This window comes from Thermohalobaculum sp., from assembly GCF_058622915.1.
This window is the reverse complement of the sequence record NZ_JBZSYN010000027.1, coordinates 1-50,689: the sequence shown is the minus strand read 5'-3', so window position 1 is coordinate 50,689 and position 50,689 is coordinate 1. Positions and strand designations below refer to the sequence as shown.

At 68.3% G+C, this 50,689-nt stretch carries 48 protein-coding genes and 1 pseudogene; 27 read left to right on the top strand and 22 right to left on the bottom strand.

What is annotated here, in order from left to right; translation table 11 throughout:
• The 8 genes from AC32QD_RS02260 to ggt form a co-directional block, all read left to right on the top strand.
• Positions 1–1,107, top strand: a 1,107-nt coding sequence (locus AC32QD_RS02260) for an ABC transporter substrate-binding protein (protein WP_492008852.1), incomplete at its 5' end; no start/stop codon positions are given.
• Between the two features lie 99 nt (positions 1,108–1,206).
• Complete coding sequence (locus tag AC32QD_RS02255; protein WP_492008851.1) at positions 1,207–2,124, top strand: ABC transporter permease; 918 nt, start codon at positions 1,207–1,209, stop codon at positions 2,122–2,124.
• A 1-nt stretch (position 2,125) separates the two neighbouring features.
• Entirely contained in the window at positions 2,126–3,040 is a 915-nt protein-coding gene (locus AC32QD_RS02250; protein WP_492008850.1) for an ABC transporter permease, read from the top strand.
• Between the two features lie 5 nt (positions 3,041–3,045).
• Entirely contained in the window at positions 3,046–4,065 is a 1,020-nt protein-coding gene (locus AC32QD_RS02245; RefSeq protein ID WP_492008849.1) for an ABC transporter ATP-binding protein, read from the top strand.
• Entirely contained in the window at positions 4,062–5,057 is a 996-nt protein-coding gene (locus tag AC32QD_RS02240; protein WP_492008848.1) for an ABC transporter ATP-binding protein, read from the top strand. The genes AC32QD_RS02245 and AC32QD_RS02240 overlap by 4 nt, the downstream gene beginning before the upstream one ends.
• Positions 5,044–6,447 (top strand): M20 family metallopeptidase, encoded by a 1,404-nt coding sequence (locus AC32QD_RS02235; RefSeq protein ID WP_492008847.1) that lies wholly within the window; start codon positions 5,044–5,046, stop codon positions 6,445–6,447. Before AC32QD_RS02240 ends, AC32QD_RS02235 begins: the two co-directional genes overlap by 14 nt.
• A complete protein-coding gene (locus tag AC32QD_RS02230; RefSeq protein ID WP_492008846.1) occupies positions 6,444–7,883 on the top strand; it encodes an amidase in 1,440 nt (479 codons plus the stop codon). The genes AC32QD_RS02235 and AC32QD_RS02230 overlap by 4 nt, the downstream gene beginning before the upstream one ends.
• Entirely contained in the window at positions 7,880–9,490 is a 1,611-nt protein-coding gene (ggt, locus tag AC32QD_RS02225) for a gamma-glutamyltransferase (protein ID WP_492008845.1), read from the top strand. Before AC32QD_RS02230 ends, ggt begins: the two co-directional genes overlap by 4 nt.
• Positions 9,491–9,532: 42 nt before the next feature.
• Here the strand turns inward: ggt and AC32QD_RS02220 are convergent, their stop codons facing one another.
• Positions 9,533–10,339 (bottom strand): Fpg/Nei family DNA glycosylase, encoded by an 807-nt coding sequence (locus AC32QD_RS02220; RefSeq protein WP_492008844.1) that lies wholly within the window; start codon positions 10,337–10,339, stop codon positions 9,533–9,535.
• A 290-nt stretch (positions 10,340–10,629) separates the two neighbouring features.
• Here AC32QD_RS02220 and AC32QD_RS02215 point away from each other — a divergent pair, with 290 nt between their 5' ends.
• Positions 10,630–12,492 carry a PHA/PHB synthase family protein gene (locus tag AC32QD_RS02215; protein WP_492008843.1) on the top strand — a complete coding sequence of 621 codons (1,863 nt, stop codon included), beginning with the start codon at positions 10,630–10,632 and terminating at the stop codon, positions 12,490–12,492.
• 124 nt (positions 12,493–12,616) lie between these two features.
• On the opposite strand, the gene AC32QD_RS02210 is transcribed toward AC32QD_RS02215, so the two are convergent.
• The 7 genes from AC32QD_RS02210 to AC32QD_RS02180 all read right to left on the bottom strand — a co-directional run bounded on the left by AC32QD_RS02210 (position 12,617) and on the right by AC32QD_RS02180 (position 19,523).
• Complete coding sequence (locus AC32QD_RS02210; RefSeq protein ID WP_492008842.1) at positions 12,617–13,603, bottom strand: ABC transporter substrate-binding protein; 987 nt, start codon at positions 13,601–13,603, stop codon at positions 12,617–12,619.
• A gap of 28 nt (positions 13,604–13,631) precedes the next feature.
• Positions 13,632–14,501: an ABC transporter permease gene (locus AC32QD_RS02205; RefSeq protein WP_492008841.1), complete on the bottom strand. Its 870-nt coding sequence runs from the start codon at positions 14,499–14,501 to the stop codon at positions 13,632–13,634.
• Positions 14,498–15,364, bottom strand: a complete 867-nt coding sequence (locus AC32QD_RS02200) for an ABC transporter permease (protein WP_492008840.1) — start codon at positions 15,362–15,364, stop codon at positions 14,498–14,500. The genes AC32QD_RS02205 and AC32QD_RS02200 overlap by 4 nt, the downstream gene beginning before the upstream one ends.
• Before the next feature lie 3 nt (positions 15,365–15,367).
• Entirely contained in the window at positions 15,368–16,189 is an 822-nt protein-coding gene (locus AC32QD_RS02195; RefSeq protein ID WP_492008839.1) for an ABC transporter ATP-binding protein, read from the bottom strand.
• Between the two features lie 23 nt (positions 16,190–16,212).
• Positions 16,213–17,673, bottom strand: a complete 1,461-nt coding sequence (gene hydA, locus AC32QD_RS02190; RefSeq protein ID WP_492008838.1) for a dihydropyrimidinase — start codon at positions 17,671–17,673, stop codon at positions 16,213–16,215.
• Positions 17,674–17,744: 71 nt separating this feature from the next.
• Entirely contained in the window at positions 17,745–18,032 is a 288-nt protein-coding gene (locus tag AC32QD_RS02185; protein WP_492008837.1) for a GIY-YIG nuclease family protein, read from the bottom strand.
• A 240-nt stretch (positions 18,033–18,272) separates the two neighbouring features.
• Positions 18,273–19,523, bottom strand: a complete 1,251-nt coding sequence (locus tag AC32QD_RS02180) for a Zn-dependent hydrolase (RefSeq protein WP_492008854.1) — start codon at positions 19,521–19,523, stop codon at positions 18,273–18,275.
• A 112-nt stretch (positions 19,524–19,635) separates the two neighbouring features.
• On the opposite strand from AC32QD_RS02180, the gene AC32QD_RS02175 reads away from it, so the two are divergent.
• Together AC32QD_RS02175 and AC32QD_RS02170 are read left to right on the top strand one after the other, a co-directional pair.
• Positions 19,636–20,301, top strand: coding sequence for a TetR family transcriptional regulator C-terminal domain-containing protein (locus AC32QD_RS02175; protein ID WP_492008836.1), 666 nt, complete (start codon positions 19,636–19,638; stop codon positions 20,299–20,301).
• A gap of 210 nt (positions 20,302–20,511) precedes the next feature.
• Positions 20,512–21,675, top strand: coding sequence for a pyridoxal phosphate-dependent aminotransferase (locus tag AC32QD_RS02170; RefSeq protein ID WP_492008835.1), 1,164 nt, complete (start codon positions 20,512–20,514; stop codon positions 21,673–21,675).
• A 4-nt stretch (positions 21,676–21,679) separates the two neighbouring features.
• Here AC32QD_RS02170 and AC32QD_RS02165 read toward each other — a convergent pair whose 3' ends face one another.
• Positions 21,680–22,201 (bottom strand): GNAT family N-acetyltransferase, encoded by a 522-nt coding sequence (locus AC32QD_RS02165; protein ID WP_492008834.1) that lies wholly within the window; start codon positions 22,199–22,201, stop codon positions 21,680–21,682.
• Between the two features lie 230 nt (positions 22,202–22,431).
• Here AC32QD_RS02165 and AC32QD_RS02160 point away from each other — a divergent pair, with 230 nt between their 5' ends.
• From AC32QD_RS02160 to AC32QD_RS02135, 6 genes are all read left to right on the top strand, one after another.
• Entirely contained in the window at positions 22,432–23,127 is a 696-nt protein-coding gene (locus AC32QD_RS02160; RefSeq protein ID WP_492008833.1) for an SDR family oxidoreductase, read from the top strand.
• A gap of 126 nt (positions 23,128–23,253) precedes the next feature.
• Positions 23,254–24,048, top strand: coding sequence for a trehalose-phosphatase (otsB, locus tag AC32QD_RS02155; protein WP_492008832.1), 795 nt, complete (start codon positions 23,254–23,256; stop codon positions 24,046–24,048).
• Positions 24,045–25,829 carry a glycoside hydrolase family 15 protein gene (locus tag AC32QD_RS02150; RefSeq protein ID WP_492008831.1) on the top strand — a complete coding sequence of 595 codons (1,785 nt, stop codon included), beginning with the start codon at positions 24,045–24,047 and terminating at the stop codon, positions 25,827–25,829. Before otsB ends, AC32QD_RS02150 begins: the two co-directional genes overlap by 4 nt.
• Positions 25,826–27,214, top strand: a complete 1,389-nt coding sequence (locus tag AC32QD_RS02145) for an alpha,alpha-trehalose-phosphate synthase (UDP-forming) (RefSeq protein WP_492008830.1) — start codon at positions 25,826–25,828, stop codon at positions 27,212–27,214. The genes AC32QD_RS02150 and AC32QD_RS02145 overlap by 4 nt, the downstream gene beginning before the upstream one ends.
• A 4-nt stretch (positions 27,215–27,218) precedes the next feature.
• Complete coding sequence (locus AC32QD_RS02140; RefSeq protein WP_492008829.1) at positions 27,219–28,175, top strand: glucokinase; 957 nt, start codon at positions 27,219–27,221, stop codon at positions 28,173–28,175.
• Between the two features lie 68 nt (positions 28,176–28,243).
• On the top strand, positions 28,244–29,326 hold the full coding sequence (locus AC32QD_RS02135) for a glycosyltransferase family 2 protein (protein WP_492008853.1): 1,083 nt from the start codon (positions 28,244–28,246) through the stop codon (positions 29,324–29,326).
• Here AC32QD_RS02135 and AC32QD_RS02130 read toward each other — a convergent pair.
• From AC32QD_RS02130 to AC32QD_RS02105, 6 genes are all read right to left on the bottom strand, one after another.
• Positions 29,225–29,593 (bottom strand): GtrA family protein, encoded by a 369-nt coding sequence (locus AC32QD_RS02130; RefSeq protein ID WP_492008828.1) that lies wholly within the window; start codon positions 29,591–29,593, stop codon positions 29,225–29,227. The two genes, AC32QD_RS02135 and AC32QD_RS02130, sit on opposite strands and share 102 nt — an antisense overlap.
• 104 nt (positions 29,594–29,697) lie before the next feature.
• A complete protein-coding gene (locus AC32QD_RS02125; protein WP_492008827.1) occupies positions 29,698–30,399 on the bottom strand; it encodes a Crp/Fnr family transcriptional regulator in 702 nt (233 codons plus the stop codon).
• A gap of 160 nt (positions 30,400–30,559) precedes the next feature.
• Complete coding sequence (locus tag AC32QD_RS02120; RefSeq protein WP_492008826.1) at positions 30,560–31,768, bottom strand: NAD(P)/FAD-dependent oxidoreductase; 1,209 nt, start codon at positions 31,766–31,768, stop codon at positions 30,560–30,562.
• A 147-nt stretch (positions 31,769–31,915) separates the two neighbouring features.
• Positions 31,916–34,240 (bottom strand): ATP-dependent Clp protease ATP-binding subunit ClpA, encoded by a 2,325-nt coding sequence (gene clpA / locus AC32QD_RS02115; RefSeq protein WP_492008825.1) that lies wholly within the window; start codon positions 34,238–34,240, stop codon positions 31,916–31,918.
• A gap of 170 nt (positions 34,241–34,410) precedes the next feature.
• Positions 34,411–34,812, bottom strand: coding sequence for an ATP-dependent Clp protease adapter ClpS (clpS, locus tag AC32QD_RS02110; protein WP_492008824.1), 402 nt, complete (start codon positions 34,810–34,812; stop codon positions 34,411–34,413).
• A gap of 118 nt (positions 34,813–34,930) precedes the next feature.
• Positions 34,931–35,389: a phasin family protein gene (locus AC32QD_RS02105; RefSeq protein WP_492008823.1), complete on the bottom strand. Its 459-nt coding sequence runs from the start codon at positions 35,387–35,389 to the stop codon at positions 34,931–34,933.
• A 329-nt stretch (positions 35,390–35,718) separates the two neighbouring features.
• On the opposite strand from AC32QD_RS02105, the gene AC32QD_RS02100 reads away from it, so the two are divergent.
• Positions 35,719–37,032 carry a D-alanyl-D-alanine carboxypeptidase family protein gene (locus AC32QD_RS02100; protein ID WP_492008822.1) on the top strand — a complete coding sequence of 438 codons (1,314 nt, stop codon included), beginning with the start codon at positions 35,719–35,721 and terminating at the stop codon, positions 37,030–37,032.
• 19 nt (positions 37,033–37,051) lie between these two features.
• Here AC32QD_RS02100 and AC32QD_RS02095 read toward each other — a convergent pair whose 3' ends face one another.
• The 4 genes from AC32QD_RS02095 to AC32QD_RS02080 form a co-directional block, all read right to left on the bottom strand.
• The gene (locus AC32QD_RS02095) at positions 37,052–38,356 is read right to left on the bottom strand and encodes a UDP-glucose dehydrogenase family protein (RefSeq protein ID WP_492008821.1); all 1,305 of its coding nucleotides are present in this window, start codon (positions 38,354–38,356) and stop codon (positions 37,052–37,054) included.
• 23 nt (positions 38,357–38,379) lie between these two features.
• Positions 38,380–39,213, bottom strand: coding sequence for a division plane positioning ATPase MipZ (locus AC32QD_RS02090; RefSeq protein ID WP_492008820.1), 834 nt, complete (start codon positions 39,211–39,213; stop codon positions 38,380–38,382).
• Positions 39,214–39,297: 84 nt separating this feature from the next.
• Entirely contained in the window at positions 39,298–39,519 is a 222-nt protein-coding gene (rpmE, locus tag AC32QD_RS02085; RefSeq protein ID WP_492008819.1) for a 50S ribosomal protein L31, read from the bottom strand.
• A 179-nt stretch (positions 39,520–39,698) separates the two neighbouring features.
• Complete coding sequence (locus AC32QD_RS02080; RefSeq protein ID WP_492008818.1) at positions 39,699–40,697, bottom strand: ribose-phosphate pyrophosphokinase; 999 nt, start codon at positions 40,695–40,697, stop codon at positions 39,699–39,701.
• A 188-nt stretch (positions 40,698–40,885) separates the two neighbouring features.
• On the opposite strand from AC32QD_RS02080, the gene AC32QD_RS02075 reads away from it, so the two are divergent.
• From AC32QD_RS02075 to AC32QD_RS02055, 5 genes are all read left to right on the top strand, one after another.
• Entirely contained in the window at positions 40,886–41,878 is a 993-nt protein-coding gene (locus tag AC32QD_RS02075) for an MDR family oxidoreductase (RefSeq protein WP_492008817.1), read from the top strand.
• A gap of 80 nt (positions 41,879–41,958) precedes the next feature.
• Positions 41,959–43,185: an aminotransferase class V-fold PLP-dependent enzyme gene (locus tag AC32QD_RS02070; RefSeq protein WP_492008816.1), complete on the top strand. Its 1,227-nt coding sequence runs from the start codon at positions 41,959–41,961 to the stop codon at positions 43,183–43,185.
• Positions 43,185–43,760 carry a 16S rRNA (guanine(966)-N(2))-methyltransferase RsmD gene (gene rsmD, locus AC32QD_RS02065; protein ID WP_492008815.1) on the top strand — a complete coding sequence of 192 codons (576 nt, stop codon included), beginning with the start codon at positions 43,185–43,187 and terminating at the stop codon, positions 43,758–43,760. The genes AC32QD_RS02070 and rsmD overlap by 1 nt, the downstream gene beginning before the upstream one ends.
• A gap of 11 nt (positions 43,761–43,771) precedes the next feature.
• Positions 43,772–44,539: an SDR family oxidoreductase gene (locus AC32QD_RS02060; RefSeq protein ID WP_492008814.1), complete on the top strand. Its 768-nt coding sequence runs from the start codon at positions 43,772–43,774 to the stop codon at positions 44,537–44,539.
• Positions 44,540–44,563: 24 nt separating this feature from the next.
• The gene (locus AC32QD_RS02055; protein WP_492008813.1) at positions 44,564–45,052 is read left to right on the top strand and encodes a peroxiredoxin; all 489 of its coding nucleotides are present in this window, start codon (positions 44,564–44,566) and stop codon (positions 45,050–45,052) included.
• Positions 45,053–45,181: 129 nt separating this feature from the next.
• Here AC32QD_RS02055 and AC32QD_RS02050 read toward each other — a convergent pair whose 3' ends face one another.
• Complete coding sequence (locus tag AC32QD_RS02050; RefSeq protein ID WP_492008812.1) at positions 45,182–46,369, bottom strand: GNAT family N-acetyltransferase; 1,188 nt, start codon at positions 46,367–46,369, stop codon at positions 45,182–45,184.
• Between the two features lie 163 nt (positions 46,370–46,532).
• Here AC32QD_RS02050 and mntR point away from each other — a divergent pair, with 163 nt between their 5' ends.
• The 4 genes from mntR (at position 46,533) to AC32QD_RS02030 (ending at position 50,229) form a co-directional block, all read left to right on the top strand.
• On the top strand, positions 46,533–47,024 hold the full coding sequence (gene mntR, locus AC32QD_RS02045; protein ID WP_492008811.1) for a manganese-binding transcriptional regulator MntR: 492 nt from the start codon (positions 46,533–46,535) through the stop codon (positions 47,022–47,024).
• A 478-nt stretch (positions 47,025–47,502) separates the two neighbouring features.
• Complete coding sequence (locus AC32QD_RS02040) at positions 47,503–47,931, top strand: TadE/TadG family type IV pilus assembly protein (protein ID WP_492008810.1); 429 nt, start codon at positions 47,503–47,505, stop codon at positions 47,929–47,931.
• Between the two features lie 411 nt (positions 47,932–48,342).
• Entirely contained in the window at positions 48,343–48,744 is a 402-nt protein-coding gene (locus tag AC32QD_RS02035; RefSeq protein ID WP_492008809.1) for a TadE/TadG family type IV pilus assembly protein, read from the top strand.
• A gap of 57 nt (positions 48,745–48,801) precedes the next feature.
• On the top strand, positions 48,802–50,229 hold the full coding sequence (locus AC32QD_RS02030) for a TadE/TadG family type IV pilus assembly protein (protein WP_492008808.1): 1,428 nt from the start codon (positions 48,802–48,804) through the stop codon (positions 50,227–50,229).
• Positions 50,230–50,302: 73 nt separating this feature from the next.
• Here AC32QD_RS02030 and ccoS read toward each other — a convergent pair whose 3' ends face one another.
• Both ccoS and AC32QD_RS02020 read right to left on the bottom strand, forming a co-directional pair.
• Complete coding sequence (gene ccoS / locus AC32QD_RS02025; RefSeq protein ID WP_492008807.1) at positions 50,303–50,458, bottom strand: cbb3-type cytochrome oxidase assembly protein CcoS; 156 nt, start codon at positions 50,456–50,458, stop codon at positions 50,303–50,305.
• Positions 50,455–50,689, bottom strand: a pseudogene (locus AC32QD_RS02020) (ATPase); the annotation flags it as partial. The pseudogene AC32QD_RS02020 and the gene ccoS, both read right to left, overlap by 4 nt.

The window sequence follows — 50,689 nt, the reverse complement described above, 5'->3', positions numbered from 1 at the left end:
GTGCGCCTGCACCTCAAGGCGCCGTTCCCCGCCGCGCTTGCCTATCTCGCCAATGCCGTCTTCATCCTGCCCAAGGGCAACTACGACAACGCGCCCACCAAGGCCGACGGCTCGAAGGATTATGGCGCGGTGAAGCCCGACGGCACCGGGCCCTACAAGTTCGTCAGGTCGAAGCCCGGCGAATACGTGCTGTGGGAGAAGAACGACAACTACATGAAGGGCACGGCCAAGGGTCAGCCCTCGATCGGCAAGATCCGCTTCCGCACCATCAAGGAGATGAACACCCAGATCGCCGAGCTGCTCACCGGCGGGCTCGACTGGGCCTGGGACATCCCCAAGGACCAGGCCGACCGGCTGAAGGGAATGCCCGGCGTCACGGTGCAGAACGCCAAGACCATGCGCATCTCCTACATCGCCTTCGATGTCGACGGCAGCTCGGGCGACAAGCACTTCATGGACCTGCGGGTGCGCGAGGCTGTGGCCCACGCCATCAACCGCCAGGCCATCGTCGACAACCTGGTCGGCCCGGCCGCGGTGGTCATCCACTCGGCCTGCCACCCCGACCAGTTCGGCTGCACCGAGGACGTGAAGCACTGGGACTACGACCCGGCGAAGTCGAAGAAGCTTCTGGCCGAGGCCGGCTATCCGAACGGGTTCTCGACCGACATCTATGCCTATCGCCAGCGCGAATACACCGAGGCGGTGATCGGCGATCTGGCCAAGGTCGGCATCGACGCCAAGCTGCACTTCCTGCAGTACCGGGCGCTGCGCGACCTGGTGCGCAAGGGCAAGACCCCGCTCAACCACATGACCTGGGGCTCGAACTCGATCCCGGACGTCTCGGCATCGACGGGGCAGTTCTTCACCGGCACGCCGGACGACCCGGCCCATGACCCCAAGGTGATCGCCCTGGTCAAGAAGGGCAACACCACGGTCGATCCCGAAAAGCGCAAGGAGTACTACAAGCAGGCGCTGAGCATCATCTCGGCCAAGCTCTACTGGCTGCCGATGTTCACCTACGCCAAGTACTACGCCTGGTCGAAGGACCTGAACTTCACGCCCACCTCGGACGAGATCCCGCGCTTCTACGCGGCGAGCTGGAAGTGAGGCGGGCCTGACCGCGGGGGTGCGCGCTGCCGGCCATGCCGGCGGGGCGCATCCACCGGGCAGGCAGCACCGCGCCGGGCGGTGCCGGAGGCGGATGCCATGCTGGCCTATATCCTGAAGCGTCTGGCGGTCGCCGTTCTCGTCGCGCTGACGGTCTCGATGATCACCTTCTCGATGATCTATCTGTCGGGTGACCCGGCGGTGGCGCTGGCGGGCGAGAGCGCCACGCAGCAGGACATCCAGCGCATCCGCGTGGCCTATGGCTATGACCGGCCGATCCCGGTGCAGTACGCAAGCTGGCTGTTCCGCGCGCTGCAGGGCGATTTCGGCCAGTCGCACTATCTGGGAGAGCCGGTCTCCAAGGTGATCTTCAACCGGCTGCCGACCACGATGCTGCTGGGCTGCCTCGCGCTGGCCTTCGCGCTGGGGCTGTCGATCCCGCTCGGCGTGCTGGCGGCGATCCGGCCCAACAGCATGATCGACCGGCTGGCGCTGACCGTTGCCGTGGTGGGGCAGGCGATGCCCAGCTTCTGGTTCGGCCTGACGCTGATGCTGTGGCTCGGCGTCAAGTGGCGCGTGCTGCCGATCGCCGGCAGCACGCACTGGGCGAACTTCGTCATGCCGGCGATCGCGCTGGGCTACTACATCACGCCGGCGGTGATGCGCCTGACGCGGGCGGGCATGCTCGAGGTGCTCTCGGCCGACTATATCCGCACCGCCCGCGCCAAGGGGCTGCGGCCGATGACGGTGCTGTTCAAGCACGCGCTGAGGAACGCGATCATTCCGGTGGTCTCGCTCTCGGCGGTGCAGTTCGGCTTCATGCTCGGCGGCTCGATCGTCATCGAGACGATCTTCGCCATCAACGGCATCGGCTTCCTCGCCTGGGAGTCGATCCAGCGCGCCGACCTGCCGATGATGCAGGCGATCGTGCTGGTGCTGTCGGTCTTCTACATCGCGCTGACACTGGTGGGCGACATGCTCAATGCCTGGCTCGACCCGCGCATAAGGGTAGGCTGAGATGGCCGTCACCGACATGGCGCGGACGGCCGCGGCAGCCGACCTGGTCGAGCCGACGCCCGGCCAGATGCTGCGCCGGCGCATCTTCGGCCATGCCGGCCTGATGATCGGCGCCACGGTGCTGGCCGTCATCGTGCTGATGGCGCTGCTCGCACCGTGGATCGCCCCGCACGACCCCTATGACCAGGTGCTCTCGCGCAAGCTGATCCCCCCCGTGTGGTTCAACGATCCCAAGGCCACGTGGAACCACATCCTGGGCACCGATGCGCTGGGCCGCGACTATCTCTCGCGGCTGATCTACGGCGCGCGCATCTCGCTTCTGATCGGGGTGACGGCGATGCTGATCTCGGGCGTGATCGGCACCACCATCGGCGTGCTCGCCGGCTATTTCGGCGGGCGCGTGGACATGGTGGCGAACTTCATCATCACCACGCGGCTGTCGATGCCGGTGGTGCTGGTCGCCGTCGCCGTGGTCAGCCTGATCGGCTCGTCGCTCACCGTGGTGATCTGGGTGCTGGGCTTCCTGATCTGGGACCGCTTCGCGGTGGTCATGCGCGCCGCGACCATGCAGGTGCGCGATCTCGACTTCGTCGCCTCGGCGCGGGCGCTGGGCTGCTCGACGCCGCGCATCCTGCTCAGCGAGATCATGCCCAACATCTTCAACAACCTGGTGGTGGTGGCGACCGTGGAGATGGCGCACGCCATCATCCTCGAGGCCGCGCTCTCCTTCCTCGGCATGGGCGTGCAGCCGCCCAAGCCGAGCTGGGGCCTGATGATCTCCGAGGCCAAGGGGCTGATCTTCTTCGAGGGCTGGCTGATCATCGTGCCCGGCGCGGCGCTGTTCATGCTGGTGCTGGCCATCAACCTGGTCGGCGACGGCATCCGCGATGTGACCGCCCCCGAGGGGCGGAGCTGAGCGCCATGACCGAGCGCATCCTGGAGGTCGAGGGTCTCGACGTCGAAATCCCCGTCCCGGCGGGCACGCTGCACCCGGTGCAAAACGTCTCGTTCCACGTCGACCGCGGCGAGACGCTGGCCATCGTCGGCGAGTCCGGCTGCGGCAAGTCGCTGACCTCGCTGGCCGTCATGGACCTGCTGCCGTCGAAGGCGAGGCGCCGGGCGGCGAAGCTCGAGCTCGAAGGGAGCGATCTGACCGTCCTGAGCGAGCGGCAGATGTCGGACATCCGCGGCAACCGCATGAGCATGATCTTCCAGGAGCCGATGACCTCGCTCAACCCCGCCTACACCATCGGCGACCAGCTCACCGAGGCGATCCTGCGTCACCGCCAGCTGAGCCGGGCGGAGGCGCGCGAGCGCGCGGTGTGGCTGCTCGAGCGGGTCGGCATCACCGGCGCCTCGGGGCGGCTCAGGCAGTACCCGCACCAGCTCTCGGGCGGGCTGCGCCAGCGCGTGATGATCGCCATGTCCCTGATGTGCGGGCCCGACCTGATCATCGCCGACGAGCCCACCACGGCGCTCGACGTCACCATCCAGGCGCAGATCCTGCACCTGCTGGCCGAGTTGCAGCGCGAGTTCCAGACCGGGCTGATCCTGATCACCCACGACCTCGGCGTGGTCAGCCGCGTGGCCGACCGCATCGCCGTGATGTACGCCGCGCAGATCGTCGAGGAGGGCGCCGCCAAGCAGATCTTCGATTCCCCCTCGCACCCCTACACGCAAGGGCTGCTGGCCTGCATTCCGATCCCCGGCCGCACGGCGCGCGGCGCGCATCTGGGCTCGATCCCGGGCATCGTGCCCTCGCTCATCGGTCGCATGCAGGGCTGCCACTTCGCCGACCGCTGCGCCCATGCGATGCCTCGATGCCGCGCCGGGGACGTGTCGCTGCGCGCGGGCACCGCGCCCGGCCACCGCTATCGCTGCGTGCTGTCGCCCCAGGAGACCGCCGCCAACATGGCGCGCCAGCGCGAGGCAGCCGAATGAGCGACCCGATCATCCAGGCGCGCGGCGTACACCGCATCTTCATGATCTCGGGCGGGTTCATGCGCGCGCGGCGCCCGCTCAACGCGGTCAACGGCGTCGACCTGACGGTCGAGCGCGGCGAGGTCATGGCGCTGGTGGGCGAGTCCGGCTGCGGCAAGACCACGCTGGCCAAGATGCTGATGGGGCTGATGGCGCCCTCGCGCGGGGACATTCTGCTCGACGGCCAGCCGATCGGCGCGCTCGACCGCCTCACGGTGGCGCGCACGGTGCAGCCGATCTTCCAGGATCCCTATTCCTCGCTCAATCCGCGCAAGAGCATCGGCTCGATCATCACCCTGCCGCTCAGGGTCCAGGGCGATCCCGAGCGTGCCACCTGGCGCCGCCGCGCCGAGGAGATCATGGCGCTGGTCGGCCTGCCGGCGCGGCTCTACAACTCCTACCCGAGCCAGCTCTCGGGCGGGCAGCGCCAGCGGGTCGCCATTGCGCGGGCGCTGATCAACCGGCCGAAGATGGTGATCTGCGACGAGCCCACCTCGGCGCTGGACGTCTCGGTGCAGAGCCAGATCCTGAACCTTCTGCAGGACCTGCGCGCCGAGCTGGGCCTGACCTACCTGATGATCAGCCACAACCTCGCCGTGGTCGAGCACATCGCCACCCGGGTGGCGGTGATGTATCTGGGGCGCATCATCGAGCAGACCGATACGCCGACGCTGTTCGACAAGCCCCGCCATCCCTACACCCGGGCGCTGCTCGGCTCGGTGCTGACGCCCGACCCCGACCAGGGCGTGCCCGACACGCAGCTGGGCGCTGCCTATCCGAACCCGCTCGAGATCCCTTCGGGCTGCAGCTTCCACCCGCGCTGCCCCGAGGCGATGTCGCACTGCCCCCGGGTCGCGCCGCGCGTGACGCCGATCCCCGGCGGCCACGTGGAATGCCACCTCTACGACGATCGATACAGCAAGGAAGGAGCCCTCGCCGATGCCGAGCCGTGACGACGCCCTCGCCCGCGCTACCGACTATTTCGACAGCGGGAGCTTCGAGACCGATCTCGCCCGCCGCGTCGCCATCCCGTCGGAGAGCCAGACCGGCGCCGGCCTGCCGCATTGCCGACGCTATATCGAGCAGGAGATGACCCCGGCCTTCCAGGCCATGGGGTTCGAGACGCAAGTGTTCGACAACCCGGTCGAGACCTGCGGCCCGATCCTGCTGGCCACACGCATCGAGGACCCCGCGCTGCCCACCGTGCTGGGCTATGGCCACGGCGACGTGGTCCGCGGCCTCGACGAGCAGTGGACCAGGGGGGCCGGCCCGTGGAAGACGGCGCGCGAGGGCGACCGGCTCTATGGCCGCGGCACCGCCGACAACAAAGGCCAGCACACCATCAACATGGCGGCGATGGACGCGGTGATGAAGACGCGCGGCGGCCTGGGCTTCAACGCCAAGTTCATGATCGAGACCGGCGAGGAGAACGGCTCGGCCGGCGTCGCCGACGTGGTGCGCGCAAACCGCGACGCTTTCATGGCGGACGTGTTCATCGCCTCAGACGGCCCGCGCGTGCGGCCCGACCGGCCCACCATCGGGCTGGGCGCGCGCGGGGCGCAGAACTTCGAGCTGCTGTGCCATCTGCGCGAGGGCGGCAACCACTCCGGCAACTGGGGGGGCGCGCTGGCCGACCCCGCGGCGATCCTGGCCCATGCCATCGCCAGCATCGTCGGCCCCACGGGCAAAATCCAGGTGGAGGAATGGCGGCCGAAGGATTTCCCTGCGGTTTGGCGCGAGGCGCTGCGCGACGTCGATCTGGGCGGCGACGAGGGCGGCCCGCAGCCCGACCCGGACTGGGGCGAGCCCGGCCTGACGCCGGCCGAGAACGTGTTCGGCTGGAACTCGTTTGCCGTCCTGGCCATGCTCTCGGGCAACCCGGCGGGCCCGGTGAACGCCATCGCCCCCTGGGCCAAGGCGGACTGCCAGCTGCGCTATATCGCCAGCACGGACGTGGACGACGCCCTGCCGGCGCTGCGGCGCCATCTCGAGGCGCACGGCATCACCCGCGTCGAGGTCAACCCGCCCCCGCCCGAGAACGCCGGCGGCTTCTCGGCCAGCCGCACCGAGATGGATGCCCCCTGGGCGCTGTGGACCCGCGAGGCGCTGGCCCGCGCCTCGGGCAAGTCGCCGGCGGTGCTGCCGCAGATGGGCGGCTCGATCTGCAACGAGGTGTTCACCGATATCCTGGGCATCCCGGCGATCTGGATCCAGCACTCCTATCGCGGCTGCTCGCAGCACGCGCCCGACGAGCACCTGCTCTTGCCCATGTGCCGCGAGGCGCTTGGCCTCATGGCCGGGATCTACTGGGACCTCGGCGACAGGGAGGTGCCGCACCCATGAGCGAGCCCTGCGAGCTGACGGCCACCCAGGCCCGCCGCCTGATCGGCCGCAAGGCGCTGTCGCCGGTGGAGCTGATGCAAAGCTGCCTCGCCCGCATCGAGCGCGTGAACCCGGCGCTCAACGCGATCGTCACGCTCGATGAGGAGGCCGCGCTGGCCGCCGCCCGCGCCGCCGAGCGCGCCGTTGCCGCCGGCGAGCGGCTCGGGCCCCTGCACGGCCTGCCTGTTGCGATCAAGGACAGCCAGGCGACCAAGGGGATGCGCACCACCTACGGCTCGCTCCTGCACAAGGACGACGTGCCGGACGAGGACGACCCCAATGTGGCGCGCATCCGCGCGGCCGGCGGCATCCCCTTCGCCAAGACCAACCTGCCCGAGTTCGGCGCCGGCGCGAACACCCGCAACCGCGTGTTCGGCGCCACCGGCAACCCGTTCGACCCGGTGCGCACCTGCGGAGGTTCCTCGGGCGGGGCGGCGGTGGCGCTGGCCACCGGCATGGCGCCGCTGGCCACGGGCTCGGATTACGGCGGCTCGCTGCGCACACCGGCCTCGTTTTGCGGCGTGGTCGGCTTCCGCCCCTCGCTGGGCACGGTGCCGATGACCGCGAACGCCGCCGTGCTCAGCGCCTGGAGCGTCAAGGGCCCCATGGCGCGCACTGTCGAGGACGCCCACCTGCTGCTCTCGGTGCAGGCCGAGCACGACCGGCGCGACCCCTTCTCGCATGCGGGCGTGACCGGGGTCGCCGCGCCGCCCGGCGAGGCGGACCTTGGCTCCCTGCGCGTCGCTCTCAGCCCCGATCTGGGCTGCGTGCCCATCGACGCGGGCCTCGCGGGGCTGTTTCGCGAACGCGTGGCGCGGTTCGCGCCGGTCTTCGGTGCCGCCGAGGACGTCGCGCCGGAGTTCGGCCCGATCCACGAGGTCTTCGAGGTGTTTCGCGGCGTCTCCTTCGTCGCCGCGCATGGCGAGCGGGTCAAGCAGCACCGGGACCTGCTGGATCGCAACGTCATCGACAATGTCGAGCGCGGGCTGAAATACACGCTGGCCGATGTTGCCTGGGCGCAGGTCGAGCAGACCCGGCTCTACCGGCGCTACCTCGCCTTCTTCGAGGAGTACGACGCGCTGATCTGCCCCGCGGCGTCCGTCTCGCCCTTCCCGCACGCGCAACTGTTCCTCGAGGAAATCAACGGCGAGGCGATGCCCACCTATATGCGCTGGCTGGCGATCTCCTATGTGCCGACCATGGCCTTCGGCATCTCCGCGGTGATCCCCTGCGGCGTCGATGGCCTGGGCCTGCCCTTCGGCATCCAGGTGCTGGGCGCCAAGGGCGCGGACCTGAAGGTGCTGGCGATCGCGCGTGCGCTCGAGGCGGTGCTTGGCCTCGACCCGGAGACCGCGCGCCCCGTGCCCGACCTGGCCAAGCTGGAGAAACACCCATGAGCGGCGGAATCATCACGGCCCCCCAGCCCGAGGCGGTCGAGGCGGGCGCGGACGTCCTGCGCGAGGGCGGCAACGCGGTGGACGCCGCGGTCGCATGCGCCCTGGTGCAGACCGCGGTGGACCCGTTCATGTGCGGGCTGGCGGGTTTCGGCACCATGCACATCTGGATGCCGGGGCAGGGGGGGCACTGCTTCATCGACTTCCACGGCCGCGCGCCTGTGGCCGCGACGCCCGACATGTGGGCCGACATCGTCGTCGGCGAGGCCGAGGACGGCTTCGGCTTCCTGCTCGAGGGCGCGGTCAACGAGATCGGCTACCAGTCGATCATGACGCCGATGACCATTCGCGCGCTCGACACGGCCCTTGCGCGGCACGGCACGCGCAGCCTGTCTCACCTGATCCAGCCGGCCATAGCCTATGCCGAGGAGGGATACGCGGTGCGCCCGCATGTCAGCGGCTTCTGGAACGAGGCGCCTGCGGCGGGCCGCGTGCCGCATATCGAGTACGTCACGCGCTTCCCCGCCACGGCGAAGATCTACACCCATGCGGACGGCACGCCGCTCAAGGTCGGCGAGCGGGTGGTCAACCCCGACATGGCGCATACGCTGCGCCGTATCGCCGAGGAGGGCGTGGACGACTTCTATACCGGGTCGATCGCGCGCGAGATCGCCGACGACATGGCGCGCAACGGCGGCCTGCTCTCGGCCGCCGACCTGGCCGGCGTCGCGCCGGTGGACGCCGAGCCGCTGTGGGGCAGCTATCGCGGCCACCGGGTCGCCACCAACAATCCGCCGGGCGGCGGCATCATGGTGCTCGAGATGCTGAATATCCTGGAGAACTTCGACCTCGCCGCCATGGGGCACAACTCGGCAGAGTATGTGGCAGTCGTCTCCGAGGCGATGAAGATCGCCACGGTGGACAAGGACACCAGGGTCGGCGACCCGCGCTTCGTCGACGTGCCCGTGGCCGAGCTGACCTCGAAGGACTACGCTGCCCGCATGGCCGAGCGCATCCGCTCGGGCGAGAAGACCCACGTGCCCCGTTTGAACAGCGGCGGCGACGAGTCGAAGGACACCACCCATGTCTGCGTGGTGGACGCCGCGGGCAACGCGGTCTCGCTGACGCATTCCATCGGCATGCCCTCGGGCGTGGTCACCGAGGGGCTGGGCTTCATGTACAACGGCTGCATGGGCGTGTTCGATCCGCGCCCGGGGCGCACCGGGTCGGTGGCACCGTGCAAGGCGCGCTTCACCGCCATGTGCCCGACCATCCTGTTCGACGGCGACGCGCCCTGGTTCGTCATCGGCGCGCCCGGCGGCACCTACATCACCATGGGCGTGCTGCAGGGAATCCTGAATGCCGTCGACTTCGGCATGAGCGCGTTCGAGGCCGTGGCGGCGCCGCGCTTCTGCACCACCTCGGATACCATCGACGTGACCAATCGCATCCTGCGCCGCACCGAGCGGGGGCTGGGCGAGATGGGGTATCGGGTCCGCCGCTCGGCGCTCTCCTACGGCTTTGCCGGGGTGCACGCGCTGAGGCGCACCGCCGCCGGCTGGGACGGCGGCGCCGACCCGGGCCGGGACGGCATGGCCGTGCGTGTCTGAGCCCCGGTCCGAGCGGCCGCGCGCCGGGCGATGGTCGGCCTGTCATGGCTTTTGGCATGAGGGGCAGAGACAGGCCGTGCGGCCCGCGATCCTGACTTGCGTCACCGCGGCGCCGCAGCGGGGGCAGCGATCTCCTTCGGCCCGGTGGCGAAGCAGCCAGGATCGCGGCAGGCGGTCAGGTTGTGCCTGGCGCTCGATGGCAAGGTTGAGGACATGGCGCAGCGCGCGGTGCAGCTCGCGCGACTGGTCCGCGTCGAGTCCCCGGGCCGCCAGCCGAGGATGCAGGCGCGCCTGGAACAGCATCTCGTCGCTGTAGACATTGCCGATGCCGGCGATGAAGCGCTGGTCCATGAGGGCCGATTTCAGCGCGCCGCGCCTGTCCGACAGCATCGGGCTGAAGGCGCCCACGTCGAGCGCGGGATCGAGGGCGTCGATGCCGAGGCCCTCCTGCCGCACGAAGACCGCGGGGCTTTTCGCCAGCCCGATCCGGCCCAGCCTGCGGGGCCACAGGCCGTCGAGCCGATAGCCGCCGGCGAAGCGGACCCGAAGCCGGGCCTCGCCGGGGCCATCCCCGTCCTGCTCACCGCCCTCCTGCTTATGATAACGCAGATGCCCCGTCATGCCGAAATGCAGCACGAGCCAGTTGCGTCCCGAAACCTCGACGAAGAGAAACTTGCCGTGCCGGCTGGTCCGGGAGAAGGCGCTGCCCTGAAGCGCTGTGCGCAGCGCCCCGGCGGTGACGCCCCTGAGCATGCGGGGCGCGTCGAGCTCGACCGAGGCGATCTTCCGGTGCAGCGAGGTGGCGTCGACGTAGCGCTTCCATGTCTCGACATCGGGCAGTTCGGGCATGCGCGGTCACGTCTGGTTGGGTTCGGGTCCGGTCGGGTCATGGCTCAACGTAATCGCCAGCCGGTTCCCGGCCAGTCCGGCCCGGTGCGCCCCGGCCCGCGGCTGGCGCTGGGTCCGGCGGGGTGGCCGCCGGCCAAAATGTCGCGGCCCTGCACGTCCCCGGGTCGGACGACTATCTAGAGGGCGGAGCGGTGGCCGCGGCGTTGCCCGGCTGCAGATGTTGCGCTGCATCAATGCGCGGCGAGGACGAACCGGCATACTCGCGCCGGCACAGGAGGAAGGAGCGGCCCATGGCGCAAGCGAAGAGGAAGCCCGAGCGGGGGCCAAAAGCCCGGCCGCACCTCGTGCCGGTGCCCGATAGCGCGCCGCGGCAGGGGCGGTCCCTGCCGCCCGTGCCGCAGCCGGGCGAAAGCCGCGATTCCCACTCGGCCACCGCGATGGCCAATGTGCTCGACCACGCCACCCGGGCGATGATCGCGCGGGGCACCGGCGGTCTGACGCCGGCGGGCCTTGGCGCCACCTGGGCGGATTGGGCGATGCATCTCGCCGTCTCTCCGGGCAAGCAGATGCGGCTTTGGGAGAAGGCGTGGCGCAAGAACCTGCGGCTGGCGCAGCATGCCGCGTCCTGCGTCGCCGGCGGCGGCGCCGCCGATCCCTGCATCGAGCCGCTGGCCCAGGACCGCCGCTTCCGTGACGAGGCCTGGCAGCAGCCACCTTTCAACATGATCTACCAGAGCTTCCTGCTGACCCAGCAGTGGTGGCACAACGCCACCACGGGCGTGCGCGGCGTGACGAAGGCGCACGAGCGTGCGCTGGAATTCGCCGCCCGGCAGATCCTCGATGTCGTCTCGCCGTCGAACTTCCCGCTGACCAATCCCGAGGTCCTGGCGAAGACCCGCGAGGAGGCGGGTCAGAACCTGGTGCGCGGCGCGCAAAACCTGATCGAGGACTGGGAGCGCATGCTTGCCGGCACGCCGTCCCCGGGCGCCGAGAATTTCAAGGTGGGCGAGGCCGTCGCCACCGCCCCGGGCAAGGTGGTCTACCGCAACCGCCTGATCGAGCTGATCCAGTATGCCCCGGCGACCGACAAGGTGCGCCCGGAGCCGATCCTGATCACGCCCGCCTGGATCATGAAATACTACATCCTCGATCTCAGCCCCGAGAACTCCATGGTCCGCTACCTGACCGGGCAGGGCTACACGGTGTTCATGATCTCGTGGAAGAACCCGGGGCCCGAGGACCGCGACCTCGGCATGGACGACTATCGTCGTCTCGGCCCGATGGCGGCGCTGGACGAGGTGCAGCGCATCACGGGCCAGGACCGGATCCACGCCGCGGGCTACTGCCTGGGCGGCACGCTGCTTTCGATCGCCGCCGCGGCGATGGCGCGCGACGGCGACGAGCGGCTGGCCAGCGTGACCTATTTCGCCTCCGAGAGCGACTTCACCGAGGCCGGCGAGCTGATGATCTTCATCAGCGAGAGCGAGGTCTCGTTCCTCGAGGACCTGATGTGGGAGCAGGGCTTCCTCGACGCCAAGCAGATGTCGGGCACCTTCCAGCTGCTGCGCTCGAACGACCTGATCTGGTCGCGCATGGTGCGCGAGTACCTGATGGGCGAGCGCGCCGGCATGTTCGACCTGATGGCGTGGAATGCCGACACGACGCGCATGCCGTACCGGATGCACTCCGAGTACCTGCGCAGGCTCTATCTCGAGAACCGGCTGTCGTCGGGCAAGTACGAGGTCGAGGGCAGGCCGGTGGCGCTGACCGACATCCGCGCCCCGATCTTCGCGGTGGGCACCGAGACGGACCATGTCGCGCCCTGGCGCTCGGTCTACAAGGTGCATCTGCTCACCGACACCGAGGTGACCTTCGTGCTGACGAGCGGCGGGCACAATGCCGGCGTGGTGTCCGAGCCGGGTCATGCGGGCCGGCACTACCGCATCCACGCGAGCCGGGCCGACGATGCCTATCTGCCGCCGGAGGAATGGACCGAGCGGGCGGAGGAGCGCGATGGCTCCTGGTGGCCCGAATGGGTCGACTGGCTGGCGGCGCGCTCGGGTGAGGCGGTGAGCCCGCCCCCGATGGGCGGGCCCGGCGTCGATGCCGCGCGGCTGCCCGACGCACCGGGCAGCTATGTGCTGATGAAGTGAGGCCGGCGCGCCCGCCGCGCCACAGGCGACGCGCCTGAGCGCAAGCGCGGCCCCGCAATGCCCATGCGGGGCCGGTGTGCATGCTGGCCCATCGGCGCCGGCGGCGCGCCCGCGGGGCCCCCGGTCAGAGCGCCTTGTCGGTGATCATGTGCGTCCAGGCGCCCTGCGGGCGCTTGGTGATCACCGGGTCCGAGCCGCCCTTGAGCAGGATGTCGACCGTGCGCTCGTAGTCGGCCGGGTCGAGCTCGCCGGTCGATCCGTCTACCAGCTTGTTGATCTCGCGCATCATCCGCTTCTGGTGCTTCTCGGTCTGGGCACCGGTGGCGTCGTTGTCGAGCACGATCTCGGCGGCCTGGTCGGGATGCTTGCCGGCCCAGTGCCAGCCCTTCATGCTGGCGCGCACGAAGCGCACCATCTTGCTGACGAAGGCCGGGTCCTTGAGCTTGTCCTGGAGCACGTAGATGCCGTCCTCGAGCGTCGCCACCCCCTGGTCCTCGTACTTGAAGACGACGAGGTCCTTGGGCGGGATGCCAGCGTCGATCACCTGCCAGTACTCGTTGTAGGTCATGGTCGAGATGCAGTCGGCCTGCTTTTGCAGCAGCGGGTCGACGTTGAAGCCCTGCTTGAGCACCTTGACGCCCTTGGCCGAGCCGTCGGTGGGAATGCCGAGCTGGCTCATCCAGGCGAGGAACGGGTATTCGTTGCCGAAGAACCACACGCCGATGGTGCGGCCGCGCAGGTCCTGCGGCGTCTTGATCCCGGTCTCCTTGCGGCAGGTCAGCTCCATGCCCGACTTCTTGAAGGGCTGGGCGATGTTGACCACCGGCAGGCCCTTCTCGCGCGTGGCGAGCGCCGAGGGCATCCAGTCGATGATCACGTCGGCGCCGCCGCCCGCCAGCACCTGGGCCGGCGCGATGTCGGGCCCGCCGGGCTTGATTGTGACGTCCAGCCCCTCGTCGGCATAGAAGCCCTTGTCCTTGGCCACGTAGTAGCCGGCGAACTGCGCCTGGGTGACCCATTTGAGCTGCAGGGTGACCTTGTCGGCGGCATGGGCGCCGCCCGGGCCGAACAGCATGACGGCGGCCGCGGCCGCCGCGAAAACTGTCCTCATCGTGAACCTCCTTGATTTTGATGATTGTTCAGTGGCCCGTGCCCCGGACCGAGGGGTGCCAGAAGGTGACCGCGCGCTCCACCAGCACCACAGTGCCGTAGAAGGCCGAGCCGGCCAGCGCCGCCACCGCGATTTCCGCCCAGACCATGTCGATGTTCATGCGCCCGACCTCGGTCGAGATCCTGAAACCCATTCCGACGATCGGCGTGCCGAAGAACTCGGCGACGATGGCACCGATCAGCGCCAGCGTCGAGCAGATCTTGAGCGCGTTGAAGATGAAGGGCGCCGCCGCCGGCAGGCGCAGCTTCGTCAGCGTCTGCCAGTAGCTGGCCGCGTAGGTATGCATCAGGTCGCGCTCGGCCCGGTCCGCCGTCTGCAGCCCCTGCACGGTGTTCACCAGCATCGGGAAGAAGCACATCACGATGACGACCGCGGCCTTGGACGGCCAGTCGAAGCCGAACCACATCACCATGATCGGCGCGATGCCCACGATGGGCAGCGCCGAGACCAGGTTGCCCACAGGCAGGAGCCCGCGCTGCAGGAAGGGGGAGCGGTCGATCGCCACCGCCACCAGGAAAGCCACGCCGCAGCCCAGCGCATAGCCGATCAGGACCGCCTTGAGGAAGGTCTGCCGGAAGTCGGCCCACAGGACGCCGGTGGACGAGAGCAGCCGGGTCCAGATCATCGAGGGGGCCGGGAGCAGCACGGGCGATACGTGCGCCCCGCGCACGATCCCCTCCCACAGCACCAGCAGCGTTACACCGAAGATGGCGGCCACCGCCAGCCGGACGCCGCGCCGCGCCGCGACCGAGCGCGGGGTCAAGCCGGCCAGCCAGACATTCAGGGCCCAGGCCGCCAGCCAGAAGGCGACCGCGCCCAGGATCAGGACCCAGTTCATCGCGCCATCCCCATGCGCCTGAGCACGATGCGGTTGCCCAGCCCCACCAGCCCCACCAGCGCCGCGGCGAGGAAGGCCGCGGTGATCAGCGCCGACCAGATCTGGATGGTCTGCCCGTAATAGCTGCCCGCCAAGAGCCGCGCCCCCAGCCCGGCCACGGCGCCGGTGGGCAGCTCGCCGACGATGGCGCCGACCAGGCTGATAGCCACCCCGATCTTCATCGAGGTGAAGAGATACGGCACCGAGGCCGGCCAGCGCAGCTTCCAGAAGGTCTGCCAGCGGCCGGCGCTCCAGGTGCGCATCAGGTCGAGTTGAAGCGCGTCGGGCGAGGTGAACCCCTTCACCATGCCGACCACCACGGGGAAGAAGCTCAGGTACGCCGAGATCAACGCCTTGGGCAGCAGCCCGCTGAGCCCGATGGCATTCAGCACCACGATGATCATCGGTGCGATGGCCAGAATCGGGATGGTCTGCGAGGCGACCACCCAGGGCATCACGCTCATCTCCATGGCCCGGCTGTGCACGATGCCGACCGCCAGCACGATGCCGAGCGCGGTGCCGATGGCAAAGCCCAGCAGCGTGGCCGAGAGCGTCACCCAGGCATGGAACACCAGGCTGCGCTTCGAGGTGATCTTCTTGTCGACGGTGGTCTTCCAGATCTCGACCGCCACCTGGTGCGGGGCGGGGAGCACGGGCCGCCGTTGCGTCATGGTGCTGGCGAGCAGCCGGGCAAATCCGACCTCCGCCCCGGACCGCGCGGCCCGGTCGCGCTCCCACGGCGCGTTGAGGACGATGGCGAAGACGTACCACAGCGCCAGGATGGCGAGCACCACCGTGGCGACGGGAAGAACGCGCCCGCTCACGGCTCAGTCGTCATAGCTGTGCCCCGCCCTCAGGCCCTCGCGCACCCGCGCCGCGACCTCGAGGAACCGGGGCGTCTCGCGGATGTCCAGCGGCCGCTCGTCGGGCAGGGGGGACTCGATGATGTCGGTGACGCGGCCCGGGCGCGGGCTCATCACCACGATCCGGGTCGAGAGGTAGACCGCCTCGGGGATCGAATGGGTGACGAAGCAGACCGTCTTGGCGGTCTTCTTCCACAGCACGCGCAGCTGCTCGTTGAGGTGGTCGCGCACGATCTCGTCGAGCGCGCCGAAGGGCTCGTCCATCAACAGCAGGTCGGCGTCGAAGGCCAGCGCGCGGGCGATCGAGGCGCGCTGCTGCATGCCGCCCGAGAGCTGCCATGGGAACTTGCGCTCGAACCCGGTCAGCCCAACCAGCTCGAGCGTGCGCCGCGCCCGCGCCTCGCGCTCGGCGCGGGAGAAGCCCATGACCTCGAGCGGCAGCTGCACGTTGCGGATGATCGAGCGCCAGGGATAGAGCGCCGCGGCCTGAAACACGTAGCCGTAGGCCCGGCTAAGCCGGGCCTCCTCCGGGCTCACGCCGTTCACGCTGATGCTGCCCGAGCTCGGCTGCTCGAGATCGGCGATGACGCGCAGAAGCGTGGTCTTGCCGCAGCCCGAGGGGCCGATGAAGGAGACGAACTCGCCCCGGCGGATGTCGAGGTCGATGTCGCGCAGCGCGTGGACCGGCGCGTCCGCCGTCTCGAAGATCAGATTGAGCCCGCGCGCCGCGATCACCGAGGCCGCCTCGCCGGCGGCGACGTCGGTGCGCGGAGCCGCCTCGACCACGTCCCCCTCCATCCGCGCGCCGCTCAGACGCCCGAGGGGATGTTGGTCGGGTCGCGCTCGACCCTGCGCGGCGCGCTCAGCTCCTTCCAGCGCGACAGCGCCCGGTTGACTGCGGGGAACGGCCGGCGCGGCACGAAGCGCCCGCGGCCGGGCCGTGGCTGCGAGTTCTGCCCGTGGGCCCAGATCACGTCGCCCCGCGACAGGGTGTAGCGCGCCTGGGCGGCGACCTCGATGCCCTCGAACACGTTGTAGTCGATGATCGACTTCTGACTCGCCGCCGTGATGGTCTTGCTCATCTTCGGGTCCCAGACGCAGACATCGGCGTCGGCGCCCTCGACGATCGCGCCCTTCTGCGGGTAGACGTTCAGGATTTTCGCGATATTCGAGGATGTTACGGCGACGAATTCATTCGGGGTCAGGCGCCCCGTCTCGACCCCCCTGGTCCACAGCACCGCGAGCCGGTCCTCGAGCCCGCCAGTGCCGTTCGGGATCGACGGAAAACCCTTCAATCCCATGCGCTTCTGCTCGGTACTGAAAGCGGCATGGTCGGTCGCCACCACCTGCAGCGAGCCCGCCGCCAGCCCGGCCCACAGGCTGTCCTGGTGGCTCTTGTTGCGGAAGGGAGGCGACATTACCCGGCGCGCGGCATAGTCCCAGTCCTTGTCGAAATACTCGCTCTCGTCGAGCGTGAGGTGCTGGATCAGCGGCTCGCCATAGACCCGCATACCCTTCTGGCGCGCGCGCCGGATCGCCTCGTGCGCCTGCTCGCAGGAGACGTGCACGACGTAGAGCGGCACGCCGGCGGCGTCGGCGATCATGATCGCCCGGTTGGCCGCCTCGCCCTCGACCTCGGGCGGGCGCGAGTAGGCATGGCCCTCGGGCCCGGTGATGCCCTCGGCCATGTACTTCTCCTGCAGCGCCGCCACCACGTCGCCGTTCTCGGCATGGACCAGCGGCATGGCGCCCAGCGCGGCGCAGCGCTGGAACGAGGCGAACATCTCGTCGTCGTCGACCATCAGCGCGCCCTTGTAGGCCATGAAATGCTTGAAGGTGTTGATGCCGCGCTTCACCACCTGTTCCATCTCGTCGAAGATCTGCTCGGACCAGCCGGTGATCGCCATGTGGTAGGAGATGTCGGTGCAGATCTGGTCCTTGGACTTGCGGTCCCAGTCCTTGACCGCGTTGATGAGCGAGCCGTCGGCGCCGGGCAGCACGAAGTCGACCAGCATGGTGGTGCCGCCCGCGGCCGCCGCGAAGGTGCCGGATTCGAAGGTCTCTGCGGCGGTGGTGCCCATGAAGGGCATCTCCAGATGCGTGTGCGGGTCGATGCCGCCGGGGATGACATAGGCCTCGGAGGCGTCGATGGTCTCGTCGCCCTTGAGGTTCTTCCCGATCTCGGCGATCTTCTCGCCCTCGATCAGGATGTCGGCCTCGTAGGTCCGGTCGGCGGTGACGACGGTGCCGCCCTTGATGACTTTGGTCATGGTCTAGCCTCCCCAGTCGGCGAAACGGCTGCCTCGGGTCCCGGGCTTGCCCCGGGACCTCCTTGACGCCTTCAATACGGAATCTCGACCGCCAGATCGCGCCATCCCGGGTTCACCGAGGCGATCAGCTCCTCCTTCCACTTCCGCCGCCAGCGCTTGATCCGTCGCTCGCGGATCAGCGCGGCCTCCAGCGTGTCGTGGGTCTCGAACCAGACGAGCTTGTGGATGCGGTACTTGGCGGTGTGGGCCTCCACGGCGCCTGCCCGATGCTGCGCGACGCGCCGCCGGTGGTCGCGGGCCGATCCCACATAGAGCGCGTTGTGCGAGCGCGAGGCGAGAATGTAGGTGAAACAGGGCATGGCGCTCCGGAGAAGGGAGGTCCCGGGTCGAGCCCGGGACCCGTGGAGAAGGAGGAGGGAGGTCCCGGGTCAAGCCCGGGACGCATGGAAAGCGACGGAGGAGGTCCCGGGTCGAGCCCGGGACCCGTGGCGAATATCGTGCCTCAAGCGTAGAGGCGCCCAAGGTTAACGAAGACCAAACGCAAGCCGCGGGCCCCGGACTTGATCCGGGGCCTCCCCGGAGGCGTTGCGCCCCGCCTCTCACTCCACGATCCCCGCCGTCTTCACCACCGCGTGGAACAGCACGTTGGTGCCCTTCTCGGCCCATTCGGGAGAGATCTCCTCGGCCTCGTTGTGGCTCAGCCCGTCGACGCAGGGGCACATGACCATCGAGGTCGGCGCCACGCGGTTGATCCAGCAGGCGTCGTGGCCTGCGCCCGAGACGATGTCCATGTGGGAATAGCCCAGCCGCTCGGCCGCCCGGCGCACCGCGTCGACGCAGCCCTGGTCGAAGGCCGGCGGATCGAACTGGCCGACGATCTCGCTGTCGAAGCCGACTTCGAGCGCCTCGCACAGCTTCGGCGCGCGCTCGGCCAGCTCGGCGACCATCGCCTCGAGCGTCTCGAGGACGTGGCTGCGGAAGTCGACCGTGAACACCGCCCGGCCCGGGATGATGTTGCGGCTGTTGGGGTAGATGTCGATATGCCCGATCGCGCCGACCGCGTTGGGCTGGTGCTTCATGGCGATCTCGTGCACCAGCTCGGTGATCTGGGCGAGCCCGCGCCCGGCGTTCTTGCGCATCTTCATCGGCGTCGAGCCGGTGTGGCTCTCCTTGCCGGTCACCGTGCACTGGATCCAGCGCAGGCCCTGGCCGTGGGTGACGACGCCGATGTCGATGCCCTCGGCCTCGAGGATCGGGCCCTGCTCGATATGCAGCTCGAAGAAGGCCTTCATCGGCCGGCCGCCCACCTTCTCGTCGCCCTTGAAGCCGATGCGCTCGAGCTCGTCGCCGAAGCGCTTGCCCTGCGCGTCGGTGCGGTCGTAGGCCCAGTCCTGGTCGAGCACGCCGGCGAACACGCCCGAGGCCAGCATGGCCGGGGCGAAGCGCGTGCCTTCCTCGTTGGTCCAGTTCACCACCACGATGGGATGCCTGGTCTTGATCTCGCGCGCGTTCAGCGTGCGGATGATCTCGAGGCCCCCCAGCACCCCCAGCACGCCGTCGTACTTGCCGCCCGTCGGCTGGGTGTCGAGATGCGAGCCGACATAGACCGGCGGCAGGTCCGGCTCGGTCCCCTCGCGCCGGGCGAACATGGTGCCCATCTGGTCGATGCCTATGCTCAGGCCCTCGGCCTGGCACCAGCGCTGGAATAGCCGGCGCCCTTCGCCGTCGGCGTCCGTCAGCGTCTGGCGGTTGTTGCCGCCCGCCACGCCCGGGCCGATCCTGGCCATCTCCATGATGCTGTCCCAGAGCCGCGCGCCGTCGATGGTGAGATTGCCCCCGGGGGCTCCCATGCTCTGGGCCGCCATGGTGTCCTCCCTCGTATCGTCAGCTTGACCGCTTGGTAAAATCGAAGCTACCAAGGCCGGAGAGTGGGTCAAGCGCCAAATTGGCGGGAGGGGCGGATTGTCCGACGACGACGCCAGGTCGGGCGCGATGGGCCGCCCGGCGCGGGCCGAGCAGACCGTGCGCCGCACCCGCATTCAGGCGGAAAACAGCGAGAGGATCCTCGCCGCCGCCCTGGACGTGTTCTCCTCCGAGGGCTTTTCGGGGGCAACGATAGACCGCATTGCCGAGCAGGCGGGCATGTCGAAGCCGAACCTGCTCTACTATTTCCCGAGCAAGGAGGAGATCTACCGGGCGCTGCTCGACCGCCAGCTGGAGAGCTGGCTTCAGCCCTTGCGGGCGCTCGATCCCGAGGGGGACCCGGCCGGGGAGATCGCCGACTACATCGACCGCAAGATCGAGATGGCGCGCGACTACCCGCGCGAGTCCCGCCTGTTCGCCCGCGAGATCCTGCACGGCGCGCCGGTGCTGGGCGACGTTCTGTCCGGACCGCTCAAGACGCTGGTGGACGCCGAGGCCGCGGTGATCCGCGGGTGGATCGAGGCCGGCAAGCTCGCCCCCCACGACCCGCGCCACCTGATCTTCGCCATCTGGGCCACGACCCAGCACTACGCCGATTTCGACGCGCAGGTCCGCGCGGTGCTGGGCAGCGAGGACGAAGACAGGTTCGGCCACGCCGCGGCGTTCCTGAAGCGGCTCTTCCTCGACGGGCTGCGCCCGCGCTAGCCGGGCTCGCTTGGGCGGCCGCCCGCATATCCACGGGCGTCGCGAGAGAGGCTCCGGCGCGCATGCCGTCGGCCGGGCGCAATCGCTGCGCGGGCCGTTGGGCGTTGACCACCAGGCCGCCATTGCGCGAAATGGAGCGGGCGCGGGGTCACGAGGCTCGCCTACCGCCGGCGCGCCCTTCGTCGCCGTCACTGAAAGAGACATCGCAACATGCTCATGCCCGCCGCCTCGATGGCCCGCCTCGGCACCGAGTCCGCGTTCGAGGTCCTCGCCCGCGCCCAGAAGCTGGCCGCGCAGGGCCGCGACATCGTCAATCTCGGCATCGGCCAGCCGGATTTCCGCACGCCTGAGCATATCGTCGAGGCCGGGGTGAAGGCGCTGCGCGACGGACACCACGGCTATACCCCCGCCAACGGCATTCCGGCCCTGCGCGAGGCGGTGGCGGCCGACCTGGCGCGGCGCCACCGGGTAGAGGTGAACCCCGACCACGTGGTCGTCGTGCCCGGAGGCAAGCCGACCATGTTCTTTGTCGTGCTGATGTTCGGCGAGCCGGGGGCGGAGATTATGTATCCCAATCCCGGCTTTCCGATCTATGAGTCGGTGATCCGCTTCAGCGGCGCCACCCCGGTGCCGATTCCGCTCGAGGAAGCAAACGGCTTTGCCTTCGACGCCGAGGCGGTGCTGTCGCGGATCACGCCGCGGACGCGGCTGATCATCATCAACAGCCCGGCCAATCCGACCGGGGGTGCCACGCCGAAAGCCCAGATCGACCGCCTGGTTGCGGGCCTCGCGGAGCACCCCGGTGTCGCCATCCTCTCCGACGAGATCTACAGCCAGATGCTCTATGGCGGCCGCGAGCATGTCAGCCTGCTCAGCTACCCCGAGCTGAGCGACCGCCTGGTCCTGCTCGACGGCTGGTCCAAGACCTATGCGATGACCGGCTGGCGGCTGGGCTATGCCGTGTGGCCCGAGGCGCTGGTCGGCCATGCCACCCGGCTGTGCATCAACGACCATTCCTGCGTCAACGCGGCCGCACAATATGCCGGCCTCGCGGCGCTGACCGGGCCGCAGGACGCGGTGCACGAGATGGTCGCCGCCTTCGACGAGCGGCGCCGGATCATCCTCACCGAGCTGAACCAGCTTCCGGGCTTTCGCTGCGTCGAGCCGGCCGGGGCGTTCTACGCCTTTCCCAACATCGAGGGCACAGGGCTGAGCGCGCGCCAGGCGCAGGACCGATTTCTGAACGAGGCGGGCGTGGCGACCATCGCCGGAACCAGCTTCGGTGCCTGGGGCGAGGGGTATCTGCGCTTTTCCTACGCCAGCAGTGTGGATAACATCCGCGAGGCGACCCGGCGCATCCGCGCCTGCCTGTGAGCCGTCAGGGCCAGACGTAGGCGACCAGTTCCAGGGGGGCGCCGCCGATCCGGTCGTGCGCCGAGGCGTATGCCTTCCCGCCCTGCGCCTCGTAGAACCGGCAGGCGATCTCGTTCTCGGCCAGCGACCACACCACCAGGCCGGCCAGGCCCCGCTCCCTGAGCCGCCGCCGGGCCTCGGCGAACAGACGCTTGCCGAAGCCGACGCCCTGCGCCTCGGGACGCACGTAGATCTCGTAGATCTCGCCGCGCCGGTCGAGCGCGCGGGCCCGGCACATTCCGAAGCTGACATAGCCCATGACCCGGCCGTCGAACTCGAGCACGAAGGTGCGGCCGCCGCGGCCGTGCATGCGCTTCCACCACAGGGGGCCGCGCCGGGCGATCATGCGCTCGAGCCCGAGCCCCGGGATGATGCCGCGATAGGCGTAGTGCCAGGCGTCGCGGTGCAATGCCGCGAGACCATCCGCATCGGTGCGCGTCGATTCGCGCACGACGATCGAGGCTGTGTTCCTGGACGTATTGCTCACCGGCTTTGCGCCCTGTCTGGTGCCGCTGGGCCTGGTTGGGGATGTAAAACGTTTCCGAATCATAGCACGGTCTGCGGGTCCGCCGGCTTCGCATTTGGTCCGGGCGGCGAACATGGCGATTGCTTCCCGCGGCAGCTGCGCTCGGATCATCGTCGCCGCTTGGAACTGCGCCGTGCCGCTGCCGTTTATGCCCTCGTTCAACCGCCACGCCTGGCCGAGGAGAAACTCTCATGCCCGATGCACGAAACAAGGTCCTGCTCATCACCGGCGCCTCGAGCGGCATCGGTGCCGCCACCGCGCGGGCGGCTGCCGAGGATGGCTGGACCGTTGCCCTGGCCGCGCGCTCGCGTGACAAGCTCGAGCGGCTGGTCGAGGAACTGGGCAGCGAGCGGGCTTGTGCCATCCCCACCGACGTCACCGACTTCGAGGACCAGCAACGCATGGCCGCGGCAGTAATCGAGCGCTTCGGCCGCATCGATGCGGTGTTCGCCAATGCCGGCACCGGCGGCAGGCCGGGCGGGTTCTCCGGCGCGCCTACGGAGAGCTGGCGGCAGATGGTGGACGTGAACATCCTGGGCGTCGCCTACACCCTTCGCGCGACGCTCGAGCACGTGAAGGCGGCGCGCGGGCAGGTGGTGATCACCGGCTCCATCGCCGGGCGCCGGGTGCTTGCGGGGTCGATGTACAGCGCCACCAAATGGGCCGTCTCGGCCATCGGCTATGCGGTGCGCGAGGAGCTGAAGGGCAGTGGCGTGCGGGTCATGCTGCTGGAGCCGGGCATGGTCGACACGCCGTTCTTCGACGATCCGAAGCCCGACGCGCTGAGGCCGGAGGACGTGGCGCGCTCGGTCGTCTATGCGCTGGCACAGCCGCCGGGCGTCGATATCCACGAACTCGCCATCCTGCCGACGCCGCCGGCGGACTGAGAAGGGGGGCCGGGAGTCCGGGCCCTCCGGGCTCGGGTTTACCGCGGCTTGCCGGTCCGCTAGCATCGAGGGCGGCCTGGGCCTGGCATCCGCCAAACACGCAGGGGTTTCCGGATCATTGCAGCGATGAGCGAGCACCTCTCCGCGTTCGACGTCAGTGCGCTGACACCCCGGTCCCTTGCCGTGCTGCTGGATTTCGACGGCACGCTGGTCGGCATCACCGACCGGCCCGAGGGCGTCGTGCTCAAGGAGCACACAGTGCGCAGCCTGGCGCGGCTCGAGAATGTGCTGGACGGCGCCGTGGCCATCGTCTCGGGCCGCAGCATCGCCGATATCGACCGGTTCTTCGCGCCGCGCCGCTTCGCTGTCGCGGGCACCCACGGCCTTGAGCGGCGCGGCAGCGATGGCGAGTTGCACGCCGAGGCCTTCGACGGCGCCGCCCTCGACGGCATCGTCGAAGCCCTCGGCGCGGTCGCCTCCGCCGCTCCCGGGCTGCGGCTGGAGCGCAAGCCCGGATCGGTCGCGCTGCATTATCGGCAACGGCCCGAGCTCGAGGCGCGTTGCCGCGCGGCGGCTGCGGAGGTTGCGCAGCGGTTTGCCGGCACGCATTTGCTGAGCGGCAAGATGGTCGTCGAGGTCAAGCTGGGGCGCCGCAGCAAGGCGGAGGCGGTCAACGACTTCATGGCCGAGCCGCCCTTTGCCGGCAGGCGCCCGCTCTATGCGGGCGACGACGTGACCGACGAAGATGCGTTTCGCGCCGTGGCCGTGCTCGACGGCATCTCGATCAAGATCGGCTGCGGCGAAACGGCCGCGCGCTATCGCGTGGCGGACACCGAGGCGTTTCTCGATTGGCTCGACAAGCTGAGCGCGCGGCTTTCCGCCGGTCGGGCGGCGCCCCAGGAGAAGCGAGAGAGACCTTGAGCACGCTCGATCTCGGCTTCGTCGGCAACTGCAGCTTCTGCGCCCTGATCGATCGCGAGGCGCGCATCCTGTGGTGCTGCCTGCCGCGCTTTGACGGCGATCCGGTGTTCTCGGCACTCCTGGGCGGCGATCCGGCAACGGCCGAGGACAGCCTGCTGGCCGTCGATCTCGAGGGCCTGACGCACAGCGAGCAGAGCTACGAGAAGAACACCGCGATCCTGCGCACCGTCTTGCACTCGAATGCGGGATCGGTCGAAGTGATCGACTTTGCGCCCCGGTTCCATTGGCGCGACCGGATCTTCAGACCGCAGTCGCTGGTGCGTCGAATTCGGCCGCTGGGCGGCGCGCCGCGCGTGCGCCTTCGCGTCAGGCCGACCTTCGAATACGGCACGCAGGCACCGCAGATCACCCGCGGCTCGAACCATATCCGCTATGTCGGGCCGAACACCACGCTGAGGCTGACCACGGATGCGCCGATCGACTACCTGCTCAGCGAGCGGGTGTTCAACCTCGACCGGGTCATCAACATGATCCTGGGCCCGGACGAGACGCTTTCGGGCGGCGTGGGCGAGATGGCGCGCTCGTTCATGAAGCGCACCGCCGAGCACTGGCGCGGCTGGTCGAACCGGCTGGCGGTGCCGCTCGAGTGGCAGGAGGCCGTGGTGCGCGCCTCGATCACGCTGAAGCTGTGCACCTACGAGCCGACCGGGGCGATCGTCGCCGCGGTGACCTCCTCCATCCCCGAGGCCCCGGGCAGCGGTCGAAACTGGGACTACCGCTTTTGCTGGCTGCGCGATGCCTTCTTCGTGGTACGCGCGCTGAACAGCGTCGGTGCGGTCACGACCATGGAGCGCTACGTCCGGTGGCTGCGCAACGTCATCGCGGAGACGGACGGCGGGGTCATGCAGCCGGTCTACGGCGTCGATCTCGCGAAAGACCTGGGCGAGCGCATCATCGACGGTCTTCCCGGCTACCGCGGCATGGGACCGGTTCGCGTCGGCAACCAGGCGCATGAGCATTCCCAGCACGACGTCTATGGCAACGTGATTCTCGGCGCCGTGCAGACCTTCTTCGACAGCCGGCTCGAGATGCCGGCGGGGCGCGCGGACTTCCGCCGGCTCGAGGCGGTGGGAGAGAGGGCTTATGCCTTGCACGACCAGCCCGATGCCGGGATGTGGGAATTGCGGTCGCGCAGCGGCGTGCACACGTCCTCGGCGCTGATGTGCTGGGCCGGCTGCGACCGCCTGGCAAAGATCGCGACGCATCTCGGGGAAGAGGACCGGTCCGCGATGTGGCGCGGGCGCGCCCGCGAGATCCGCAGGTTCATCCTCGATAACTGCTGGTCCGAGGAGCGCCGGGCGTTCGTCGACAGTGCCGGCGGCCGCCACCTCGACGCCAGCGTGCTGCTGATGGGCGAGGTCGGTTTCATGGCGCCGAACGACAAGCGCTTCGTCAGCACCTACGAGCGGCTCGAGGAGGCGCTGGCCGACGGCCCGCACATGCGGCGCTATGAGGCGGCGGACGATTTCGGCGTGCCGAGCAGCGCCTTCAACGTCTGTGCCTTCTGGCGCCTCGATGCGCTTGCCCGGATCGGCCGGCGCGACGAGGCACGCGAGATCTTCGAGGCGCTCCTTGCCTGCCGCAACCATCTGGGGCTGCTCTCGGAGGACGTCGATCCGCGCACGGGAGAGCTGTGGGGGAATTTCCCGCAGACCTATTCCATGGTTGGTATCATCAACGGCGCGATGCGCTTGTCGCGCCCATGGGAGGCCGTCGTATGAGCAGGTTGGTCATCGTCTCGAACCGGGTCGCGGATCTCAAGGACGCGGCGCAGACCGGCGGGCTGGCGGTGGCGATGCTCGACGCCCTCAGCCGGCACGGCGGCATCTGGTTCGGCTGGGACGGCAAGACCGTGCCGCCCGGCACGCGCGTCCCCCCCCATGTCGAGGAGGTCTCCGGGATCCGCACGGTGACGCTGCCGCTGACCCAGAAGGACTACCGCGAGTATTACGCCGGCTTTTCCAACAGCGTGCTGTGGCCGCTGTTCCACTACCGGCTGGATCTGATGGAGTTCAACAGCGCCGATCTGCGCGGCTACAAGCGCGTCAACTCGAAGTTCGCCGAGGCGCTCTCGCCGCTGCTCGAGGACGACGACATCGTCTGGATCCACGACTACCACCTGATCCCGCTCGGCGCCGAGCTGCGCCGCCGCGGTCACAAGCAACGGCTCGGCTTCTTCCTGCACATCCCGTTCTGCCCGCCCGAGATGCTGGCCGCCGCGCCCGAGCACCACTGGCTGATCCGCTCGCTGTTCGCCTACGACCTGGTCGGCTTCCAGACCCACACCGACCTCGGGAATTTTTGCCAGTATGTCGAGGAGCAGAGCGGGGGAACCGTCGAGGACGAAAATATTGCGCATGCCTTCGGCGAAACCACCCGCATTGGCTGCTTTCCGATCGGCATCGATGTCGACAGCTTCGTCAAGATGGCGCACAGCGCCCGGGCCAAATCGGAGATCGAGCTTTTGCGCCAGCGCTCGCTCGAGCGGCGACAGATCATCGGCGTCGACCGTCTCGACTACTCGAAGGGGCTTCCCGACCGGCTGCGCGCCTTCGGGCGGATGCTCGAGCTCTATCCCGAGAACCTCAAGAAGGTCTCCCTCATGCAGATCGCGCCGCCGACCCGCGAGGATGTCGAGGCCTATGCCGACATCCGCGAGGAGCTCGAGTCGCTGTCGAGCTCGATCAACGGCCGCTTCGCGGATTTCGACTGGACGCCGGTTCGCTATATCCACCGGGCGGTGCCCCGTCCGACCCTGGCTGCCTTGTTCCGTGCCAGCGACGTGGGCTTCGTCAGCCCGCTGCGCGACGGCATGAACCTGGTGGCCAAGGAGTATGTCGTGGCCCAGGACGAGGAAAATCCGGGCGTGCTGGTGCTGTCGAAGTTCGCGGGCGCGGCCGAGGAGCTGACCAGCGCGCTGATCGTCAATCCCTACGACGTGGACGAGATGGCCGAGAGCCTGCAGCGCGCCCTGACCATGCCCCTGCGCGAGCGGCGCTCGCGCAACCGGGCCCTCGTCAAGAGCGTTCGCGGCAGCGACGTGCATGCCTGGTACCGCGCCTTCCTGGCCGCATTGGAGGGCGCGCCGCGCCCGTCACGGGGCTGAGGCCATGCCCGGCTGGCGGCTGGTGGCCGATGTGGGCGGAACCAACGTGCGGTTCGCCCGGGCGTGGGACGACGGCGAACTCGCCGACCGGGCCGAGCACGGCACGGCGGGCTGTCCCACCTTTGCGCATGCCGTGGCTGCCTATCTGCGGCAAATCGGCGGTCTTGCGGACTGCACCTCGGCAAGTGTCGGCGCCGCGGGCCCGGTTGCGCGGGGAGAGATCAGGCTGACCAACGGGGACTGGACGATCAGTCCGGCCGAGGTCTCCGCCTCGCTGGGTGGCGTGCCGGTCAGCCTGTTCAACGACCTGCAGGCGGCGGCGCTGTCAATCCCGTTTCTCGAACCCGCGGATCTCACGCCGGTGGTGACGCCGGATGTCCCGCCCGAGGCCGGCGGAGCGCGGCTCGCGGTCAATGTCGGCACCGGCTTCGGTGCTGCGGCGCTTGTCCCGGCGGCAGCCGGCTGGCTGAGCGTCGCCAGCGAGGCGGGCCACATGACGCTGGGCGCGACGGCCTCCGACGAGCTCGCGCTGGTGGCCAAGCTCGCGCCAGGCGGCGCGAGTGTCGAGGACATCCTCTCGGGTGGCGGAGTCGTCCGCCTTTACCGGTATTTCGCGGCACATCGCGATCTCGCGGCCGACCTGCACTCGCAGCAGGTGATCGCCCTTGCAGCCGCCGATCCTGCGGCGCGCCGGGCGCTCGACGTCTTCACGTCCATGCTCGCCCGGGTCGCGGGGGACCTGGCATTGGCGACGGCGGCCTGGGGCGGGCTCTACCTGTTCGGCAGCGTCGCGCTGGGCTGGTGCGCGCAGGCCGATCTGGCCGCCTTCCGCGACCGTTTCGTGGCCAAGGGCAAGATGGCGGCGCGCATGCGGGCCGTGCCCGCCTTTGCGGTGACCAACGAGGCGGCCCCGTTGATCGGGCTGGCACGGCACGACAGCCCCGGCGCGCTCTCGACTTGACCGGCACAACCCGCCTCCCGCACAGTGGCCTGCGGGATCGCCCGTCCCCGGAAAGGACGCCGACCGTGATGGCCAGGGGGTCACCGGACACCGTCGAGCTGAGCGTCGTCGTTCCCATGTGGAACGAGAGTGCCGTGATTGACGGGTTCCTGGGACGCCTCCTGCCCGTTGTCGACGGCGTGACGCGCAATTGGGAGATATTGTGCGTCGACGATGGCAGCACGGACGACACCTTCCAGCGCCTGCGGGCCTTGCGCGAGCGGGAACCGCGCATCCGCCTGCTGCGCCTGTCGCGCAATTTCGGCAAGGAGAACGCGCTGAGTGCCGGTCTGGACTTTGCCGCGGGCCAAGCCGTCATCCCGATGGACGCGGATTTGCAGGATCCTCCGGAGCTGATCCCCGAGATGGTCGCCAAGTGGCGCGAGGGCTATGACGTGGTCCTGGCCCGTCGCTCCAGCCGCGACGGAGAAGGCTGGCTGAAGCAATCCACCGCGCGCCTTTTCTACCGGCTGATCGGGCGGCTCAGCAATGTGGACATCCCGGCGAATGTCGGAGATTTCCGCCTCATGGACCGGCGCGTGGTCGAGGCCCTGGCGGCTTTGCCCGAGCGCTCGCGCTTCATGAAGGGCGTGTTCGCCTGGCTCGGCTTTCGCCAGGCGGTGCTCGACTACGCGCGCGAGACGCGGGCCGCCGGCACGGCCAAGCAGAACTGGCCGCGCCTGTTTTCGCTGGCGATCGACGGGATCGTTTCCTTCTCGGCGGCTCCGCTCAAGATCTGGAGCTATATCGGCTTCGCAATCGCCGCCTTCGCCGTGCTATTCGGGCTGTATATCATTGTCAGGACACTGATTTACGGCATCGACGTGCCCGGCTATGCCTCGTTGATGGTGGTCACGCTGTTTCTCAACGGGCTGGTGCTGCTCGGCCTGGGCGTGATCGGCGAATACCTCGCGCGCGTCTTCACCGAGGTCAAGGGCCGGCCGGTCTACGTGATCGCGGAACATGCGGGCGTGGCGGCGCTGACGGGGCAGACTGTCGCGACCCGCCGGCTAGCTCCTGAGCGCCCAGAACTTCAGCAGGACGAAGGTGAGGCCCGGCACCGTGCTGACGATGATCGCCAGCGCCAGCCAATAGGGCCCGTGGAAGGCTGATGTCACGATCCAGACGATCGCCTGATTAAGTGCGAGCCCCGTGATGGCCACGCTGGCAAAGCGTGCGAACGCCGCGCTGTCGGCGGTCGCATTCGGAAAGGTCAATCGGGTCTGGCCCAGGAACGAGACGCCGACCGCGCTGGAGAAGGCGACCAGGTTTGCCCAAAATGGCACCATGCCGACTCCGTAGGAGAGCCCCAGTCCGATGATCACATGCACCGTCGTCGCGACGACCCCGACAAAGCCGAAGCGAGACAGCTCTTTCAAAATCTGCATCCGCCACCCCTGATCGTTGGCAGCATGATAGCCACAGGGGCGAGTTTGTCGAAGCTTGATCCGTCGTGGGGGCAAGGAACCCGCGCTCGGTTGGATCACCCGTTCTCGAGCCGCGTGCGCAACCCGGTCAGGCTCTTGATGAGCAAGGCGCGTCCGCGCCGTTCGATCAGCCTGGCGTCCTTCAGCTTCGACATGTCGCGCCCGATCGCCTCGCGTTGCGAGAACAGAAGCGTTGCCAGCTCCTGCTGGGTCGGCACCGGGTCGATCACGGCGGAGTCGCCCGCGCTGCGCCCGCCTTCGGCAAGGCGCAGCAGTTCCGAGATCAGCCGCTGCTCGGCACTGAGCGTGGTGACCGAGGTGACGCGGCTCGACAGCGAGCGGATCCGGTCGACCATGTAGAGGATGAAGGCCCGGTTGACGTCCGGATGGCTGAACAGGACCTCGCAGAATTTCTCGCCGGTCATGCGCGCGATGCGCGAGTTGTCGACGGCGATCACATTGGTCGACCGCGGCTGGCCGTCGATGGCGGCAAAGAGCCCGAACGCCTCGCCCGGCGGCAGGTCGGAGAGAAAGACCTCGCGTCCTCGGTTCGTGTAGGTGGCGGCGCGCGCGCGACCCGTTAGGACGAAGAAGACGTCGTCGTCGGTTTCGTCCTCGCTGACGATCAGCGCCCCCGGCACGAAATGCGTCTCGTGCCAGTTCTGAGACAGCGCGATAACGCCTTCCTCTCCGCAGGCGTGCAGGGTCGTCCCCTCCGGAAACGCCAATGTCTCGGCGCCGTTCTCTTCCAGCGACACGCTTTCTCCCTTCTGCAGCGCGGAGGCGCCGCTAACGGCACCCGGCAAATCGACGTGCCCGAACGCGCTCCCGCACGATCGAACCGGACCCTCCGTCGTGGCGACATTAAACCGAAACCTGACCCGCTCCACAAGGCGGCGAATGCACGCGTTTCGGAGCTCAGGCGAGGCTGCGCAGATCGGTTTCCGGATCTCTCAGCGCCTCGATATCGGGAGAGACGCCCGCTTCCAGCCAGCGCTTGCCCTGCATGTAGGCCTTCGGGTCGTTGACCGCGTCGACCGCGAGGAACGTGGCGCCGCGGTAGTACCAGACCGACTGTCCGCCGGGGCGGTGGCCGGGCCGGACGAAGGTCCGTTCGTAGCCCAGGTGCAGGCCGGCGATCTGCAGCCGCGCGTCGTACTGGTCGGACCAGAACCACGGCACCGGATTGTAGGCCTCGTCGGTCCCCATGATGACGCGGGCGGCATGCTCGGCCTGGTCGATCGCGTTCTGCACCGACTCCAGGCGAACCCGGGTGCCCCGGAACGGGAAGGACGCGCAGTCGCCGGCGGCGAGAATCGACGGGTCCGAGGTCCGGCACAGCCCGTCCACGGCGATGCCGTTGTCGATGGCCAGGCCGGCGGCTTCGGCAAGCTGCGTGTTCGGCGTGACGCCGATGCCGACGATGGCGACGTCGGTGGCGATCCGCTCGCCCCCGGCGAGCTCGGCCGCCTCGACGCGCGTGTCGCCGACCAGCCGCTCGAGGCCGACGCCCTCGCGCAGCTCGACGCCGTGCGAGAGGTGCAGCGTGCGGATGAAGTCCGCCGTCTGGGGCGCGGCGACACGCTGCAGGATGCGCGGCGCGACCTCGATCACGGTGACATGCAGCCCCTTCAGCGCGCAGACCGCGGCCGCCTCGAGCCCGATATATCCGCCGCCCACGATCAGCGCGCGGCGGCTGGCAACGATGGCCGGCGCCATGTTGTCGACATCGGCAAGCGTGCGCACAACGTGGACGCCGTCCAGCGCCCCGCCGAGCGCCGGCGGCAAGCGGCGGGGCAGGGCGCCTGTGGTCAGCGCCAGCACGTCGTAGCCAATCCGCCTCTGCCCCGCGACGACTTCCCGCGCGGACCGGTCGATGGCAGACACCGGGGTCTCAAGGACCAGCTCGACGTCGTGCTCGTGGTAGAAGGCTTCGGGTTTGAGGAACAGGCGCTCGACCGTGAACTCGCCCAGCAGGTATTTCTTCGACAGCGGCGGGCGCTGATAGGGCGGCACGGGCTCGTCGCCGACCAGGGTGATCCGGCCGGTGAAGCCGTCATTGCGGAGCCTGGCAACGAGCGCTGCGCCGGCCTGGCCGCCGCCGACGATAACGACCTTCTCAGCCATGCTCGCTCCTTCTCAGGACGCCCCTGCCGCCGCGGCGCAGATTGGGAGAAGGCGGCCGCGCGCGCAACCGGATTCGCGACACGCCATGGAGACGAAAGGACCGCCTCCCGGTTTGCCCGGAGGCGGTCCTTCCGCGCGTGCCGCGGGTCAGCCGGCAGTGAGCAGCGGCGTGCGCTTGGGCGGAAGCCGCGGATGGCCCGGCGGCAGGATCTCGAGGCTGATCTTGCCGTTCGCCACGCCGACGCGGACCACGCCGCCCTTGGCGAGCTTGCCGAACAGCAGCTCCTCCGCGAGCGGCTTCTTGATGTTCTCCTGGATCACGCGGGCGAGCGGCCGCGCCCCCATCTTCTCGTCATAGCCCTGGTCGGCCAGCCACTCGGCGGCCTCGCGCGTGAGGTCGATGGAGACCCCGCGCTCGATCAGCTGGGCCTCGAGCTGGAGCACGAACTTCTCGACCACCTGCAGGATCACCTCGCGCGGCAGCGCGCCGAACGAGATCACCGCGTCGAGGCGGTTGCGGAACTCGGGCGTGAACATGCGCTCGATCGCGGCCATGTCCTCGCCCTCACGCTGGGTGCGGCCGAATCCGATTGCCGGCTTGGCGATCTCGGTGGCGCCGGCATTGGTGGTCATGATCAGCACCACGTTGCGGAAGTCCACCTGCTTGCCGTTGTGGTCGGTCAGCTTGCCGTGGTCCATGATCTGCAACAGGATGTTGAATACATCCATGTGCGCCTTCTCGATCTCGTCGAGCAGCAGCACCGAGTGCGGATGCTGGTCGATGCCGTCGGTCAACAGCCCACCCTGGTCGAAGCCGACATAGCCCGGCGGTGCGCCGATCAGGCGGCTGACCGAGTGCTTCTCCATGTATTCGGACATGTCGAAGCGCAGCATCTCGACGCCCATGCACTGGGCGAGCTGGCGCGCGACCTCGGTCTTGCCGACCCCGGTGGGCCCGGCGAACAGATAGCAGCCGATCGGCTTTTCCGGCTCGCGCAGGCCGGCGCGGCTGAGCTTGATGGCCGAGGCGAGCGCCTCGATGGCCGGGTCCTGGCCGAACACCACGCGCTTGAGGTTGGGCTCGAGCGTGCGCAGCGTCTCGGCGTCGTTCTTCGAGACGGTCTTGGGCGGGATGCGCGCGATCTTGGCCACCACCGCCTCGACCTCCTTGGGCGTGATGGTCTTGCGCCGCTTGTTGGCGGGCAGCAGGTGCTGCGCCGCGCCGGCCTCGTCGATCACGTCGATCGCCTTGTCCGGCAGCTTGCGGTCGTGGATGTAGCGCGCCGAGAGGTCCACCGCCGACTTGATCGCCTCGTTGGTGTAGCGCACTTCGTGGTGGGACTCGAAGAACGGCTTCAGCCCGCGCAGGATCTTCACCGTGTCCTCGGTCGAGGGCTCCTTCACGTCGATTTTCTGGAACCTGCGGCTGAGCGCCCGGTCCTTCTCGAAGTGCTGGCGAAACTCGTTGTAGGTCGTACTGCCCATGCAGCGCAGCGTGCCCGACTGCAATGCGGGCTTGAGCAGGTTCGAGGCGTCCATGGCGCCGCCCGTGGTGGCGCCGGCGCCGATCACGGTGTGGATCTCGTCGATGAACAGGATTGCGTCGGGGTGCTCCTCGAGCTCGCGGATCACGGCCTTGAGCCGCTCCTCGAAGTCGCCGCGATAGCGCGTCCCGGCCAAGAGCGCCCCCATGTCGAGCGCGAAGATGGTCGAGCCGCCGAGCACGTCGGGCACCGAGCCCTCGACGATCTGCTTGGCCAGGCCTTCGGCGATCGCCGTCTTGCCGACCCCGGGGTCGCCGACCAGCAGCGGGTTGTTCTTGCGCCGCCGGCACAGCACCTGGATGCAGCGCTCGACCTCGATCTCGCGGCCGATCAACGGGTCGACCCGGCCGTCGCGTGCCTTGGCGTTGAGGTTGACGCAGAACTTGCCGAGGCTGGTCTCCTCCGCCTTGGGGCCGCCGCGGCTCGGCTTTTCCTGCTGCTCGGCCTCCTCGGCGCCGCGCACCGCACGGCTCTCGCCGAAGGCGGGGTTCTTGGCCACCCCGTGGCTGAGGAAATTGACCGCGTCATAGCGGGTCATGTCCTGCTCCTGCAGGAAATAGGCCGCGTGGCTTTCGCGTTCGTTGAAGATCGCGACCAGCACGTTGGCCCCCGTGACCTCCGAGCGGCCCGAGCTCTGCACATGGATGGCGGCCCGCTGGATCACGCGCTGGAAGCCGGTCGAGGGCGCGGCCTCCGAGCCGTCGGAGTCGAAGACCAGGGTCTCGAGCTCGGAATCGATGAAGCGGGTGAGGTTCTTTCTCAGCTCGCTCAGGTCGACCGCGCAGGCCCGCAGCACACGCGCCGCATCCGGTTCGTCGAGCAGGGCGAGCAACAGGTGCTCGAGCGTCGCGAGCTCGTGCCGCCGCGCGTTGGCGAAGCCGATCGCCCGATGAATGGCTTCTTCCAGCGTGGGAGTGAGTGACGGCATGAACCTCTCCTTCGCGCGCCCGCGAGCGGGCGGACCGGTGGTCGGGGGCGGCGCCGGGCGCCGGAGCGGATGACCGCGACCGACGGCCATCCTACACCACAGACTTCTTATCTTGGCGTTGTCATGCGCCGGATCAAGCGCAAGATTTGCCGGAGCGTATCAAATCTGACTCACTCCTTCTCCAAGGTGCATTGCAGCGGGTGCTGGTTCGAGCGGGCGCAGTCCATCACCTGCATCACCTTGGTCTCGGCCACTTCGTAGGGATAGACACCGACCACCGCGACACCCTTGTTGTGCACGGTGAGCATGATGTCCACGGCCCGGGTGTGGTCCATGCCGAAGAAGCGCTGCAGCACGTAGACGACGAATTCCATGGGCGTGTAGTCGTCGTTGAGCATGAGCACCTTGTAGAGCGAGGGCTTCTTCGTCTTGGCGCGCGTCCTGACCGAGACGCCGACGTCGCCGTCGCTGCCATCGCCGCCGCTGCCGTTGTCCGGCGGATCGTCGCGGCCGAGCCGCAGCGGCAAAGGCCGGTGGTGACGGCCGGGCGTGCCGCTCGGTCGCGCACTCATTCCGCTCGCAATGCCGGTCCGCGCTGCTCTGCCCATGCTGCAATCGAATATATTGAAGTGAACAAAAGAGAAAAGGGGGCCGAGGCCCCCTTTCCCCTCACACGCTTCCGGGGAGGAATCAGAAGCGGTAGCCCTTGACCATCTCCACCGCCTCGCTGAACCGCTTGCCCAGAGGCTCGAACGCCTCCTTCGCGGCGGCGGCGTAGAGCTCGTTGAGCTTCGACGCCTCGGCGATCAGGCTCTCGAGCGACTTGCGCTGGAACGCGGTCTGCTTCTCGACCAGCTCCGCGACATTGCGGCACGAGCTGAGCTCCTTCGCGGCGGCCATGCCGTCCTCGTAGCTCTTCTTCGAGTAGGCGGCGACCTCGGAGGTCATCATCTCGAGCGCCTTGGTGGCGATGGTCGAAGAGGCGACGATGGCCTCGATGTTGCCCTGGCCGAAGGCGGCGGCCGCCTCCATGCCCTTGCGGGCCTGCCGGGCGCCGGCGTCAATCGTCTTGCCGGTCTCGGCGCCGATCTGGCCGGCGGTCTTCTCGGTCGTCTTGGACGTCTGCTTGCCGTTCGACTTGGTGGTCATGGCGGATCTCCTCGTTCGCATCGGGTTGGAATCACGACAGGGCGCGTTTGCCCGGGCGCTTCCAGCATTGGCTTCTGGCCGGGAATATGGCGCTTATGTTGCAGTGCGTCAAGAGAATTGTGCGCCGCACAATGACGCACCCGCGGCGGATCCGTGCCGGGCCGCCGGCGGACCCGCCGTTGTGCAACCGACGGTAGAATGCGTACATCGGGCAATTTTTGGATTCTCAAATCAGTTTCGGTCTGTTAGGCTCGCAATACACAACAGACGCGATCGAGCGGCAGTAAACACGCCTGGATAGGGCGGGCTGAGTATTGAGGTGGGTAACGATGCAAGTCGCCGGGCAGGGACTCCGGAGTATTCTCTTTTTCGCGGTGGTGTTTCTGGCGCTGGCCGGCGGTCCGCCGGCATCGGCGGCGCAATACTCCGCGATCGTGATGGACATGCGAAACGGCAAGGTGCTCTACCAGTACCATGCCGACCGGCGCCAGCCGCCGGCATCGCTGACCAAGATGATGACCCTCTATCTGACCTTCGAGGCGATCCAGAACGGTCAGCTCAGACTCGACCAGAAGGTCCGGGTCTCGCACAACGCCGCCAGCCAGCCGCCGTCCAAGCTCTATCTCAGGGAAGGACAGCTGGTCACCATCCGCAGCCTGATCCGCGCCGCAGCCATCAAGTCTGCAAATGACGCGGCCGTGGCGCTGGGCGACGCGGTCGCCGGCTCCGAGCATGCCTTCGCAAAGCTGATGACGGCGAAGGCGCGGCAGCTGGGCATGAAGAACACCACGTTCAAGAACGCCAACGGGCTGACCGAGCGCGGCCACCTCTCGACGCCGCGCGACATGGCGATTCTGGCGCGCCATCTGCACTACGATTTTCCGCAGTACTGGAACATCTTCGGGCGCAGGTCGACCTATGCGGCGGGCAAGCACATCTGGACGACGAACCGGCTGCTGTCGACCTATCGCGGCGCCGACGGAGTCAAGACTGGCTACACCCGCGCCGCGGGCTACAACCTCGCCGCGTCGGCGCACCGGGGGCACGAGCGGGTCCTGGTCGTGGTCTTCGGCGGTCGCTCCTCGCGCTGGCGCAATGCCCGCGTCGCCCATCTGCTCGACAAGGGCTTTGCGAGCGAGCCCACCTATGCGCAGGTGGTCCTGCCGTCCTCGGACAGCATCGAGGTCGCCAAGGCGCCGCTGCCGCCGGCCAAGCCGGGGACCCCGGCAACCGGGCTCGACATGCTGGCAAGCGTGATCGCCGGCGAGGCGCAGGCCGCCACGCCGCGCTCCGATTCGGCCTTTGCGCCGCTCTATTCAGGGGCGCCGCCGCTGCGCCCCGGCGACACGAGGCTCGGCGCGGCGGGCAGCATCCGGCCGCCCTTGCCCAAGCCCGACTGGACAGTCGAGCTCGGCCGCTTCGACAACCGCGCCGCCGCGGTGGCGCGGGTGACCGAGGTCACGCTAGGGAAACTCAAGACGCTTGCCGATGCGGCCCCGGAGATCGACGTGGTCCGGGGCCGCGCGGGCAAGCGGCTCTACCGCGTGCGCTTCGTCGGACTGGCGCCGCGATACGCCACGCAGGCCTGCCAGACGCTGCGCGCCAGCGGGCGCAACTGCGTGGCGGTGGCGCCGGGCACCTGACGGGCCGGCCCGCGAGCGATCAGAGCCGCCCCAGCGAGACATAGGTGAGCCCCGCCTCGCGCGCCTCCTGCGGCAGGTAGACATTGCGCAGGTCGACCAGCAGATCGCCGCGCATCTGCCGGCGGATGCGCCGAAGGTCGAGGGCGCGGAACTCGTTCCACTCGGTGATCAGCACGATGATGTCGGCGCCGGCGGCCCCGGCATAGGGGTCCCCGACCCATGCGGCCGGACCGAGCAGCGCCTCGCCCTCCTTGCGGCCCTGCGGGTCGCAAAGCACCAGCTCGGCCCCCGCCTCCCTGAGCGCGGGGACGATCACCAGGCTCGGCGCCTCGCGCATGTCGTCGGTGTTGGGCTTGAAGGTCACGCCCAGCACGGCGATACGCTTGCCCTGCACCGATCCGCCGGCGGCCGTGATGATCTTTTCGGCCATCGCCCGCTTGCGCGCCTCGTTGGTCTCGATCACGGTCGAGACGAGGCGCAGCGGCAGGCCGTTTTCCTCGGCGGTGCGCCTGAGCGCCATGGTGTCCTTGGGAAAGCACGAGCCTCCGAAGCCGGGCCCCGGATGCAGGAACTTCATGCCGATGCGCCCGTCGAGCCCGATGCCCTTGACCACCTCCTGCACGTTCGCCCCCACCTTCTCGCAAAGATCGGCGATCTCGTTGACGAAGGTGATCTTGGTGGCGAGAAAGGCATTGGCCGTGTACTTGATCATCTCCGCGGACTCGAGGCCGGTCTTCACGATCGGCGTCTCGCGCAGGAACAGCGGGCGGTAGACCTCGGCCATCACCTCGGCCGCGCGTTGACTCTCCACCCCGACCACCACGCGATCGGGTCGCATGAAGTCCTCGATCGCCGAGCCCTCGCGCAGGAACTCGGGGTTGGAGGCGACGTCGAAGGCCGCGTCGGGCCGGGCCGCGCGAATCCGGCGCAGCACCTCGCGGTTGGTGCCGACCGGCACGGTCGACTTGGTCACCACCACGACATAGTCCTCGATCTGGGCCGCGATCTGCTCGGCCGCTGCGAACACATAGCTCAGGTCGGCATGTCCGTCGCCGCGTCGCGCGGGGGTGCCGACGGCGATGAACACGGCCTCGGCACCGCGCATCGCGCTGGCCAGGTCGCGGCTGAAGGTTAGCCGTCCGGCCTCGATGTTCCTGCGCAGCAGCTGGTCGAGACCCGGCTCATAGATCGGCACCTCGCCGCGTGTGAGCCGCTCGATTTTGTCGGCGTTGTTGTCGACGCAAATCACCTGGTGCCCGAAATCCGAGAAGCAGACCCCGGAGACCAGGCCGACATAGCCAGTGCCGATCATCGCGATGCGCATGGCTCGATTCTTTCCTCGCGGCTCTAGGCGACCGGTTCGACGCCCGGCAGATCGAGCGCCTTGATCATTTCCCGAACCTCCTGCCGCGCCGCCACGTGGCTCATGGTCAGCGCCACCGGCCCGTCCTGCCGCAGGTCCAGAAGCGTCAGCCCGTTGAGGAACAGCTCGCGGAAGATCACCCGCTCGGAGAGCCCCGGCACGATGCGGAAGCCGATGCGGCGCGCCAGGTCCGCCATGACCTTGCCGACCCGCCGCCGGTTGCGCGAATCCAGGGTCGACAGGCGGTTCCTGAGCACGACCCAGTCCAGCGGCAGGCGTCCTTGCGCCGCGCGGCGCTGGCGGGCCTTCCAGACCATCTCGGAGTAGATCGAGGGACCGGTCACCTTGCCCGACACCGGATCGACCCGGCCCAGCAGGTCGAAATCGACCAGGCTGTCGTTGATCGGCGTGATCAGCGTATCCGCCGCCGCGTGGGCGGCCTCGGACAGCGGCGTCACCGCGCCTGGCGTGTCGATGACGATGAAGGTGCACTCGGCCGACAGCTCGGCGAGCGCCTCGCCCAGCCGGGCCCGGTCGGCCTCGGCGGCCTCCTCGCGCAGCGGCGCCTGACTTGGCTGGATGCGCACCCGCTGCGGCATGCGCAGGGTGGCGCCGATGCGCTGGCCATGCGCCTCGCGGTTGTCGAGATAGCGGAAGAAACTCTGCTGGCGGGGGTCGAGGTCGAGCGCCCCGACCCGGTGCCCGGCGCGGGCCAGGGCGACGAAGATCTGCATGGCCGTGGTGGACTTGCCCGAGCCGCCTTTCTCGTTGCCCAGCACGATCACATGTGCGGAGTCAGGGCCGGGGCGGGCGTCCATCGCTCGAAGAGCTCCCCACGCAGGAACGAAAAGCGCGCCCGGCGCGGGGCGCGCTCACACTCATTATGCCAATCCGGCCCGGAATCAGAAACCGAAACCTTCGAACTTCTTCTTGAACCGCGACACCCGGCCGCCCGTGTCCATCAGGCGCTGGCTGCCGCCGGTCCATGCCGGATGCGAGCTGGGGTCGACCTCCAGCTGCAGCGTCTCGCCCTCGGCCCCCCAGGCCGAGCGCATCTGCACCTCGGTGCCGTCGGTCATCTTCACGTTGATCACGTGGTAATCCGGGTGAATGTCGGCCTTCATCTCTCGGCTCCTCCACGGCCAGCGGATATATCGCCGAACCGCCTGTCGTCTCTGCCGGCACCGGCCGGGCCGCATGGCCCCGCACGCGGAGTCGGCGCATCGGGAAAACTCGGCGCTCCTATACTGAATGCCGGCAGCCGGGGCAAGCCCGCAGTTGCGCGGGCTGCCGCTCGCGCGCCTCATTCCACCCGGTAGAAGGCCTCGTAGATCGGCGCCAGCGTGTCCTCGTGGAACAGCGACGAGACCGAGGTGTCATTGCCCACATTGAGCACCGCCTGCGCGAACAGCGGCGCCACCGAGACCACGCGGATGTTCTTCGCCGCCTTGACCGCCTCGGTCGGCTCGATCGAATCGGTGATCACCAGGCGCTCCAGCACCGAGCCGGCGATGCGCTCGACCGCGGGGCCGCTCAGCACGCCGTGGCTGATATAGGCATGCACCTCGCGCGCGCCCTGCTCCTTCAGAAGCTCGGCCGCCTTGCATAGCGTGCCGGCGGTATCGCAGATGTCGTCGACCATGACGCAGGTGCGGCCCTGGACGTCGCCGATCACCGTCATGCTGGCGATCTCGCCCGGCCGCACCCGGCGCTTGTCGACGACCGCGAGATCGGCGCCGATGCGCTTGGCGAGATCGCGCGCGCGCACCACGCCGCCGACATCGGGCGAGACGACGGTGAGGTCTTCGCGCTTGCCCAGCTGGTGCTTGATATCGAGCGCGAAGACCGGCGCGGCGTAGAGGTTGTCGGTCGGAATGTCGAAGAACCCCTGGATCTGCCCGGCATGCAGGTCCATGGTCAGCACCCGGTTGAGGCCGGCCACGGTGATCAGGTTGGCCACCAGCTTCGCCGAGACCGGCGTGCGCGCCGCGGTCTTGCGGTCCTGCCGCGCATAGCCGAAATAGGGCATCACAGCGGTGATGCGCCGGGCCGAGGCACGGCGCAGCGCGTCCGTGATGATCAGCAGCTCCATCAGGTTGTCGTTGGCCGGGTTCGAGGTCGACTGGAGGATGAAGACGTCCTCGCCGCGCACGTTGTCGTAGATCTCGACGAAGATCTCCTTGTCGTTGAACCGCTCGACCCGCGCGTCGGCGAGCGCGATCTTGTCGCCCCGGTAGACCGAGATGCGCCGGGCGATGGCCTCGGCCAGGGATCGGTTCGAGTTTCCGGCGATGAGCCTCATGCTGCGCTCGGTCTTCATGCTGTCCCGCGGTCCCCCAGGCGCTCCCTCGGAGTCGGCGCTTCTTAGCAAGGGGCCGGACGTTTGCAAAGCGGCACGACGACTTGCACAGGCTTGCCAGACGTTTCATTGTCCGACAGGTTCCGCTTTGCCGGGGCGGTTGGGATGAAATCGGACAAGCGGAGGACTCCATGAGCTTCAGGGCGCTGATCGTCGAGAAGGACAAGGACGGCAACATCACCCAGTCCGTCGATCGCATCGGCGAGGACCGGCTGCCCGAAGCGGACGTCACGGTGGCGGTGGAGCATTCGACGCTGAACTACAAGGACGGGCTGTGCCTGACCGGAGGCGGCGGCCTCGTGCGCAGCTACCCGCATGTGCCGGGCATCGACTTCGCCGGCACCGTCGAGCGCTCCGACAGCGATGACTGGCAGGCGGGCGACAAGGTCATCCTGACCGGCTGGCGCGTCGGCGAGGTCTGGTGGGGCGGCTATGCCCAGAAGGCGCGCGTGAAGAGCGAATGGCTGGTGCCGCTGCCCGACGGGCTGACGACGCGCCAGGCCATGGCGGTCGGCACCGCCGGGCTGACCGCGATGCTGGCGGTGCTTGCGCTCGAGGACCACGGCCTGGCGTCCGATGTCGGGCCGGTGCTGGTCACGGGCGCGTCAGGCGGTGTCGGCTCGGTGGCGACCGCGATCCTTGCCAATCTCGGCTACGAGGTCGCCGCCGTGACCGGGCGCCCGGAGACGGCCGACTATCTGACCTCGCTCGGCGCCTCGCGCATCGTGGCGCGCGAGGAGCTCGCCGACGCCCCGTCCAAGCCGCTCGAGTCCGAGACCTGGGCGGGCTGCGTCGACGCGGTCGGCGGCCCGATGCTGGCGCATGTCCTGACGCAGATGAAATACGGCTGCTCGGTCGCCTCCGTGGGCCTGGCCGGCGGGCCGAAGCTGCCCACGACCGTGATCCCGTTCATCCTCAGGGGCGTCAACCTGCTCGGCATCGACTCGGTCATGCAGCCGCGCGACCGGCGCATCAGCGCCTGGCAGCGCATCGCCCGCGAGATTCCGATGGAAACGCTCGAGGCGATGGTCTCCACCGCCACGCTCGAGGACCTGCCCGAGTTGGGCCGCGCCATTCTCAAGGGTCAGGTCAAGGGCCGCGTGGTCGTCGATCCCAACGCCTGAGCCGCCTTCCCCGGGCCGCATTCCTGGGCTAGCCTTGCGCGGCGCTCCACCCATCGCCCGAACAGCGGCCGGGGCATGCCATGACCGAGCTCGACCTTGCCTTCGCGCGCAGCCTGTTCCCGGCCTTCTCCGAGCCGACGCTCGAAGGCTGGGCCTTCTTCGAGAACGCCGGCGGCTCCTATCCCTGCACGCAGGTGGTCCGCCGCCTGACCGAGTTCTACACCCGCACCAAGGTCCAGCCCTACGCACCCTATCCCGCCTCGCGCCGCGCCGGCGCGCTGATGGACGAGGCCTATCTCAGGCTCGCGACCTGCCTCAATGTCGGTGACGACGAGGTGCATTTCGGCCCCTCGACCAGCCAGAACACCTATGTGCTGGCGCGCGCCCTGCGCCCGCTGTGGTCCGAGGGCGACGAGATCCTCGTCACCAACCAGGACCACGAGGCCAACTCCGGCGCCTGGCGCCGGCTGGCCGAGACCGGCATCGTCGTGCGCGAATGGCAGGTGGACCGCGAGACCGGCCACCTCGACCCGGCGGACCTCGATGCACTGCTCAGCGAGCGCACCCGGCTCGTCGCCTTCCCGCACGCCTCGAACATCGTCGGCGAGATCAACCCGGTGGCCGAAATCGCCGCCAAGGCCCGCGCCGCCGGGGCGATCAGCGTGGTCGACGGCGTCTCCTACGCGCCCCACGGCCTGCCCGACATCGAGGAGCTGGGCGTCGATGCCTACCTCTTCTCCAGCTACAAGACCTACGGGCCGCACCAGGGCGTGATGGCGGTGCGCCGCGCGCTGGCCGAGCGGGCCGAGAACCAGGGCCACTCTTTCAACGCCGGCGACATTCGCAAGCGCCTCACCCCGGCCGGGCCCGACCACGCCCAGGTCGCGGCGATGGCGGGGGTGGCCGACTATATCGACGCGCTCTATGCCCACCACTTCACCACCAACCTGGCGGCGGATGGCCGGGCGCGGCGGGTGCACGATCTGATGCGGGGCCAGGAGGTCGCCCTGATGCGCCCGTTGCTCGACTACCTGCGCGGGCGCAACGACGTGCGCCTGCTCGGGCCGGACGAGGCCGCGGCGCGCACGCCGACCCTTGCCATCGTCCACGCCCGGCCGGGCGAGGAGCTCGCCCGCGAGCTGGCCGAGCACCGCATCATGGCCGGCGGCGGCAGCTTCTATGCCAACCGGCTGGTCGAGGCGCTGGGCATCGACCCGGAGCACGGGGTGCTGAGGGTCTCCTTCGTGCACTACACCTCGCCCGAGGAGGTGGACCGGCTGATCCGGGCGCTCGACGCCGTGCTCTGATGCGTATCGTCGCAGGGCGTCTCGGCGGCCGGCGCCTGGCCGCGCCGGGGGCCGCGGGCGGCGGCAAGGCGCATCTCAGGCCGACCTCGGACCGGGTGCGCGAGGCGCTGTTCAACCATCTCGCGCACAGCCACTACGGCACGCCGCCGCTGCCGCAGAGCCGGCGCGTGCTGGACCTCTTCGCCGGCACCGGCGCGCTGGGGCTGGAGGCGCTCTCGCGCGGCGCGGCGCGCGCAGTGTTCATCGACGACCTTGCCGTCGCGCGAGCGCTGATCCGCGAGAACGTCGAGACCCTGGGGCTGACCGGTCAGACCAGGATCTGGCGCCGCGACGCAACGCGCCTCGGCCCGTGCCGGGGCGAGCCCTTCGATCTGGTCTTCCTCGACCCGCCCTACCGCTCGGGCCTCGGCGACGCGGCGCTGGCCTCTGCGCGGGCGGGGGACTGGATCGCGCCCGATGCCGTGATCGTGGTGGAGCTCGCCGCAGACGAGACCGCGCCCGGGCCGGACTGGTTGACCTTGGCCGAGCGCCGACGATATGGCGACACACAGATCCTGATCTTCACCACCGGCTGAGGAAGTGTCCCATGAAAATCGGAGAGCAAACGCCCGCGATCGTGACCGGCGGGGCGAGCGGTCTCGGCGAGGCCTGTGCCCGCGCCTTCCGCGACCGGGGTGCCCCCGTCGCCATCCTCGACCTGCAAAGGGAGAGCGGCGAGGCGGTGGCCGGCGAGATCGGCGCCCTCTTCATCGAGACCGACGTCACCAGCGACGCTAGCGTCAAGGCCGCGCTCGGCAAGGAGGCCGACGCCCACGGCGTCGCCCGCCTCGTGATCAGCTGCGCCGGGATCGCGCCGGCGATGAAGACGGCCGGCTCCAAGGGGCCGCACGACATGGCCCTGTTCGAGAAGGTGCTCGCGGTGAACCTCGGCGGCTCCATGCGGGTCATGTCGCTGGCCGCCCAGGCCATGCGCGAGGCCGAGCCGCTGGACGAGGATGGTTGCCGGGGCGCGATCATCAACACCAGCTCGGTCGCCGCCTTCGAGGGACAGGTCGGGCAGGGCGCCTACGCCGCCTCGAAGGGCGGCATCGCGGCGCTGACCCTGCCGGCGGCGCGCGACCTCTCGCGCGACGGCATTCGGGTCAACACCATCGCGCCGGGTATCTTCTCCACGCCCATGCTGGCGGCGATGCCCGACGACGTGCAGCAGAGCCTCGCCAGCCAAGTTCCCTTCCCGGTCCGCCTCGGCCAGCCGGAGGAATATGCGGCGCTGGCCTGTTACATCGCCGAGGCCGGCTATATGAACGGTCAGGTGATCCGCCTCGACGGCGCCATCCGTATGGGTCCGCGCTGAGGAGATAAGGAAGGGGAGAGCGAGATGACGATTTCCGTGGGCCAGCGCGTGCCGGAGGCGACGCTGTTCGAGCTGACCGAGCAGGGACCGCAGGCGGTCAAAAGCGGCGACCTCTTCGCCGGCAGGACGGTGGCGCTGTTCGGGGTGCCGGGCGCCTTCACGCCCACCTGTCACCGGACGCACATGCCGAGCTTCGTCGACAGCGCCGACCAGCTCCGTGCCAAGGGCGTCGACGAGATCGTCTGCATCTCGGTCAACGACCCCTTCGTGCTCAACGAGTGGCGCCGGGCGACCGGTGCGGACAAGGCCGGGATCCGGGTCATCGGCGACTCCGCGGCCGAGCTGACCCGCGCAATGGGGCTCGACTTCGATGCCTCGGCGCGCGGGCTGGGCGTGCGCTGCCGCCGCTTCTCGGCCCTGGTGAAGGACGGCGAGCTGGCGGTGCTCAACATCGAGGAGTCGCCGGGCCAGGCGACCTGCTCGGTCGGCGAGGTGCTGCTCGACCAGATCTGACGCGGATGGACACAACCGCTGGCGCCAAGTTAACCATGATCGCCGTTCACGGCGCGGTTTCAATGATTTCAATGGGTTAACACCGTGTCCACGCGTGGACACGGCTTTGGGGCCGGCAAAATCGCGAGATCAGCCCTGCTTGCGGAAGGGCACCAGCTCGGCCAGCAGGGCCTGTTCCTCGTCCACCGCGGCGCGCTCGCGCTCGAGGTAGTCCGCCACCGCCCTGCGAAAGCCCGGGTCGGCGATCCAGTGCAGCGAGTGCGTGGTCACCGGCTCATAGCCGCGGGCCAGCTTGTGCGGGCCCTGCGCCCCGGCCTCGACCCGGCCGAGCCCGTGCGCGATGGCGAAGTCGATGGCCTGGTAATAGCAGGTCTCGAAATGCAGGAAGGGGTGGTCCTCGACGCAGCCCCAGTAGCGCCCGTAGAGCGTCTCGCGCCCGATCAGGTTGAGCGCCCCGGCGATCCAGCGCCCCTCGCGGCGGCACATCACAAGCAGCACGTCCTCGCGCATTGTCTGGTGCAGGAGGTCGAAGAAGTCCCGCGTCAGATAGGGCCGGCCCCATTTGCGCGCCCCGGTGTCCTGGTAGAAGCGCCAGAAGGCGTCCCAGTGCTCGGGGCGCAACGCGTCGCCCGTGAGCCAGTGGATCTCGATGCCCGCGGCGACCGCCCGGGCGCGCTCCTTGCGGATCTGCTTGCGCTTGCGCGAGGTCAGCGCCGCGAGGAAGGTCTCGAAGTCGCGGTAGCCCTGGTTCACCCAGTGGAACTGCTGATCGGTGCGCTGGAGCAGTCCCAGCCGGCCGCCCAGCTCCCACTCCTCGCCGGTGCAAAAGGTGATATGGAGCGAGGACAGCCCGTTCTCGGAGGCAAGCTCGATCGCGCCGCGGACCAGCGCCGCGCGCATCGCCTCCGCCTCGATGCCGGTGCCCTCGCGCGCCAGCAGGCGCGGCCCGGTGGCGGGCGTGAAGGGCACGGCGGCCTGGAGCTTGGGATAATAGTCCCCGCCGGCCCGCTCCCAGGCATGCGCCCAGGCATGGTCGAACACGTACTCGCCCTGGCTGTGGCCCTTGAGGTAGAGCGGCATGGCTCCGACGACCCGCCCGTCGACGCGGGCGAGGAGGTGATGCGGCGCCCAGCCCTGCGCCGCCACCGCCGAGCCGCTCGCCTCCAAAGCGTGCAGGAACCGGTAGGTCAGAAAGGGAAACCGGGCGCGGCCCCCGGCCATGGCCTCGGGCGAGGCGCAGGCGTCCCACTCCTCGGCGCTGATCCGGTCGATCCCGGGTTCGACCCGGATCTCCAACGTCGGCTCGCTTCCGTCCATCGATGATCACTCCGGCGACGTCCCGCTAGAGCTTGGTCGTGTCGGCTGTCCCGTCAAGGGCGCCGGCCCAACGGCGCATCGACCGCGCGGCCCGTCACCGGTGGCCAAGCCGCGACCGCGCCGTGCGCTTGTCAATCCGACGGGGTCCGCTAAGGTGCCGCCAATGTCATCGGAGCGCGAGAAACCTGGCGAGCCCGCGTCTCAGCCGGAGTCCGGCGAGACCGGGACCCGCGTGCCCGAGGATCAGGCCGATGCCTTTCAGCTCACCCGTGAGGCGCATCGCAGCGAAATCAACGAAGATTATGTCGAGCTGATCGCCGAACTGATCGAGCAGAGCGGCGAGGCCAGGCCCGTCGAGATCGCCGAGCGCATGGGCGTGAAGCAGCCGACGGTGACCAAGACCCTCGCCCGCCTGCAGCGCGAGGGGCTGGTGGTGCGCCGCCCCTATCGGGCGGTCTTTCTTACTGCGGCGGGCCAGGCGCTCGCCGATGCCTGCCGCCACAGGCACCGCCTGGTGGTTGCTTTCCTGATCGCGCTCGGCATCGACGAGGCCACCGCCGAGCAGGACGCCGAGGGCATCGAGCACCATGTCTCCGACCACACCCTCGGGGCATTTGCCCGTTTCATCGAGAGGCCCCGCCGGACGACCGGCTGACCCGGGCAAAGGCATGCTGTGCCGAGGGCGCCCGGATCACATTCGGACCCACTGCCAGGACCCATTTCATTCCCGACCGGCCCGAGCGGGTCGGAGACCAACGGGAAATGCAAATCCAGTCGACGCCGGCCATTACTTGCGCAGGTTCCCGCGACACTTTTCTCTATGGCAAGGAGGAACGGAATTTTCGCGTATTGAGGGTATCAGGCAGGCCGGGTCCGCATGGGGTCACTCGCGTGCAATTCTAGCGGGGGTTGTTTTCCATGGCACTCCAGTGCGGGTCTCCGCGCTCGCTTGTCTGTTCAGGGCCCCCCGGAAAGCGTTGAAAAACCATCGGGTTCACGGAAAAGTTCACAAAGCGCACGAAATCTTCCCTCTACTTAATAGTGTAAACCATCTGTTTGCTCTATACTTTTACGGGAAATGCGATTCGTTCGTCCGCGCCGTGTGGTGCATTTGCAGGATGGGATGGGATTTGATGCTGTGGATCGACCGTTTCCGCCGTGACGAGCGGGGCTCGGCCTCGATCGAGTTCGTGTTGTGGATTCCCATCCTTATTCCTGTTCTGCTGCTTACGATCGACGCCACGACCTTGTACCAGATACACTCCGAGATGTGGAACGTGGCGCGCGACACGGCGCGGCAATTGAGCGACGGCGACATCATGTGCCCGGCCGACGCCAAGACATATGCCATCGACGCCTTGAGCCATGGAGATCCTCAATACGCGGCGGACCATTATTTCGTGCAGGCGTGGAACGATTCGGTCAAAGGCGCCCAGGTCGTCATCACGCTGCGCATGAAGGATACGCCGATCTTCGGTTGGGCGGCGCTCACGCTCATGGGTCGCGACATCGTCGCGCGGGTGGTGATGCGTTACGATCCGCGGCTCAAGCCCACCTGCTAAGCCCGACTGCAGCCAGTATTGAGTGCTGCGGCAATGCACAAGCAGAAGGTCGTTCACGCTTTTCGTCTCGCCCGCGCGTCGATGTGGCGAGTGATCGGGTGCGCAAATCCCCCAACTCGAAGGCTTCAGAAAGAAGGCGGAGGGGAAAATACGTCAGATCAACCTGCGGTTGATTTTGTTCCTTGCGGTCCGCGACGCGTGACCCGGGGAGCGGCGCGTTGCCGCGGTGTTGCCTTCGGTCCGTATGTGCCTGAAAAGCGACACGGTTCGCGCCCGCATTCAGATTTAGGACGAAATAATCTCTCTACTTATTCGTGTAAGCGAAGTTTTAAGATATACTTTGGAGCGATCCGCGATTCGCGGCGGGCTCCTTTTGCCGTGACGAGTCGGGCGCGACGAGGAGTGCATCCGATGGGTAAGGTGACTCGGTTCCTCCGGGAAGAGCAGGGCGCTGTGACCATTGAGTTCACGGTGTTCGTGCCGCTGTTCATCTTCCTTTTCCTGTTCATGACCGATGCCGCGGTGATCTATTTCACATATTCACAGATGTACAATGTGGCTCGCGACTTGGCGCGGAAGATGTCGATCGGTCAGATCACCACCCAAGCACAAGCACAGCAATACGCCGCCGAGAATCTGTTACTGGGGCAACGGACCTACACGATAGATCCGAAGCTGTGCTGCAACAGCGTAACCATCTGGGTCAGCGTGTCCGATGCCGCAGTGTTCGGTAGTTGGTTTAAACCGATCCTGGGCAAGGCAATTTACGCCCATGCGGAGATGGGAGCCGAGCCTGTCGGGCCGCTGCCATAGTGATCCGCCTGGCCTGGCGGAGCTGCGGCGCCGCGCAGTATGAAGGGAGACTTCGCCATGTTGAGCAGGAAAGTTCGTGAATTTCTGCACGACGAACGTGGCAGCTACACGATCTGGTCGCTGGTCTGGTTTATCCTCTATCTCGGGATCGGCGGACTGGCGGTGGACGGAACGGATGCCTTCCGCAACCAGATCCTGCTCCAGTCCACGGCTGACTCCTCGGCGCTTGCCGGCGTCATGTCGCTCGGGACGGTCGGCGACGACCCGAAAGCCGAAGCGCTTGCCTATGCCGCCAACAACATGACATCGACCCTGTTCGGCAAGGTCCTCAAAAAGTCCGACGTGCACGTCGGCATCTGGGACTTCAGCACCGACACGTTTACCGAGGACCCCTCCTACGATCCGGCCAGTCCCAACGACAAGGACAATGCCGTCTACGTGGTCACCCGCCGGGACCAGGCGAACAAAAATCCGGTGGTCATGAACATGCTGCGCATCATCCAGCTGTGGGGCGCCAATGCCTGGTGGAACGTCCAGACCGAGGCGGTCGCGGTCAAGTATAACAACACCTGCCTGACCGAGAACGGCATGAGCGCCGAGAACTCCGTGACGATCGCCGGCAACAATTCATTCAACAACATCTGCGTGCACGCACAGAATGCCGTCGAGGACCCGGGGCATAATTATTCGATCAAGATCCAGAACAACAACACGATCGGCGACAACACGACATTCAGCCAGCCCGACCCAACTCAGTTCGACGGGCGGCCGAATGTCTGCACGCAAAATACCGGCCTGTGCGACCCGGGCGTGATCACGAAGGGCTCCATGCCGGCCTTCGACGCCATGGTGGTCGACAACTATATCGCCCAGTTCGCCAGCGGCGATTCTGCAATCATGCCAAGCTACATGTATCAAACCAATACCGACGGAACGACAACGGCACCGACCGTCGTAACATTGACCTCCGCTCAGGCGAACAGTTCAACTTTTCAGTTTCAGCCGTATAATGTTTATGATGTGAAATGCCCTTCGGCGAACAACCAAGTCAATCTTTCGAACTCATATCTCATTCAGAATGTCGTCATCGTTGCCGATTGCGCTATCCACGCGGACACCGGCGTTCAGCTTAAGAACGCGGTCATCGCCTCGAGCGCCTTGGGAAACGGGAGCGACCCACTCTCAAAGAGCACCTTTGATTTTCCGTCCGGCGCGGTGATCGGCGATTCGAGCTTTTGTGACGACAGCAACGGCCAGGTCTTCCTGCTTTCGTCCGCTTCCATGCATGTGGCGGCCGGGCCCGACGTTTATGGCCTCAGGATGATTGCCGGCGGGAACCTGAACTTCACCGCGAACGCCAATGTCTATGGCATCTCTGCGGTGGCAGGCGGCGACATTAGCACCACGTCAAACGGCACCTGGGAGTACTGTGCCAACGGCAAGTTCTCCGGTCCATACCAGTATTACTACCGGCTGGTGCGCTGAAGCTCCGGGCGGGCTGGCGCGGGCGCCGGTGTATCAGACTGCCGGCGGGTCTCGGTCACGCGGCCCGGCAGCGTCACTCGTCCGGCCGGTCCCTCTCGTTGAACAGCACGCGCGCCTGGTCGCCGTCGAGATCCTCGAACTGGTTGGTTTTCAAAGCCCACAGGAATGCAGCGAGCCCCAGCCCGCCCAGCGCGAGCGACGCCGGGATCAGGATACCGAGGATCGTCATTTCGCCCTCCCTTGCCTGAGCGCGTTCAGCGTCACGGAAACCGATGAGCCCGACATCGCCAGTGCTGCAATGAGGGGCGTCACCAACCCGGCCATCGCCACCGGGATCGCCACGGCGTTGTAAGCCGCGGCGAGCGCAAAGTTCTCGAGCGCCCGGGCACGCGCCATTCTCGCGGTCTCCAATGCAAAGAGCACTGGCGCCAGCCGCTCGCCGGTGAAGACCAGACCGGCC

Excerpts from the sequence above, each read along its gene's own strand:
- AC32QD_RS02255 (WP_492008851.1), top strand. The coding sequence starts at position 1,207 with ATGCTGGCCTATATCCTGAAGCGTCTGGCGGTCGCCGTTCTCGTCGCG.
- AC32QD_RS02250 (WP_492008850.1), top strand. The coding sequence starts at position 2,126 with ATGGCCGTCACCGACATGGCGCGGACGGCCGCGGCAGCCGACCTGGTC.
- AC32QD_RS02245 (WP_492008849.1), top strand. The coding sequence starts at position 3,046 with ATGACCGAGCGCATCCTGGAGGTCGAGGGTCTCGACGTCGAAATCCCC.
- AC32QD_RS02240 (WP_492008848.1), top strand. The coding sequence starts at position 4,062 with ATGAGCGACCCGATCATCCAGGCGCGCGGCGTACACCGCATCTTCATG.
- AC32QD_RS02235 (WP_492008847.1), top strand. The coding sequence starts at position 5,044 with ATGCCGAGCCGTGACGACGCCCTCGCCCGCGCTACCGACTATTTCGAC.
- AC32QD_RS02230 (WP_492008846.1), top strand. The coding sequence starts at position 6,444 with ATGAGCGAGCCCTGCGAGCTGACGGCCACCCAGGCCCGCCGCCTGATC.
- ggt (WP_492008845.1), top strand. The coding sequence starts at position 7,880 with ATGAGCGGCGGAATCATCACGGCCCCCCAGCCCGAGGCGGTCGAGGCG.
- AC32QD_RS02220 (WP_492008844.1), bottom strand. The coding sequence starts at position 10,339 with ATGCCCGAACTGCCCGATGTCGAGACATGGAAGCGCTACGTCGACGCC.
- AC32QD_RS02215 (WP_492008843.1), top strand. The coding sequence starts at position 10,630 with ATGGCGCAAGCGAAGAGGAAGCCCGAGCGGGGGCCAAAAGCCCGGCCG.
- AC32QD_RS02210 (WP_492008842.1), bottom strand. The coding sequence starts at position 13,603 with ATGAGGACAGTTTTCGCGGCGGCCGCGGCCGCCGTCATGCTGTTCGGC.
- AC32QD_RS02205 (WP_492008841.1), bottom strand. The coding sequence starts at position 14,501 with ATGAACTGGGTCCTGATCCTGGGCGCGGTCGCCTTCTGGCTGGCGGCC.
- hydA (WP_492008838.1), bottom strand. The coding sequence starts at position 17,673 with ATGACCAAAGTCATCAAGGGCGGCACCGTCGTCACCGCCGACCGGACC.
- AC32QD_RS02185 (WP_492008837.1), bottom strand. The coding sequence starts at position 18,032 with ATGCCCTGTTTCACCTACATTCTCGCCTCGCGCTCGCACAACGCGCTC.
- AC32QD_RS02180 (WP_492008854.1), bottom strand. The coding sequence starts at position 19,523 with ATGGGAGCCCCCGGGGGCAATCTCACCATCGACGGCGCGCGGCTCTGG.
- AC32QD_RS02170 (WP_492008835.1), top strand. The coding sequence starts at position 20,512 with ATGCTCATGCCCGCCGCCTCGATGGCCCGCCTCGGCACCGAGTCCGCG.
- AC32QD_RS02160 (WP_492008833.1), top strand. The coding sequence starts at position 22,432 with ATGCCCGATGCACGAAACAAGGTCCTGCTCATCACCGGCGCCTCGAGC.
- otsB (WP_492008832.1), top strand. The coding sequence starts at position 23,254 with ATGAGCGAGCACCTCTCCGCGTTCGACGTCAGTGCGCTGACACCCCGG.
- AC32QD_RS02145 (WP_492008830.1), top strand. The coding sequence starts at position 25,826 with ATGAGCAGGTTGGTCATCGTCTCGAACCGGGTCGCGGATCTCAAGGAC.
- AC32QD_RS02140 (WP_492008829.1), top strand. The coding sequence starts at position 27,219 with ATGCCCGGCTGGCGGCTGGTGGCCGATGTGGGCGGAACCAACGTGCGG.
- AC32QD_RS02135 (WP_492008853.1), top strand. The coding sequence starts at position 28,244 with ATGGCCAGGGGGTCACCGGACACCGTCGAGCTGAGCGTCGTCGTTCCC.
- AC32QD_RS02120 (WP_492008826.1), bottom strand. The coding sequence starts at position 31,768 with ATGGCTGAGAAGGTCGTTATCGTCGGCGGCGGCCAGGCCGGCGCAGCG.
- clpA (WP_492008825.1), bottom strand. The coding sequence starts at position 34,240 with ATGCCGTCACTCACTCCCACGCTGGAAGAAGCCATTCATCGGGCGATC.
- clpS (WP_492008824.1), bottom strand. The coding sequence starts at position 34,812 with ATGAGTGCGCGACCGAGCGGCACGCCCGGCCGTCACCACCGGCCTTTG.
- AC32QD_RS02105 (WP_492008823.1), bottom strand. The coding sequence starts at position 35,389 with ATGACCACCAAGTCGAACGGCAAGCAGACGTCCAAGACGACCGAGAAG.
- AC32QD_RS02100 (WP_492008822.1), top strand. The coding sequence starts at position 35,719 with ATGCAAGTCGCCGGGCAGGGACTCCGGAGTATTCTCTTTTTCGCGGTG.
- AC32QD_RS02095 (WP_492008821.1), bottom strand. The coding sequence starts at position 38,356 with ATGCGCATCGCGATGATCGGCACTGGCTATGTCGGCCTGGTCTCCGGG.
- AC32QD_RS02090 (WP_492008820.1), bottom strand. The coding sequence starts at position 39,213 with ATGGACGCCCGCCCCGGCCCTGACTCCGCACATGTGATCGTGCTGGGC.
- rpmE (WP_492008819.1), bottom strand. The coding sequence starts at position 39,519 with ATGAAGGCCGACATTCACCCGGATTACCACGTGATCAACGTGAAGATG.
- AC32QD_RS02080 (WP_492008818.1), bottom strand. The coding sequence starts at position 40,697 with ATGAGGCTCATCGCCGGAAACTCGAACCGATCCCTGGCCGAGGCCATC.
- AC32QD_RS02075 (WP_492008817.1), top strand. The coding sequence starts at position 40,886 with ATGAGCTTCAGGGCGCTGATCGTCGAGAAGGACAAGGACGGCAACATC.
- AC32QD_RS02070 (WP_492008816.1), top strand. The coding sequence starts at position 41,959 with ATGACCGAGCTCGACCTTGCCTTCGCGCGCAGCCTGTTCCCGGCCTTC.
- rsmD (WP_492008815.1), top strand. The coding sequence starts at position 43,185 with ATGCGTATCGTCGCAGGGCGTCTCGGCGGCCGGCGCCTGGCCGCGCCG.
- AC32QD_RS02060 (WP_492008814.1), top strand. The coding sequence starts at position 43,772 with ATGAAAATCGGAGAGCAAACGCCCGCGATCGTGACCGGCGGGGCGAGC.
- AC32QD_RS02055 (WP_492008813.1), top strand. The coding sequence starts at position 44,564 with ATGACGATTTCCGTGGGCCAGCGCGTGCCGGAGGCGACGCTGTTCGAG.
- AC32QD_RS02050 (WP_492008812.1), bottom strand. The coding sequence starts at position 46,369 with ATGGACGGAAGCGAGCCGACGTTGGAGATCCGGGTCGAACCCGGGATC.
- mntR (WP_492008811.1), top strand. The coding sequence starts at position 46,533 with ATGTCATCGGAGCGCGAGAAACCTGGCGAGCCCGCGTCTCAGCCGGAG.
- AC32QD_RS02040 (WP_492008810.1), top strand. The coding sequence starts at position 47,503 with ATGCTGTGGATCGACCGTTTCCGCCGTGACGAGCGGGGCTCGGCCTCG.
- AC32QD_RS02035 (WP_492008809.1), top strand. The coding sequence starts at position 48,343 with ATGGGTAAGGTGACTCGGTTCCTCCGGGAAGAGCAGGGCGCTGTGACC.
- AC32QD_RS02030 (WP_492008808.1), top strand. The coding sequence starts at position 48,802 with ATGTTGAGCAGGAAAGTTCGTGAATTTCTGCACGACGAACGTGGCAGC.
- ccoS (WP_492008807.1), bottom strand. The coding sequence starts at position 50,458 with ATGACGATCCTCGGTATCCTGATCCCGGCGTCGCTCGCGCTGGGCGGG.